The sequence below is a fragment of the Mesorhizobium sp. WSM4310 genome (genome assembly GCF_007003935.1).
In the GTDB taxonomy this organism is placed as follows: domain Bacteria; phylum Pseudomonadota; class Alphaproteobacteria; order Rhizobiales; family Rhizobiaceae; genus Mesorhizobium.
On sequence record NZ_VFTA01000004.1, the window covers coordinates 223,305 to 274,239 of the forward strand.

A 50,935-nucleotide genomic window follows, 5' to 3' on the forward strand; every position below is an offset into this window, starting at 1 on the left:
AAAAAGCCCGGTCGTTCTCGTCGGCCATTCCTATGGAGGGTCGGTGATCAGCGACGCTGCCGATGGTCATGCCAATGTGAAGGCGCTGGTCTATGTCGCCGCATTTGCGCCGGAGGCGGGTGAAACCGCTGCGCAACTTGCAGGAAAGTTTCCAGGCAGCACGCTGGGTCCGACACTCGCTCCTCCTGTCGCGCTGTCAGGCGGTGGAAAGGATCTCTACATTCAGCAGGACAAGTTCCACGATCAGTTTGCCGCCGACGCTCCCGAAGCGCAAGCCAGACTGATGGCCGCAACGCAGCGGCCGATCGCGGAAGCCGCCCTCAACGAAGCTCAGGCCAAGGCTGCTTGGAAGAGCATTCCAAGCTGGTTCATCTACGGCGACGCGGACAAGAACATCCCGCCGCGAGCATCTGCCTACATGGCTGAACGGGCTCACGCCCGCGAAACGATCGCGATTAAGGGTGCTTCGCATGTGGTGATGGTGTCGAATCCTGGGCCCGTAGCGCGGCTGATCGAGAATGCCGCCAGGGAGATATCGCGATGAAAGCCGTCGTCATGAACCGCACCGGGGGACCTGATGCGCTCGAAATCGTCGAGCGCCCCGAAACTGCTCCCGCGAGCGCACAAGTTCTGGTCGAGGTCGCCGCGGCGGGCGTGAACTTCATGGACATCGGCGTCCGCCAGGGCATGGCCTGGACGGAAACGCCCAATCCCAAGGTTCTGGGCGTAGAGGGTGCCGGGCGGGTACTCGCCGTGGGCGATGGAGTCGAGCATTTCCGGCCCGGACAACGGGTTGCCTGGGTGTACGCGCCTGGAAGCTACACAGATCGGGCGATGGTACCGGCGGACGCGCTCGTGCCGATTCCGGACGGGATCGATGATCGTACGGCGGCGTCCGTGATGATGCAGGGGCTGACTGCCAGCCACTTCGCCACCGACTTCTATCCCGTTCAACCCGGCGACGTGGCGCTGGTCCATGCGGCGGCGGGCGGCGTCGGATTGCTGCTCACCCAGATCATAAAGCTGAGGGGCGGGCACGTGATCGGCCGCGTCTCGTCCGCAAACAAAACCGCCGTGGCAAGAGAGGCCGGAGCGGACCATGTGATCGTGGACACCGAGGGGCGATTCGCCGAGGAAGTCGTTCGCCTGTCCGGTGAAGGCGTGCACGTCGTCTACGACGGTTCCGGTCCGAAGACCTTTCAGGCTTCGCTCGACTCCTTGCGCCGCTCCGGCACCTTCTGCTGGTACGGCCCGGTGCTGGGCGGTCCCGGACCGCTCGACATCATGAGCCTGCCGAAAAGCATCAAGATCGGCTACGCAAGGTTCTTCGATCATATCCACACGCCGGCACTGCTTCGCGCCCGCACCGGACAACTATTCGACTGGATCGCCAGCGGCGACCTGAAGATCCGGATCGGCGGCGTTTACCCGCTCGCCGAAGCAGCATGCGCACATGCCGATTTGGAAAGCCGTGGCACGACGGGAAAGCTTCTGCTCATCCCCTGAGCCATCCGGTCTTCCTCACGATACGATATTCGCGAGGCGTCAATAGGCAAAGTTTCCGGGATCACTCCGCCGGTTGGCGCGCCGACATTCACAAGCAAACGTCTCGTCGTGGCTGACCAGCGATCAGCGCGTCATAGGCCGCGCCATGAACGATCCGAGCGCGGGAGAGCCCGCCTACGACCCGCAGCAGCTGGAGCCCATGCTGGTAGCGAGACAGCATGCGGGCGACATCGATGGCATGGTCGCGCTTTTCGAGGCGGATGCCGTGATCGACTGCGGCGGCGGACGTTCTCTGCGCGGTCATGAAGCCATTCGTGACTAATATGCGGAGATCGTTGCGTCTGGACGAAAGTTTGCGGTCGGAGGACAGCGGCCGGCGCTTATTTGCGGCGACCTTGCCCTCACCTCGACCCGACTTGCCGACGGCGACGTCACCAGCGAGGTTGCCCGGCGGCAGGCCGACGGCTCCTGGCTTTGGGTGATCGATCGCTATTCGGTCGCTTGGGATTAGGCCTTCCGGGAAACCGGCCGGCCACGTCGCCCCGGGCACGTCAACACACTGCGGCCGTCATGGCCGCAGTCCTTGCGTTCGGCAATCCGGGTGCGGCTAGCGCCGCAGCGCGTACACGCCCGCCATGGGTTCGCCGGGGACGGGCAGCGCCGTGTCGTCGTCCAGGAGTCGCGTGATCCGGGCAAAGCCGGTGAATGCCTTCCTGGCCTCCTCCGCCGACATCTGCCCCGCCAAAGCTGCCGCGCAGCAATTCAGCGCGCACTGATACACTGGCCCACGTCGTCCCGTCGGCCATTTACGCAAGAAAACCATCGCCTCGGCGACACTATCCACTTCTTCTACAGGGTACCCCTGCCCGCGCGATATCCGCACGGGCGCAAAGAAATGCAGGTAGTCCATCGTTTCCTCCCGGTCGATCGCGATGCCGCCCGATCGAACCTTATGAAACGCACAGTCTTGCGGTTGGTTCCATACAGAAAGCGGAACCTTTAAAAAATCTTTTGGTCGATGGTCGCCAGCTAAACCGTGGGGAAGTGGCAGGCCACTTTGCGGCCGGGTCGATACTCCATCAGCTCCGGCCGCTCGGTGCGGCATCGCTCGACCGCGATCGGGCATCTTGGGTGGAAACGGCAGCCTGATGGCGGCTTGAGCGGGCTCGGCACGTCGCCGGTGAGGATGATGCGCTTGCGCGTCCCGCTGGGCATGGTCTCGACGACCGGAACCGCCGAGATCAGCGCCTGGCTGTAGGGATGGGCGGGCGTCGCGAACACGTCCTCCGCCGGCCCTTCCTCGATGATCGAGCCGAGATACATGACGGCGATGCGGGTCGACACCTGGCGTACCACGGACAGGTCATGCGCGATGAAGATGTAGGTGAGGTTCAGCTTCTCCTGCAGGTCGGCCAGCAGGTTGACGATCTGCGCCTGCACCGAGACGTCGAGCGCGGAGACCGGTTCATCCAGCACGACCAGATCGGGATTGAGCGCGATGGCCCGCGCGATGCCGACCCGCTGGCGCTGGCCGCCGGAGAATTCGTGCGGATAGCGGATGGCATGGTCCGGCAGCAGGCCGACGAGCTCAAACAATTCCGCGACGCGTGCGGTGATCTCGCGCGACGAAAGCTTGCCAAGGATGCGCAGCGGCTCGGCCACCAGATCACCGACGCGCCGGCGCGGGTTGAGCGAGGCCGACGGGTCCTGGAAGACCATTTGCAGGCGGCGGCGCAGCGGCCTCAACTCGGACAGCGATTTCGAGGTGATGTCCTCGCCTTCGAACAGCAGCTCTCCGTCGGATATGTCGTAGAGCCTCACCAGGCAGCGCGCCAGCGTCGACTTGCCGCAGCCGGATTCGCCGACCAGGCCGATCGTCTCGCCGCGCCGCACGATCAGCGAAACATTGTCGACCGCATGGACGGTTCGCTTGCCGTCGGCGGAGAAACGGGTGCCGATCGAGAAGCGCTTGCCGAGTGAACGCGTTTCGAGGATAGGGCTGTCGATCATAGGTCCGCTCATGCCCGCGCCACCCGGAAGCACGCCGCGGCATGGGTGCCGATGCCAAGCTCTGGCTTGTCGGTCACGCAGGGCTCGTAGTGCACCGGGCATCGCGGGCCGAAGGCGCAGCCCTGCGGCAATCGCAGCAGCGATGGCGGCGAACCGGGAATGGCCGGCAGGCGGCGCGGCTTTTCACCGGTCAGCGGCGGGATCGAACCCAGCAGCGCCCGCGTATAGGGATGCCGCGGGTCGGAAAACAGATCCGTGCGGCTGCCACGTTCCACCACGCGGCCGGCATACATGACCATCACCCGGTCGGCGAGTTCGGAGACCACGCCCATATCGTGCGTGATGAACACGACCGCCGACTTGTGCGTCGCGCGCAGTTTTCTCACGAGGTCGAGTATGCCGGCCTGCACCGTGACGTCGAGCGCGGTGGTCGGCTCGTCCGCCACCAGCAGCGCCGGATTGCAGGACAATGCCATCGCGATCACCGCGCGCTGCCGCATGCCGCCCGAAAGTTGATGCGGGTAGCGCGACATCGCCTCGTGCGGATTGGGAAAATTCACCTCGGCCAGCAGTTCTTCTACGCGCACGATCGCCTTGGCCTTGCTGATATTCTGGTGCGCGCGGATCTGTTCGGCGATCTGCCAGCCGATCGTGTAGACCGGCGTCAGCGCCGTCATCGGATCCTGGAAGATCATCGCGATTTCGTTGCCGCGTAAACGACGAAGCTCCCGCGCGGGCAGCCCGACCAATTCGCGGCCCTTGTAGCGGATCGAGCCTTCGATGCTGGCGTTGGGATCGGTGATGAGGCCCATCACCGCCAGCAGCGACACCGTCTTGCCGGACCCGGATTCGCCGACGACGCCGAGAATCTCGCTTTCATCGAGGTCGAACGAAACACCATCGATGGCTCGGACCAGACCGTCATTGGTGCGGAAGGATACTTTGAGGTCGCGCACCGACAGTATCATGATGTCCTCAGGCGCGGATCGAGAAGGATGTAGACGAAATCGACGACCGCATTGGCGATGACCACGAACATGGACGCATACATCACCGTTGCCATGATCATCGGCAGGTCGAGATTCTGCAGCGCGTCATAGGTGAGCTTGCCGATGCCGTGCAGCCCGAACACCACCTCGGTCAAAAGGGCCGAGCCGCCCACCAGCGCGCCGAAGTCCAGGCCGAACAAGGTGACGAACGCGATGAGCGATGTGCGCAAGGCGTGGCGCAGCAGGATGCGCGTCTCCGACAGGCCCTTGGCCCTGGCCGTGCGGATAAAGTCCTCCTGCAAGGATTCTATGATGGCGGCGCGCAGCACGCGCCCATAAATGCCGATGTAGAGAATGGCCAACGTGATCCACGGTATGATCAGCGTCAGGAACCAGCCTTTGGGATCGTCGGAGAAATTCTTGTAGCCAAGCGGCGGGACCCATGAGAATGCCCAGCTGTCGTGGTAGCGGCTCTGGGTGATCAGGTTCATCACCTCGCCCAGCCAGTAGACCGGCATGGAGATGCCGAGCAGGCCCAAAGCCATCAGCAGCTTGTCCAGCCAGCTGTCGCGGGTGGCGGCGGCAACGATGCCGATGATGATGGAGACAACCACCCAAAGGATCGCCGCCCCGAACACCAGTGAGAGCGTGACCGGGATCGAATCCATGACCGCCGGCACCACCTTCCAGCCGCGATTGACGAAGGAGGTCAGGTCGCCGGTGACGAAGATCTTCTCCATCATCTTCACATATTGCACGTAGAGTGGCCGGTCGAAGCCGAAATTGTGGCGCACCGCGTCCAGCACTTCGGGCGTTGCATTGCGCCCGGCGATGCGCGCCGCCGGGTCGGCGCCCGGCGTCGCGAAGAAGATCAGGAAGACGATGACCGAGATACCGAACATCACGAACAGCATCTGACCGAAACGGCGCAGGATGGCGTAGATCATCAGTCGCGCCCCAACCGAACCTTGGAGCGCGGGTCGAGCGCGTCGCGCAGGCCGTCGCCGAAGACATTGAGCGCCATGACGGACACCGCGATGGCCAGGCCCGGCACCAGCGCCACCAGCGGCCTGGTGTAGAGCAGCGCCTGCCCGTCCTGGATGATGGTGCCCCAGCTGGCGGCGGGCGGCTGCACGCCGATCGAGAGGAAGGAAAGTGCGGATTCCGTCAGCATGTTCAGCGCCATCATCAACGGTACGAAGACGATGAGCGTGGTGGTGATGTTGGGCAGGATATCGCGCCACAGGATGCGCCCTCCCGGCACGCCGAGATTGATCGCGGCCAGCACGAATTCGCTGTGGCGCAGCGACAGCACCTGCCCGCGTATCGGGCGCGCCACATAGGGCACATAGACGATGCCGATGATGATGACCGGCAACCATAGACTGCCGGACTCGATATCGATCGGCCCGATCCTGATGCCTTGCGCGATGGTGACGATGGAAAGCGAAATCGCCAGCAGATAGATCGGGAACGCCCACAGGACATCCAGCAGGCGCGACAGCACCGTATCGGTGATGCCGCCGAAATAGCCTGCGATCAATCCCGCCGCCGTGCCGATAATCAGGGTAAAGATGGTGGCCGCCCCGGAGATCAGCAGGGAGCTCAGCCCGCCATAGAGCATTCGGGCCATGACGTCGCGCCCCTGGCTGTCGGCGCCGAGGAAATAATTGCCGAGCCGCCAGGTCGGACCGAGCGGCGTGTAGCCGAGTCCCAGCCCCTCGGTCGATTGTTCCATCACCGGAACGTCGGCGCCGTCGATCTGGATGACGGCGTCGAGCGTCGAGGCGAAGGGGTCCACGCCGGCCCACTTCGCATAGAGAGGCGCGCTGAGGCAGGCCAGCACGATGAGGAGGAACACGGTCAGGGATGCCATGGCAGCCCTGTCCCTTGCCAGCTTCGCAAACGCGACGGCCCAGGGCCCTCGCGTCTTGCGTGGCATGGCGACGGCTTGGTTCGACACGGACGTGCCCCTCCGCAGTTCGTTACTGCACCCAGGACTGGGTGATCATCCAGTTGAACTGCCGGTTGAACTTGAAATTGCCAACCCGTTTGCTGACGAAGTCAAGCCGCTTCGGCGTGAAGAGGCCGACTGCCGGTGCCTTGTCGATGACCTGCTTGTCGATTTCGGCCCACATTTTGTCCGCGGCCTTCTGGTCGGTCACGCCGAGATCCAGCGCCTTTTGCATCTTGGCGTCGATGTCCTTGTCGCAGAAGCCGGCGATGTTGATCGAGGCATCCGAACCCTCACGGAAGGAGGCGCAGCTGAACAGGATGTTCAGGAAGTCGGAAGCCGCAGGATAGTCCTTGTACCATTGGGTGACCGACATCTGCACCTTGTTGTTGGTGTTCTGGATGTAGGTGAACTGGATGTTGGACGAGATCGGCTTGACATCGGCGACATAGCCGATGGTGGTCAGCACGCTCTGAAGGTAGACGCCGATCGACCGCGAAATGGCGGTGTCCTCGACGATAATGGTCACCTTCTGGCCCTTGGTGCCCGATTCCTCGACGAGTTGCTTTGCCTTGTCGATATCTGGCGCCGACCATTTGGCACCGGGGTTCTTGGTGAAGGGGCAATAGTCCTCATGGCCGGGGAAGTCCGGCGGCAGGACCTGACAGACCGGCGAGGCCAGCACCTTGCCGCCGAACAGCTTGACCAGCGTGTTGCGGTCGATCGCATAGGCAACGGCCTGGCGCGCCTTTTCGTTGTCGAACGGCGCGAGACGGTTGTTGAGGGGTGCATACCACCACGCCGAAAGCGGCGAGATGTGCAGCTGGTCCATGGACTTGCTGCCAAGTTCGCCCAGGCGGTCGCTCGGCAGCGCGTCGAACATCCAGTCCGCTTCGCCGTTCTGGATCGCCGTCACGGCCGCTTCCTCGGACAGGCCGAAATCATACTGGACGACATCCGGGTAGCCGTCCGGTTGCGCTTCCTCGCTCCACTGCTTGAAGTTCGGGTTGCGCGACACCGTCATGCCCTTGTTGGGGTCGAAGGCGGAGATCATGTAGGCGCCGGTGCTGGGAATCGGCTTAGAGCCCATGTCTTCGGCGGGCGTATCCGCCGGCAGCACCACGGCATGCGGCAAGGCAAGCTTGTAGAGGATCTCTGCGTCCGGCTTGGTGAGATTGAGGGTGATGGTACCGGCCGCTTCATCACCGACGACGCCGCCTTCCAGCGTGCAGTCCCTGGTATCGGCCAGGCATTTGTCGGCGCCGACAATGCCGGCATAGAAGGTGCCGGAAGTCGGCCCGGAAACCTTGAAAATGCGCTGGAAGGAGGCGACGACGTCCTTGACGCCCATATCCTGGCCGTTGGAGAACTTGATGCCCTTGCGCAGCTTGAAGGTGAAGGTCTTGCCGTCATCGCTGACCTGCGGCAGCGCCTCGGCCAGATCGGGGACGATGGTGAAGCCGTCCATGCCCTCGGCCTTGCGGAAGGCCACCAGGCCGTCATAGATCGGCTGGTACATCTGCCAGCCCTGGTCGGTATAGTTGATGTGCGGATCGAGCGTTCCCGCCGCGGAGCGGGCCAGAAGGCGGATGGTGCCACCTCGGTGCTCCTTGAGATATTCAGCCTGTGCCGGAGCGAGCCACGTGCCGGCCAGCAGTGCCGCGGCTGATGCGGCCAAAAGCAGTTCCTTCATGTCTTGGTTCCCCTTTTCTCAGTTGTCGTTGTCGTCCAGGAAGTCGCCCACCACCCGCATGCACGCGTCCTGCTCTTCGACATGCGGCATGTGGCTGGAATGCTCGAATATCTCCCAGCGCGATCCCTTGATGCCGTCCTTGAAGGGCTGCACGGTCGCGGGCGTGGCCTCGTCGTAGCGTCCGGAGATGATCAGCGTGGGAACATCGACAGCCTGCAGGCGATCGACGATGCTCCAGTTCTTCAGCGTTCCGATGACATGGAACTCGTTCGGCCCGTTCATCAGATGATAGACAGTCGGGTTGCGCACGACCTGGTCGAAGGTCTCCGTCACCTCCGGTGGGAAAGGCACGACCCGGCAGACATGCCGCTCGTAGAACACCATCGTCGCAGCCTGGTAGGCCGGATCTTCCGTCGTGCCGGCCTGCTCGTGCCGAGTCAGTGTCTCCTGCACGTCCCCAGGCAGGTCGGCGCGCAACCGGTTGGCCTCTTCGACCCAAAGCTTCATGGAAGCCGGCGAGTTGGCGATGGTCAGCGACTTCAGGCCTTTCGGCCGCGTCACCCCATACTCGGCGCCCAGCATGCCGCCCCAGCTCTGACCCAGCACATGGAAACCCGCGCGGATGCCGAGATGATCGATCAGGTTTTCAAGCTCGTCGATGAAAAGCCGTGGCGTCCAGAAATCGGCGCCTTTCTCCGGCAGCAAGGTGGAATTGCCGCAGCCCAACTGGTCGTAGTGGACGACGGCGCGGTCCCGTCGGGCGAGATGCTTGTAGGCATCGACGTAGTTGTGGGCGGCGCCCGGCCCGCCATGCAGGATCACCACCGGGGCCCTGTCGGCATCGAGATCGCCAGAAATACGATACCAGGTCTCGTAACTGCCGAACGCGGCTCGTCCCTCTTTGCTGGCGACCTCTGACGACATCCCGGTTCCCACCACGTTTGAACGCATTTCGTTTCCGTCCCCGACAGCAGGCGCCTAGTTCAGCCTGGTCTGCACCCACTCTTCCAGCATCTGCACGCCGAACGCCGTCGCGCCTTCGCGGCCGAGCGGACGATCCGCGTCGGCCATTTCCTTGCCGGCGATGTCGAGATGCACCCAGGGACGATCCTCGGTGAAATGGCGCAGGAACGCCGCCGCGTAAGGCGCGTCACCGTCTTCCATGTCCTTGGCGTGGTGCCGGATGTCGGCGAAGGGCGATTGCAGGCCCTCGTCATAGGCCTCGTCGAGCGGCAGTTGCCAGAACCGCTCGCCAACCGTTTCTCCGGCAGCGATCATCTGCGACGCCATGGCATCGTCGGTGCTGAAAAGACCGGCAAAGACCGATCCCAGGCCGCGCATCACCGAATAGGTCAGCGTCGCCAGATCGACGATCACCGACGGGTTGAAGCGCGAGGCGGCATAATAGAGGCAATCGGCCAGGATCAGGCGCCCTTCCGCGTCCGTGTCGAACACCTCGACCGTTTGTCCTGACGCCGTGGTGATGATGTCGCGCGGCTTGAGCGCGGTGCCGGACGGCATGTTCTCGGCAATGCCGAGAACACCGACGGCATGCACAGGGCTGCCTTGCCGGGCAAGCGCGATCAGCAGGCCGACCACGGCAGCCGCGCCGCCCATATCGGCCTTCATGTCGAACATCTGCTCGCCGCGCTTGATGCAGATGCCGCCGGAGTCAAAGCACACGCCCTTGCCGACGAAAGCCATCGGTTGGGAAGGAGCGCCCTTGCCGCGATAGCGCAGCACCGCGACGCGCGGCGGCCGCACCGACCCTGAGCCTACGGCCAGGATCGCGTTCATGCCGAGTTCCTTCAGCCGCGCCGGATCGAGTATCTCGACATCGATGCCGGCTTCGCGCAGCGGCTCCAGATGATCGTGGAAATTGTCGGGATGGAGATGGTTCGGCGGCAGGTTGACCAGCGTGCGCGCATATTCGACACCGTCCGCTATGGCGTTTATGCGCGCCAGTGCCGGGGTTAGCTCCGCGCTGCTTGCTCCCACCAGCTGTACCCGCAAGGTCCGGTCCGCTCCCGCCCCCTGGCGCCTGTTGCGCATGTCGAAACGATAGCGCCGCAGCCGCATGCCCAGCGCGACGCGCGCCAGGATCTCGGCCGCGGGCAGGTCGATGCCGTCAATGGGGTCGAGGACAAGCGTCGCGGCGCACTCGCACTTGCCTTCCAGATGCGCGGCAAGCAAACCGCCGGCGCGCGCCAGTGACAGGGCGCTTACGGCACCGGCCTTGCCGAGGGCCAGGACGATGACGCGCCGGGCCGATACGCCCTGGGGGGCGATGAGATCGATGCAGGTGCCGGATTCGGCCAGGGTGGCCGGGTCGGAGCAGGCCCGCGACAGGATCCCGCTCGTCTCGGCGTCCAGTGCCGCTGCCCGCGGGCCAAAGCCTGCCTGGGCTGTTCGCAAGATCACGACGACGGCGGTTTCCGCGGAAATCCCGTCCGCCGTTTCAAAGACCGGCACTGGCGACTGAGGCATAGGCTGGCATTCTCCCATTTGCTGACGACTCCGGCCTCGGCTCAGCGCGCATCGCTTCGCCCGCCAATGGCGAAAACCTGTTGCCGGTCTCTACCGTTGGTGGAATGGTGCCGGAGGCCCCAAAAAATCGTTTTCCGATGGCGACTTAGCCGCTCTTGCGTTTTGGGTAGCGCCGAACAGGCCAGGCGATCAAACGCCAATTTCGCCCAAGTCGATTGACAAAAACTCAACTGACAATTCATGATCGGCCAATGGCCCTACCTTCACTCAATGGCATGCGCGCTTTCGAAGCCGCCGCACGTCTCGGCAGCATCAAGGATGCAGCGGAAGAGTTGCACCTGACACCCTCGGCCATCAGCCGCCATATCCGTGCGCTCGAAAGAAATCTCGGCCAGGAACTGTTCGAACGCGGCTTCCGCCAGATAACGCCGACCATCAGGGGCTCCTACTATGCACGCGGCCTCTCCGAAGCGTTTGAGGCCATCTGGCGCGCCACCGACGACGTCAGCCTCGCCGATGGCCCAAGCCACGGCAGGACCCAGCGCGTCCGGGTCTTGTGCGTCCCGGCGGTCCTGAACCTTTGGCTGGCGGACCGGTTGCCGAACTTTCGCAAGCTGCATCCGACCGTGGAGTTGGAGATCTCGACGTCAGGCAAGCGCGCCAACTTCGATTTGGCCATTGTCGACGAGTTCGTCTACAAGGCCGGCCCGGCCTTGACGCTTTTGATCCCGCTGGTTCTGACGCCGGTCTGTGCACCCTCATTGCTGGATGGGCCTGTGCGGCTGCGATCGCCAGCCGATCTGGTCAACCATCATCTTATCCACGAATGCGAGAGCATGAGATGGAAGCGTTGGCTGGAGCAGGAAGGCGTTTTGGACACTACGCCGAAGTCCAGCACGACGCTGGATGACTGCACGCTGATCATGCGCGAGGCGATCAATGGTGCCGGAATAGCGCTCGCCGATACGATGATGGCACAGGATCTTCTGCAGCAAGGCAAACTTGTTGCGCCGTTTCAGGCCCGCCATACCTATCCGGCCGGCATCTACCTGCATCAGCGCCGCAGCATCGGCAACAAGCCCGGCACCGGCCTGTTTCAGGACTGGTTGTTGTCCGAAGTCGAGGACCACAAGCGGGTCATGGCCATCGCCTAGGCGGAGAAGCGGCATCCGAATTCGAATCACCAGAACTGTTGGTATTCAACTGCGGCCCACCATTGCGCCCCCTCGATAATCGCGGTTCGCATTGAATATCTTTAAGGCCAAAGCCGGCAAATGGATCGGTTGCCGGTTCCCCAACGTCAGGCTTAACCTGCACGGCTATCGCGTGGAGGCGCGTGGCCAATCAAGGGGAGGACATTGCAGTGACCATACAAGGCGCATCGCCTGACCTGTACAACGAGGATCTCGCTCCGGCCAAAGTTCGAAACTGGGGACCATTCTCGATCTTCAACGTCTGGACATCGGACGTCCACAGCCTGTGGGGCTACTATCTCGCCGCCAGCCTGTTCCTGTTCTGCGGCGGCTTCGTCAATTTCATCATCGCCATCGGCATCGGCTCGCTGATCATCTACGCGCTGATGAACATGGTCGGTTATGCCGGCGTCAAGACCGGCGTGCCCTACCCCGTGCTTGCTCGCGCGTCCTTCGGCATCTGGGGCGCCAACATCCCGGCATTGGTGCGCGCCATCGTCGCCTGCTTCTGGTACGGCGCGCAAACGGCCGCCGCCTCCGGCGCCATCGTCGCATTGTTGACCCGCCTGCAATGGTTCGACGAATTCAACAAGACCTCGCATCTTCTCGGCCATTCCACCCTGGAGGTGATCTGCTTCGTCATCATCTGGGCGCTGCAGCTGCTGATCATCCAGAAGGGCATGGAGACAGTGCGCCGCTTCCAGGATTGGGCGGGGCCTGCCGTCTGGGTGATGATGCTGCTCCTGGCCATCTATCTCTGCGTCAAATCGGGGAGCTTCGCCTTTACCAGCGATATTCCGATGGACGTGCTGCGCGAAAAGACCGCCGATGCCGGCATTCCGGGCGATCCCGGATCGTGGACGGCGCTCTTCGGGGTCGCGGCGATCTGGGTGACCTATTTCTCGGCGCTCTATCTCAATTTCTGCGACTTCGCCCGCTACGCGCCGGACAAGGCCGCACTGCGCAAAGGCAACATCTGGGGGCTGCCGGTCAATCTGATCCTGTTCTCACTGGTCGCCGGCGTCACCACCATTGCCGCCTACGACGTCTACCACGAAGTGCTGCTGCATCCCGACCAGATCTCGGCCAAATTCGACAGCTGGTTCCTGGCGGCGCTCGCCGCCCTGACCTTCGCGGTTGCCACGCTCGGCATCAACGTCGTCGCCAACTTCGTCTCGCCAGCCTTCGACTTCTCCAACGTCTTCCCGCGTCAGATCGACTTCAAGAAGGGCGGCTACATTGCAGCACTTATCGCACTTGTGCTCTATCCCTTCGCGCCGTGGGAAGGCAGTGCCGCGCATTTCGTCGGCATCATCGGAGCGACGATGGGGCCGATCTTCGGTGTCATGATGGTCGACTATTACCTGATCCGCAAAGGCGAGGTCGACGTCGAGGCGCTGTATCGCGAGGACGGCGAGTTCCGCTTCCAGGGCGGCTGGCACGTCAATGCCTTCATCGCCGCCGGCATCGGTGCTGTCTTCTCGTCGATATTGCCGAACTTCACCAACTGGCTGCCGTCCTGGTGGGGCGTCTATGGCTGGTTCTTCGGCGTCGCGATTGCCGGCATCATCTACTACGTGCTGCGCACCGCCGCCGTGGGTGCGGGCGCCAAGATAGCGAAGGCCTAAACAAGGGAATAAGGCAATAGGGCAGTAGGTGAGTAGGGAAATACTGCCCTACTGCCCTACCATCTCAGCCAATTTGCGCACCGTGTTCCAGTTGCGCGACGTGCCTTTGCCAAGGCGCTTGTGATTGGCGGCCGCAAGCAGCCGCGAGCTTGGCCGTTCGCGCGAAAACACAAGCCATATGTCGCCGCCGATCAGGAGCACCTTCTCGTCCTCGGCGGCATAGGCCTGAAGCCCCGACAGGACATCTTCGGCCACAGGCTTGCGCATCACACGCACCGCGACCTGATCGCCGGCTTCCTCCGATTCGGTTGGGAACGGATTGCGCGAAGCGAGTTTTCGCCAATCTCCAGCGCCACGGACAATGATGTCGACGTGGCGGCCAAAGGCCGTTTCGAAGGCGGCCTCCAGCCGCTTCTCAAGCGTAGCAGTCGCGGTCCTCTCAGCCTCGAAGACCAGGTTGCCCGTCGCCACCAGCGTGCGAACATTCCTCAAGCCGAGGCCTTCCGCCATCGCCTTGAGGTCTGCCATGACGACCCGGCGCCCCTCGCCCAGGATGATGCTGTAGAGGAGCGCGACATAGGTCTGCATGACAGGCTCCGCCCTGGCGGGCGCCTACACCAGGCGAGACTGTTCCACAGCCGCCTCGATGAAGCTGGCGAACAGCGGATGCGGATCGAGCGGCCGGCTCTTCAGCTCAGGGTGATACTGCACGCCGATGAACCAGGGATGGTCGGGATATTCGACCGTCTCCGGCAGCACGCCGTCTGGCGACATGCCGGCAAACACCAGGCCGCAATCCTCCAGCCGCTCCTTGTAGTCGATATTGACCTCGTAGCGGTGGCGGTGGCGTTCGGAAATCTGCGTGTCGCCATAGATCTCTGCGATCTTGGAGCCCTTGGCGAGGTCGGCCTGATAGGCGCCCAGACGCATTGTGCCACCGAGATCGCCGGTTTCCCGCCGCTTCTCCAGCATGTTGCCCTTCAGCCATTCGGTCATCAGGCCGACGACGGGCTCGTTGGTCGGACCGAACTCGGTCGAGGAGGCATGCTCGACACCCGCCAGCGACCGCGCCGCCTCGATGCAAGCCATCTGCATACCGAAGCAGATGCCGAAATACGGCACCTTGCGCTCACGCGCGAATTTCGCCGCAAGGATCTTGCCTTCGGAGCCGCGTTCGCCAAAGCCGCCGGGAACCAATATGCCATGCACCTTTTCCAGCCACGGCGCTGGATCCTCCTTTTCGAAGATCTCCGATTCGATCCAGTCGAATTTGACCTTGACGTGGTTGGCCAGGCCGCCATGCGAAAGCGCTTCGATCAGCGATTTGTAGGCATCCTTGAGGCCGGTGTATTTGCCGACGATGGCGATGGTCACCTCGCCTTCGGGGCTGTGGATGCGGTCCGACACCTTCTGCCAGGGCTCCATGCGCGGCTTCGGCGCCGGGTCGATGCCAAAGGCGGCCAGCACTTCCGAATCGAGCCCTTCCTTGTGGTAGGCCATCGGCACGTCGTAGATGTGCGGCACGTCGAGCGCCTGGATGACGGCACTTTCCCGGACATTGCAGAACAGCGACAGCTTTCTGCGCTCTTCCTTGGGAATGGCGCGGTCGGCGCGGACCAGCAGGATGTCGGGCGCTATGCCGATGCCGCGCAGTTCCTTGACCGAATGCTGGGTCGGCTTGGTCTTCAGCTCACCCGCCGTCGGGATGTAAGGCATCAAGGTCAGATGCACGTAGACAGCGTTGTTGCGCGGCAGGTCGTTGCCGAGTTGCCGGATCGCCTCGAGGAACGGCATCGCCTCGATGTCGCCGACCGTGCCGCCGATCTCGCACAGCACGAAATCATAGTCGTCATTGCCGTTGAGGACGAAATTCTTGATCTCGTCGGTGACGTGCGGAATGACCTGCACAGTGGCACCGAGATAGTCGCCGCGCCGCTCGCGCTCGATGATGTTCTTGTAAATGCGGCCGGTGGTGATGTTGTCCTGCTGATTGGCCGAGCGGCCGGTGAAGCGCTCGTAGTGGCCAAGGTCAAGATCGGTCTCCGCACCGTCATCGGTGACGAACACCTCGCCATGCTGGTACGGCGACATCGTGCCGGGATCGACATTGAGGTAGGGGTCAAGTTTTTTGATGCGTGCGCGATAGCCTCGCGCCTGCAGGAGAGCCCCAAGGGCCGCTGCGGCTATGCCTTTTCCAAGTGAGGAAACCACGCCGCCTGTGATGAATACATATCGCGCCATGGGAGTCATCGCTTAACGCGGCTGGATTGATTCCGCCAGAGAAAAAACCACCGCGAAGGTTTTTTCCCAAGAAGGCGTCGGACCATGATCCCGAAGAGTGGAACCCGGTTTCTCGGACAAACGGTTTCCGTTTGTCCAGGGATCACGACCGGACAGGCTTGGTCGTGAACGAGGCAAAACAAAAGGGCCGGCTGAGCCGGCCCTTTCGGCAGGATGATGGAACCGTCAGATGATGACGACTTTGGTGCCGACCCGGACGCGGCTGTAGAGATCCATGACGTGCTCGTTGATCATGCGGAAGCAGCCATTGGAAGCGCTGGTTCCGATCGACTGCGGCGCGATGGTGCCGTGGATGCGCAGATGCGTGTCCTTCTTACCGTCATAGAGGTAGATGGCGCGGGCGCCGAGCGGGTTCTGGCCGCCGCCGGGCATGCCGTCCTTGTACTGCCCGTAATGCTTGGGTTCGCGCTTCTGCATGTCGAGCGTCGGGATCCAGCGCGGCCATTCCTGCTTGTCGCCGACCGCGACCGTGCCCTTGAACTGCAGGCCTTCACGGCCGACCGCGATCGCGTAGCGACGCGCGGTCGAAAACGATTCGACGAGATAGAGCCGGCGCGCGCTGGTGTCGATGACGATGGTGCCCGGCTCATAGCCGGTGAATTCCACATCCTGCGGCACGAATTCCGGCTTCACCTTGAACGGCTTCTTGGCGTCCTTCTGGGCGAGAGCCTGGTCGAGAGCCCGCGTCTCGGGCAGATAGCTGATCGACGAGCCGGACGAGGTGCCGCCGAACAGGCCGGCGAACAGGCCGCGGCTCGGCTGCTTCTGGCCGATGACCTCGCTTCGAAGCTCACCATTGTTGCCGCTCAGAGCGACATTCATCGCCTCTGCCGGAAGCGGCTCGGCTGACTGGATTGGTGTGATCGGTTCGATCGGCTCGATGACCTTTGTGGTCTTCTTGGCCGGCTTGGCGTCAGTCACTTCGGCGGTTGCAGAAGCGCTCTTCCCCCTCTTAGCAAGGAAGGCCTGCCGTTCGGCGTCGGCCTTGGCCTTGGCCGCCTCGCGCATCGCCAGCTTCCTGGCTTCGAGCGCCTTGGCCTTGGCGTCTTCCTTGTCGGCGGCGATCTTGGCCTCGATTTTCTTGATCTGGGCGAGATCGTCCGGTGTCGGGCTTTTCTTCTTCTTGAGAGCCTTCAACTGCGCCGCATCGCTCTTGACTGCGACGTTGATTGCGTCGGTTTTGTCGACCGACTGATTGGTGGCCAAATTGGCCGGTACGCCGGCGAAAGCCGGGGAACTCAGGCCGAGTACGGCGCAAAGTCCCAGGAAAATGAAGCTGCGAAGCTGCATGGCGAAGATCCGATCGTTCAATGCTTGTTGCCCACGGCGTCGCCCGGCGTCCCCCAAGGACACCGAAAATGCCGCGCGCAATCTATAGTCGAATAAACGCGGATGCCTCAAGCACGAGACCACGCTGCTGCCCGTTGAATCTTCGTGATCGCGCAGCATTTGCCGCGACTGTGTTCAAACGATCACAGGTCGCGGCTTGGACCAGATGGAGGTTACTGGTTCGGGACCTGCGGTGCCGCGGGCGCCGTGTTGTTGGTGCCGTTGTTTGCCGGCGGCGTCGCACCAGAGGCGGGCGCGGTGGCCGGAGCTGCCGGCGCAGGCGTCGTCGCCGCGCCATTGCCCGGCGGCGGCGTCGGGGTCGTGCTGCCGGCCGGTGCCGGGGTCGTCGTGCCAGGCAACTGGTTGAGCACGCCCTTGCCGGCGGGGACGCGATCGAGAATGTCGGTCGGCTTTTCGCCGTAGCGGGCAATGATCGACAAGGTCAGCGACGTGACGAAGAAAGCCGCCGCCAGGATCGCCGTTGCCCGGGTCAACGCGTTGGCGGCGCCGCGCGCCGTCATGAAGCCCGATCCGCCACCAATGCCAAGGCCGCCGCCTTCGGAGCGTTGCAGCAGCACCACGCCGACCAGGGCGAGCACGACCATGAGATGGATGACGATCAGTACGGTTTGCATAGTTTATCCTGGCAAGGCCTTGCCCGGCCGCGGACACGACCGGTGAATTGGAGGCGGCTCAATACAATGCTTTCACGGCATTTCCAAGCCCGTGGCCGGAATATGGGAAGCAACGCGCCCTTTGCAACGAATTTGGACGGGATCAGCCCCGTCCTTCGTCGTGAATCTTAGCCTGAAATGCTGCGATAGGCCTCGGCGATACCGAGGAAATCGGCTGCTTTCAGGCTGGCGCCGCCGACCAGGGCGCCATCGACATTCCTGACGCCCAGCAGTTCAACCGCGTTGGACGGCTTGACCGAGCCGCCGTAGAGTATGCGCATCTTGGCGGCAGCGGCACCAAGTTTCTCCGAGAGCTTTTCGCGGATATGCGCATGCGCTTCGGTCACATCGGCCGCGGTCGGCGTCAGGCCGGTGCCGATCGCCCATACCGGCTCATAGGCAATGACGGTGTTGGATGGCGTGGCACTCGGCGGCACCGAGCCGGCGACCTGGCGCGACAGCACGTCGAGCGTGGCGCCCGCTTCACGCTGTTGCTGCGTCTCGCCGATGCAAATGATGGCCACGAGCCCGGCGCGCCATGCGGCGGCGGCCTTGGCCTGGACCGTCGCATCGTCCTCGGCGCGTTGTTCGCGGCATTCGGAATGGCCGACAATGACATGGCTCGCGCCGGCATCCTTCAGCATCTCCGCCGAGATGCAGCCGGTGTAGGCGCCGCTTTCCTTGGCGTGGCAATCCTCGCCGCCGGCATGGACCGGCGTGCGCGACAGAATCTCCGCTGCATGAGAGAGCAGCGTCGCGGGAACGCAGACCAGGGCCTCGGTCTCCGCGTCGAGCCCGCTCATGAACCCGTTGCCGATCATCCTGAGTTCGTTCAGCGAAGCGCTGGTGCCGTTCATTTTCCAGTTGCCGGCGACAAGCGGGCGAATTCCTGGCGTCATGGTCTGCTTCTCCGGGCAATATCAGGCTCTGGCCCTCACTACCAAAATCAGGCCACAAAGCAATCGACAGTGGGCCGGAAGGGCGCTATTGCGCTTGTTTCAGACTCGGCGCATGCGAAAATGCGCATAAATCGGAAGTAACGATGCTTGGTATATTGAGAAGCGCGGCGGGTACATGGGTCGCGAAGACATTGCTTTCGCTGCTGGTGGTCAGTTTCGCCGCCTGGGGCATCTCCGGGCGGCTGATGGGCGGCTTTGCCGGCCACGATTCGGTGATAACAGCGGGTGGCACCAAGGTATCGATCAACGAATACCGCCTCGCCTATGATCGCCAGCTCGCCGTCATGTCGCAGCAGTTCGGTCAGCGCCTCACCCACGAACAGGCAAAGGCGCTCGGCATCGATAACCAGGTCCTGGCTCAGCTTGTCTCCGGCGCCGTTCTCGACGAACAGGCCCGCAAGCTTGGCCTCGGCCTGTCCAAGGACCGGTTGGCCGAACTGACGCGCGAGGACCCGGCGTTCAAGGGCCCAAGCGGCGAGTTCGACAGGAGAACATTCGAGTACATGCTGCGCCAGGTCGGCATGCGGCCCGAGGATTACCTGAAGAACCGCGCCCAAGTGGCGGTGCGCCAGCAGATCGTCGAGGCGGTCTCGGACGGCCTCAAGGCGCCGGACGCTTTCTTCAAGGCGGTCGCGCTCTATCGCGGCGAGGACCGCACCGTTGACTATCTGGTGTTGCCGAAGAAGCTCGTCGAGCCGATCGAGGCACCGAGCGACAGCGTGCTTAAGGCCTATTTCGAGGCCAACAAGAAGAGCTACGCCGCACCCGAGTACCGCAAATTCTCCTATGTCCGCCTCGAGCCGGTGGACATCATGGATCCGAATGCCGTCACCGATCAACAGGTCAATGACGATTACAACAAGAACAAGGCGCGCTACACGACGCCCGAAATGCGCACGATCGAGCAGCTTGTGTTCAAGACACCGGATGCGGCCAAGGCCGCGCTCGATTCGCTCAAGGCCGGCGCCACTTTCGAAAAGCTGGTGACAGCCGAAGGCAAGACCCCGGCCGACACGCTGCTTGGCACGCTGGCCAAGGACAAGATCGCCGACAAGGCGGTTGCCGATGCCGCCTTTGCGCTCAACGCCAATGAAGTCAGCCAGGTCGTTCAGGGGGCCTTCGGTCCGGTGCTGCTGCGCGTTACCGAGATCAAGCCCGAGGTGGTGAAGCCGCTCGCCGAAGTGTCCGACCAGATCCGCAAGGACATGGCGCTGGGCGAGGCAAGCCGTATCCTTTTGGATGTGCACGACAATTACGAAGACACCCGAGCCTCCGGCAGTTCGCTGGCCGACGCGGCCGCCAAGCTGAAGCTGAAGGACGTCACAATAGACGCCATCGATCGCAGCGGCCTCAGGCCGGACGGCTCCATCGTCAAGGACCTGCCTGAATCGCCGGCGCTGATCAAGGCGGTCTTTGATGCCGAACCCAAAACCGAAAACGACGCGCTGACCACGGCCGATAACGGCTTCATCTTCTATGAGGTCGCTTCGATCACGCCGGCTCGCGACCGGACACTGGACGAGGTCCGCCAGAAAGTCATTGCCGACTGGACGGCGGCTGAGACCACCAAGCGGCTTGCCGCCAAGGCGGGCGAGCTCGACAAGCGGCTCAAGGCCGGCGCCACGCTCGATGTCATCGCCGGTGATCTCAAGCTGGAGAAGCAGACCAAGCGCGGCCTGAAGCGCGAAGCCGACGATGCCGATTTCGGCAAGGACGGCGCTGCTGTGATGTTCGGCGTCGGCGAAGGCGGCACCGGCTTGATCCCCTCGCCCACCGGTGACGGGCAGATCCTGTTCAAGGTCGCAGAAGTGTTCGAGCCCGCCGGAGCCGATGCCAGCTCGGTGCCGGAGGATGCGCAAAAATCCTTCACTTCCGGCATGTCGGACGATCTGCTCGACCAATTGGTGGCGCAGTTGCAGACGCAGTATGACGTCCGCATCGACCAGGCCGCCGTTGCCCAAGCCTCGACAAGATGAGCGCGCTGAAAACCCATATCGCCAAGGTGGCGGCCGGCACCGCGCTTTCCTTCGAGGAAGCGCGCGAGGCCTTCGACATCATCATGTCGGGCGACGCGACCCCCGGGCAGATCGGCGGCTTCCTGATGGCGCTGCGCGTACGCGGTGAGACGGTCAGCGAGATTTCGGGCGCTGTCGCCACGATGCGGGCCAAGATGCTGCGCGTCGAGGCGCCCGCGGGCGCCATTGATATCGTCGGCACGGGCGGCGACAATTCCCATAGCGTCAATATTTCGACGGGCTCGGCCTTCGTCATCGCCGCCGCCGGCGTGCCGGTCGCCAAGCACGGCAATCGCGGCCTGTCCTCGCTGACCGGCGCTGCCGATGTCCTGATCGCGCTTGGGGTCAAGATAGACATTCCGCCGGAGACGATCGGCCGTTGCATCCATGAAGCCGGCGTCGGCTTCATGTTCGCGCCGGCGCACCATCCGGCCATGAAACATGTCGGCCCGACCCGCGTTGAGCTCGGAACCCGCACCATCTTCAATCTGCTCGGGCCTCTCTCCAATCCGGCTGGCGTCGTCAGGCAGATGGTCGGTGTGTTTCTGCCGGAATGGATCATGCCGGTGGCCGAGACATTGAAGGCGCTGGGCACCGAGCATGCCTGGGTCGTTCATGGCGACGGCTATGACGAAATCACCACCACCGGCCAGACGCAGGTGGCGGAACTGATCGGCGGTGAGATCCGCAGCTTCACACTGACCCCGGAAGAGGTTGGATTGAAGCGCCACACCAAGGACGAGCTGCGCGGCGGTGACGCCGCCTACAATGCCAAGGCCTTGCGCGACATGCTGGGTGGTGCTGCCGGCGCCTATCGCGACACCGTGCTGATGAATGCCGGCGCCGGGCTGGTGATCGCGGGCAAGGCGACGACGCTTGGCGATGGCATCGCGCTCGCAGCGCAAGCCATAGACAGCGGCCGGGCGCTGCAGGTGCTCGACCGGCTGGTCGAAATTTCGAACGGGTGAACCGTGTCTGACATTTTGCGCAAGATCGAGGCCTACAAGCGCGACGAGATCGCCGCCGCCAAGGCACGCGTGCCGCTGGCCGAGATCAAGGCGCGGGCGAAGGACGCCGACGCGCCACGCGGCTTTCTTGCAGCTCTTGAGGCGAAGCGCAGATCGGGTCGCTTCGCCCTGATCGCCGAAATCAAGAAGGCAAGTCCTTCCAAGGGGCTGATCCGTGCCGATTTCGATCCGCCGGCACTGGCGCAGGCCTATGAGAAGGGCGGCGCCGCCTGTCTTTCGGTATTGACCGATGCGCCGTCCTTCCAGGGCGCGCCGGAATTCCTCACCAGGGCACGCGCAGCCGTCGCCCTGCCCGCGTTGCGCAAGGATTTCCTGTTCGACCCCTACCAGGTCTACGAGGCGCGCGCCTGGGGCGCGGATGCCGTCCTGATCATCATGGCCAGCGTCGACGATGCCTTGGCGAGCGAATTGGAAGCGACCGCATTCGAACTCGGCATGGATGCGCTGATCGAGGTGCATGATGAGGCCGAGACGCAACGAGCGCTAAAACTGTCGTCGCGGCTGATCGGCATAAACAACCGCAATCTGAGAACGTTCGAGACCAGCCTCGAAACCTCCGAGCGGCTGGCAACGATGGTGCCGGCCGACCGCCTGCTGGTCAGTGAGAGCGGCATCTTCACACATGATGATTGCCTCAGGCTGCAGAAGAAGGACATCGGCACCTTCCTTGTCGGCGAGAGCCTGATGCGGCAACACGATGTCACCGCGGCGACCCGCATTCTGTTGACCGGCAAGGCTCTGGCCGAGGCCGTCTGACGATGAAGGCCGCCCTCACCCATCTCGGCGCGCAGGGCGAGGCCAATATGGTCGATGTCGGCGACAAGCAAGAGACGACGCGCACGGCGATCGCCGAAGGGTTCGTCTCGATGCAGCCCGAGACGCTGAAGACCATCCTCGCCGGAAACGCCAAGAAGGGCGATGTGCTCGGCACCGCCCGCATCGCCGGCATCATGGCGGCGAAGAAGACGCATGAGCTGATCCCGCTCTGCCATCCCCTGCTCTTGACCAAGGTTTCCGTCGACATCGAGCCCGACCACGCGTTGCCCGGCCTGAAAGTCACCGCGCTGGCGCGCGTCACCGGCAAGACCGGCGTCGAGATGGAAGCGCTGACGGCTGCCTCCGTTGCCTGCCTGACCATTTACGACATGGCCAAGGCCGTGGACCGCGCCATGATCATCTCCGGTGTCCGCCTGGTGGAAAAGACCGGCGGCAAGTCCGGCGACTACAAGGTTGGCGCCTGATGGCGCTGGTTCCGGTGACCGAGGCGCTTGAGCGCCTGCTGGATGGTGCAGCACCGCTGGCCGGCGAAAGCGTGCCTCTGTTCGAGGCAGTCGATCGGGTGCTGGCGGAACCGGTCGCGGCACTTCGCACTCAACCGCCCTTCAACGCTTCGGCCATGGATGGTTACGCAGTCCGCGCCGCCAATGTGGCGTCCGTGCCGTCGAAACTCTTGGTGATCGGCATGGCGCCGGCCGGGCGTGGCTTTGACGGTTCCGTCGGCGAGCGCCAGGCGGTGCGCATCTTCACCGGCGCGCCACTGCCCGAGGGCGCCGACACCATCGTCATCCAGGAAAACGTCCGCGACCTCGGCAGCGGACGCATCGAAGTGATCGAACCGACGGCGGAGTGGCGCAACATCCGCCGCATCGGCCTCGATTTTTCGAAAGGCGATGTCCTGCTTGAAAGAGGTCGGCTACTCGATGCGGCGGCGCTCTCGCTGACGGCATCGGCCAACCACCCCAGAGTGAACGTGGTCAAACGGCCGCTGGTCGCCATCATCGCTACGGGCGACGAGCTGCTGCCGCCCGGCAGCGAACTCGGACCGGACCAGATCATCTCGTCCAACGCCTATGGCGTCGTCGCTGCCGCGCAATCGGTCGGCGCCCGCGCGCTCGATCTTGGCATTGCCGCCGACCGCAAGGAAGCCATCGCAGCGCTGGTCAAAAAGGCGGTCGCGGCCGGTGCGGATGTCATCGTCACGCTTGGCGGCGCCTCGGTCGGTGACCATGACCTGATCCATGACGTGCTGACCGGCGAAGGCATGACGCTCGGCTTCTGGAAGATCGCCATGCGCCCCGGCAAGCCGCTGATGTTCGGACGCCTCGGCGCTATCAGATGTATCGGCCTGCCCGGCAATCCGGTGGCCAGCCTGGTCTGCTCGCAATTGTTCCTGAAGCCGCTTCTGGCGAGGCTCGGCGGCCGCGATCATCGCCAGGACATCCGTCCGGCGCGGCTGGGCGCCGCAATGCTGGCCAATGATCTGCGCCAGGACTATGTGCGGGCGGTGGTCAGGGAGGACGATGGCGGGCTGGTGGCGACGCCGTTCAGTATCCAGGATTCGTCCATGCTGAGGATGCTGGCCGACGCCAACGGACTGATCGTACGGGCGCCATTTGCCCCCGCATCCGCCGCCGGGGATTCGTGCAGCGTTCTAATGCTACGCTGAAGAATTATCCCATAACTGACTGATAACAGGATAAAAACGATCTCACCTATTCCGAGATCAAGGTTCGCGTCAGTGCATGCGCCGGATCGGCTAGGCCATCGACAATATCGTAATGATGCCGGTCGGGCTCGACCACGCAGCTGGTGGCGGCGCCAAGCCCGGTCCAGATATTGGCCAGCAGCGCATTCTGCCGCAGGAACTCCGAGCGCTCGCCGCCGCCGGCCCAGCAGGTGATGCGGGCACCATCCAGGGGCCGCAGCAGCGCGGGGCTTTCGGCCTGGGCTTCGGCCTCGTCGATTGTCAAAGCGGTGTTCATAGCGGTGCGCATCAGGGGGCGCAGGTCGTGCAGGCCTGAGATCGAAACGACATGACGTATTCGCTGTGCCACATCGGCGGGCAACGGCGTTGATGTGGTCACCATGCGGCTGGCGAGATGGCCACCGGCCGAATGTCCGGTCAAGATCAGCGGTCCGTCGACCATCGCCGCCACTTCTTCGATCGCCGCGCCGATTTCACGGACGATGCCGGCGATGCGTATGTCCGGGCACTGCGTGTAGGACGGCATCGCCGCGGCAAAGCCGCTGCCGACAGCGCCCTTGGCCAGATGCGACCAGTCGCTCTTGTCGGACTCGAGCCAGTAACCGCCATGGATGAACACGACGAGCCCCTTGGGCGCGGCGTCGGGAAGGAAAAGATCGAAGCGATTGCGCGGTCGCTCACCATAGACGATGTCCAGTCGTGCCCGGCCCGCCGCCGAAAGCGCGTCGCGAAACGCCTGCGCCGGCTCCGCCCAGGCAGCCGGCCAGCGGTCGCTGCCGGCGATATTCGCGCCATTGGCGTAGGCGTTGTTCCAATCGGCAATGCGATGTTCGAGCATCCGTACCCTCCCCCCAAAAGCGCATCCGTTTGGCGCTAGCAATGGCCGCCACCATGCCATGCGTCAATGCTCCAGGGCAAAAACATTTTAGGCTTGAAACAAATTTCGACTGGTGCGATCCTGTCCGAAGAACAGCCGACAATGGGAGGTCTGCTGTGCTGTCCAAGCCTGCGGATGCCACCCTTCCGTGGCGTCGACAAACAGGTGTAGCTGGCTGCACGAAGCCTCTCGCGAACGACGGGAACTTCATATCTACCACCTCGGCCAGATGCTTCGCGCACTGGCCAGGCAAGCAAATGGGATGGCGGCGACATGCTTGGGCCTTCAGCGCATATCGACACGTTCACGCGCGATCATCTGCCGCCGCCGGATCAATGGCCGGATTTCCTGCTCGACGGCTTCGATTACCCTGAGCATCTCAACGCCGGCGTCGAATTGACCGACAGGTTGGTCGAGAAGGGCCTCGGCGACCACACCGCCTTGATCGGCAATGGCCGCCGCCGCACCTACAAGGAACTGTCGGACTGGACCAACAGGCTGGCGCACGCGCTGGTCGAGAATTACGGCATCAAGCCGGGCAACCGGGTCCTGATCCGCTCCGCCAACAATCCCGCAATGGTCGCCTGCTGGCTGGCCGCCACCAAGGTCGGCGCCGTCGTCGTCAACACCATGCCGATGCTGCGCGCCGGCGAACTCACCAAGATCGTCGACAAGGCGGAGATCACGACCGCGCTCTGCGACACCAGGCTGATGGACGAGATGACCGCCTGCGCCAAGGACAGCGCCTTCCTGAAGCAGGTGATCGGCTTCGACGGCACCGCCAACCATGATGCCGAACTCGACCGCGCCGCCCTCGACAAGCCGGTCACCTTCACCGCCGTCAACACCGGCCGCGACGATGTCGCGCTGCTCGGCTTCACCTCGGGCACGACGGGCGTGCCGAAGGCGACGATGCATTTCCACCGCGATCTCCTGATCATCGCCGATGCCTATGCCCGCGAGATTCTCCAGGTGACGCCGGACGACATCTTCGTCGGCTCGCCGCCGCTCGCCTTCACCTTCGGCCTTGGTGGCCTCGCCATCTTCCCCTTGCGCTTCGGTGCCGCGGCGACGTTGCTGGAACAGGCGACGCCGCCCAACATGGTCCACATCATCGAGACCTACAAAGCGACCATTTCCTTCACGGCGCCGACCGCCTATCGCGCCATGCTGAAAGCCATGGATGAAGGTGCCGATTTGTCGTCGCTGCGCGTCGCCGTATCGGCCGGCGAGACCCTGCCGGCTCCGGTCTTCGAAGAATGGACCGAGAAGACCGGCAAGCCGATCCTTGACGGCATCGGCGCCACCGAAATGCTGCACATCTTCATCTCCAACCGTTTTGGCGACATGAAGCCTGCATCGACCGGCAAGCCGGTGGGAGGCTATGAGGCGCGCATCGTCGACGACACGATGCGCGAGGTGCCGCGCGGCGAGACCGGGCGGCTGGCGGTGCGTGGCCCGACCGGCTGCCGCTACATGGCCGACGACAGGCAGAAGGAGTATGTGCGCGACGGCTGGAACCTCACCGGCGACACTTTTACCCAGGACGAGGACGGTTTCTTCCATTTCGCCGCGCGTTCCGACGACATGATCGTCAGCGCCGGCTACAACATTGCCGGGCCCGAGGTCGAGGCGGCACTTCTGTCGCATCCCGATGTCGCCGAATGCGCCGTGATAGGCGCCGAGGATGGCGAACGCGGCCAGATCGTCGAGGCGCATGTCGTGCTGGTGCAAGGCGTGGCGGCGGACGCGCTAACCGTCAAGCGCCTGCAGGACCACGTCAAGGCAACGATCGCGCCCTACAAATACCCGCGCTCGGTCAAATTCATCGCCGCCCTGCCCAAGACCCAGACCGGCAAGATCCAGCGCTTCCGGCTGCGCACGGAGAAAATCAATTGAGCGAGCCCTACGATCCGGCGTCCGAAGGCGCACAGATGTCGTTCAAGGAGCGCATGTCCTACAGCGACTACCTGCATCTGGAGAAAGTGCTGGACGCACAGACGCCGCTGTCGTCGGCGCATGACGAGATGCTGTTCATCATCCAGCACCAGACCTCGGAACTCTGGATGAAACTTGCTTTGCATGAAATTGGCGCCGCGATCCGCTCCATTCGCGCTGACCGGTTGGAGCCGAGCTTCAAGATGCTGTCGCGCGTCGCCCGGATTTTCGAGCAGTTGAACAATGCCTGGGACGTGCTGCGCACGATGACGCCCAGCGAATACACCGAATTCCGCGATGCGCTCGGCCAGTCCTCGGGCTTTCAGTCCTGGCAGTACCGCGCCATCGAGTTCATGGCGGGCAACCGCAACCTCGCAATGCTCGGACCCCACAAGCACCGGCCGGACCTCACCGGCAAGCTGGAGGCAATCCTGGCCGAGCCGTCGCTCTATGATGAAGCGTTGCTGCTGCTGGCGCGCAATGGGTTCGACATCGGCGCCGACGCCAGACGCACGGACTGGCGCGAGACGCGCAGCGAAAGCGAAGAAGTCCTGGTCGCCTGGCAGACCGTTTACCGCGATCCGCAGCGCTACTGGATGTTCTATGAGCTGGCCGAGAAACTGGTCGACTTCGAGGACTATTTCCGCCGCTGGCGCTTCAACCATGTCACCACGGTCGAGCGCATCATCGGCCTGAAGCGCGGCACCGGCGGCACCTCAGGCGCTTCCTACCTGAAGAAGATGCTCGAGGTTGTGCTGTTTCCCGAACTGTGGACGGTTCGCACCCGACTTTGACTTTTTGCTTTGGCGCATTTCCTGTGGGAAAACCGCCAACACTTTTCCTGGAATGCGCTGACCTCTCAGGTCACCGCTGTCTTGACCGCGAAACGCGCTTCCTGCCATGCGCCGGTGCGCAGGATGTCCTCAAGCACCTCGACCGCCTGCCAGACGTCCTTGTAGCCGACATAGAGCGGCGTGAAGCCGAAGCGGATGGTCGACGGCGCACGGAAATCGCCGATCACGCCGCGCTCGATCAAGGCCCGCATCACCTGGTAGCCGTGCGGGTGGAGGAACGACACCTGGCTGCCGCGCGCATTGCCGTTGCGCGGGCTTTCGAGTTCGAGGCCGTAGGCGCCGCATCTGGCTTCGACGAGCTGGATGAACAGGTCGGTGAGCGCGATGCTCTTCTTGCGCACCGCCGCCATGTCGACATCATCCCAGATATCGAGTGCCCCTTTCAGCGCCCGCATCGACAGCACCGGCTGCGTGCCGCACAGGAACCGGCGGATACCGCTGCCGGCCGTGTAGCCTTGTTCAAAAGCGAAGGGCCGCGCATGGCCCCACCAGCCGCTCAGCGGCTGACGGACATCTTCGTGATGGCGTTTCGCGGCATAGATGAAGGCGGGCGCACCCGGACCGCCATTGAGATATTTGTAGGTGCAGCCGATGGCGAAATCGGCGTTCGCGGCATCGAGCTCGACAGGCAAGGCGCCGGCCGTGTGGCAGAGATCCCAGACGATCAGCGCGCCGACCTGATGGGCCTTGCACGTCAACGCGGCCATGTCGCGCAATTGTCCGGTTTTGTAATTGACGTGGTTGACCAGGATGACGGCGACGCGCTCGTCGATCAGTTCCTCGATGGTGGGCGCATCGACGCCTTCGAGCCGCAGCACCGTGCCCGGCCGCGTCGAGGCCACGCCTTCGGCCATGTAGAGGTCGGTTGGAAAACTGTCGCCCTCGGCGACGATGACCGAGCGGTTCGGCCGCATGCCGAGGGCCGCATGCAGCACCTTGTAGATGTTGATCGAGGTCGTGTCGCAGACCACCGTCTGGCCGGAAGCGGCGCCGATCAGCCGTCCGAGCTGGTCGCCGAGCGCGACCGGCATGTCGAACCAGCCGGCGGTGTTCCAGGCGCGGATGAGGTCTTGCGCCCATTCCTGCGTCGCCGCCTTCTGCAGTTCGTTGAAGACGGCGGGCGCCGCCGCACCCAGCGAGTTGCCGTCGAGGTAGATCACGCCTTCCGGCAAAATGAAGCGGTCGCGCATGGCGCGCAGCGGATCGGCCGCATCCATGGCTTCGACTGCTGCGAGATCGAGCGGTGCACGCATGATTTGTGACATTCCCTGGTTGTTTAGGTCCTGATTATTCACGGATGGCTTCGCGGGCCGGCGCGGATCCCCGGCCGCGCTTGAGGCTCGGCAGGGCAAGCATGGCGAGCACGAACAGGCCCGTGGCAAGCTTCAGGTCGGGAGGCGGCATGCCGGCGGCGAGGCAGAACGACACCAGCTGGTAATAGATGATCGCGCCGGCAAAGGGCGCCAGCAGCTGGCGCCAGACCGTCTGCTTGCCGACGACCGCCTCGCCGATCATCAGCGCGGCCAGGCCGTTGATGAGGATACCCAGCCCCATATTGACGTCGGCAAATCCCTGCGACTGCACCATCAGTGCGCCGCTCGACGCCGAAAACGCGCTCGCCAGCCCGACACCGCCGATGGTCGCCGCCCAGACATTGATGCCTTGCGCCTCGGCCATGTCGGGATTGGCGCCGACGGCGCGCACGGCAGTCCCCTTCTCGGTCCTGAAGAACATGTAGAGCGCCGCGAAGACGATGAGCGCGAGAAGGCCGGCGACAACGATCTTGCTGGCCGGAAAACCCGGCCGTGCGAACGGGACCCAGTCGAACACGGTCGGCGAGCCGAAAACCGAGAGGTTGGACTTGCCCATGATGCGCAGGTTGATGCTGTAAAGCATCGTCATCATCAGGATGCCCGCCAGCAGCGTGTGGATGCGGAAGCGCAGATGGATGAAGGCGGTGCAGCAGCCCGCCGCGAAGCCCGCCGCGAATGCGACGACGATGCAGGTCAGCGGCGATACGCCGGCGGCAAGAAGCACGCCGCAGACGCAGCCGCCCAGCGGAAAGGCGCCTTCGCTGGTCAGATCGGGAAAATTCAGCATGCGGAACGGGATCATGATGCCGAGCACGACAAAGGCCAGGATCAGGCTCTGCGCCAGGGTCACCGGCATGATCGCGACAAAGCTGGTGAGAACGTCCTGAATAAAGCCCATGGTGATCAGCTCGCCAGCAACATGCGGTCGGTCTTGATGGAAAAATGGCCGATCAGATCGATAACCGTGACCCTGGCCTTGTCCTCGCCAGTGACCTCCAGCAGGACCCGGCCCGCATCGAGCATGATCACCCGGCTGCCATAGTCGACGGCGTGCTGCATGTTGTGGGTAACCATCAGCGTGGTCAGTTTCAGCGCGTTGACGGCGCGCACCGTCGCCTGCATGACGATCTCGGCAGTGCGCGGGTCGAGTGCCGCGGTATGCTCGTCGAGCAGCAGCAGGTCCGGCGATCCGCCGACAGCCATGATCAGCGACAGCGACTGACGCTGCCCGCCCGAGAGTAGGTCGACACGGGTGTCGAGACGATTTTCAAGGCCGAGGCCCAATATCGACAGGCGCTCCTTGTAGGACGCGAGCCTCGCGGCGTTCAGCCCTTGTCGCAGCGTGCGTTTTCGGCTGCGCAGATCGGCCAGCAGCATGTTCTCCGCCACGGTCATGCTGGCGGCGGTGCCGCGCATCGGATCCTGGAAGACGCGCGCCAATCGCGTGGCGCGCTTGTGCACCGGCATGGCCGTCACGTCCGCGCCGTTGATCAGGATCTTGCCGGAATCCAGGACAAGAGCTCCGGAAATGGCGTTGAGCATGCTGCTCTTGCCGGCCCCGTTGGAGCCGATGACGATGCCGAAATCGCCGGTGGCCAATGACAGGCTGAGGCCGTCCAGCGCGACCTTCTCGTCGGCCTGCCCCTTGTAGAATACTTTGCGCGCGGATCGGATATCGAGCATCGTTCCTCCCTGGCCTGATGGGCGACGGCGACGGCGCCGTCGCCCGTCCAGCCCGATATCAGTCGACGATGCAGCCGCAATCGGCCATCGAAGCCGGTATCTCGATGCCGAACGCGGCCATCGCCTTGCGGGAAATCGTTGCCATATGGTCCTTATAGGCCGGACGCGACGGCGCGATCGTCTTGGGATCCTTGCCCTTGAGAATCTCGGCCGCGATGTTGCCGGCATTCATGCCGACCTGCGTGTAATTGACCGCCAAGCTCGCCGGCACGGTACCGTTGCGGACCGCGCTGTCATCGGAGTTGACGACCGGGATTCCCGCCTGGCGCGCGGCCGCGGAGACGGCGGCGATCGCCGGCTGGATCAGGTTCGAGGCCGGACCGTAGATCACGTCGGCCTTGCCGGCGAGCGAAGCGATGCGTTGCTGGATGTCATTGACGTTGTCGATGCCGACTTCGACGACCTCAAAGCCGGCGGCGGGTGCCGCCGCTTTGATCTTTTCGATCAGGGCAACGTCATTGGCCTCGCCCGGATTGTAGGGCACCCCGAAGCGCTTGGCGTTCGGCAGCAGCTTCTTGGTGAAGGCCATCACCGCGGCGACATCCTGCAGATCGCTGGCGCCGGTCATGCCTTCGTCTCCGGCTTCCCACGACGGCACCAGCTTGGCCGCCACCGGATCGGTGACCGCGGCGAAGACGATCGGAATCCCAGAACCGGCGAGCGCCTTCTTGGCGATCTGCGAGACCGGCGTGGTGATGGTGTAGATCAGCTTGGGCTGCTCCGCCTGCAGCTTGGCGATCATCTGCGGCACCAGAGATGCATCGAAGTTGGTATGGCTTTCGGTGTAGACGACGTCCTTGCCCTCGACAAAGCCGTTGTCCGTCAGTGCCTTCTTGAAGCCCGCTATGGCGGCATTGAGCTGCGGATGCTCGCCGAAATTGGCGATGCCGATGCGTATCTGATCGGCCGCGGCGCTGCCGACGCTGACCATCAACGCGCCTGCCAGGGCCAATCCCGACAGCCAAGCGGATTTCGACTTCAACATCATTTCCTCCCAGATTTGATCAGCGCCGCTCTCAAGGACGGCAACTGCGGCGATCATGGTCAGTCCCTCGCCGCGTGTCAACATTATATATAATTCTTGCCATACTTCCCCTTCATATATAATTTTCACAGGCTGATGATGGACCGACCGCGATGCAGGATCAGAACAATTCCACGAAGACCGAAGCGGCCTATCAGCTGCTGCGGCGCGATATCCTGACCACCCGCCTCATGCCGGGGGCGCCGCTCAAGCTGAGCGCGCTGCGCGGCACATACGGCGTCGGCTGGACGCCGCTGCGTGAAGCGTTGTCCCGACTTGAAGCCGAACGCCTGGTCACTGCCATCAGCAATCGCGGCTTTGCCGTCGCTCCCGTGTCGCGCGCTGAGCTCGAGGACCTGGCGCGCGCAAGGATGGTTGTCGAAATGCCGCTGTTCCTGGAATCGATCGCGAACGGCGGCAGGGAATGGGAGGATGCGGTCGTCACCGCTCATTACCGGCTCTCCCGCTGCAAAACCGCGGTCGATGACCCTTCCGATGCGGCCGTCGACAAATGGGACGAGAGCCACGAGGCCTTCCATGCGGCGCTGCTGAGCGCGGCGACGTCAAACTGGCTGTTGCGCTTCCGCTCGACGATCGCCGATCAGCTGCGTCGGCATCATCGGTTTCTCGGCCTGGCGCCGACTTTGCGGGCGGCGGCCGGCCTGAAGGACGGCTACGGCGAGGCAATGGACGCGCTGCGCGAGGCGATCGCCATCGAGCATCACACCGCGATCATGGAAGCGGCGCTCGATCGGGATGTAGAGCGGGCAAAGGCGCTGATGACGGCGCATATCGGCTACACGCTGCATGTCTATGTCCACAGCGAAGACAACGGCGCCAACACTTACACCGCGCGCGCCGGCAGCCTGAAAGCGGTTTCCGGATGATGCTTCCGCGGCGTCCGGATCCACGTGGCCGTGCCGGCCTGAACTCACGATCGTTGGCGTTTTGGTTTCGTTTCGTTCTGCCGGAATGGGTCGATACGCCGCTCAAATCCGCCCCGCAGACGCCTCCCAAACACCTGATGCCAAACCGCGTTCAGGGCTAGGCCACAGGCCATTAACCGAAACGATTTCAATGCGCGTACCGGCAGGGAAATCATTGATCGCGACCCTCTGCCCCGGTCAAAAAATTTCAGACGCGTTAACAAATTCATTAAACTTTAAACAGTTGCGGAACACAACTGGAACAGATAGTGTTTGTTCTGGGTTTGTTTTTCGATTCTGATTCAATCCGTCGTTCAACGCCTTGGGGGGCCGCCATGCTGACACGCAAGCAACATGAACTGCTGATGTTCATTCATGAACGGCTCAAGGAAAGCGGCATTCCGCCGTCCTTCGACGAAATGAAGGAAGCGCTCGATCTCGCCTCCAAGTCGGGCATCCATCGCCTGATCACGGCACTGGAGGAACGCGGCTTCATCCGCCGGCTGCCCAACCGGGCGCGGGCACTGGAAGTGCTGCGGCTGCCGGATTCGATCGCGCCCGGCCTTAACGCGGCAAAGAAATTCTCGCCAAGCGTCATCCAGGGCAGCCTCGGCCAGGGCGGTCTTGGCCGCCAGATCAAGCCGGCGCAGTCGCGTTTGCCTGCGGCCGGCAATGATGACGAAGCGGTTTCCGCCGTGTCGATCCCAGTGATGGGCCGCATCGCCGCCGGTGTGCCGATCGATGCCATCCAGCACCAGACGCATTCGATCTCGGTGCCGCCGGACATGATCATGGGTGGCGAGCACTATGCGCTGGAGGTCAAGGGCGACTCGATGATCGACGCCGGCATCTTCGACGGCGACACGGTCATCATCCGCAATGCCGACACGGCGAGCCCGGGCGAGATCGTCGTGGCGCTGGTCGACGAGGAGGAAGCAACCCTGAAACGGTTCCGCCGCAAGGGCGCCTCGATCGCCCTTGAAGCCGCCAACCCGGCCTACGAGACGCGCATTTTCGGGCCAGACAGGGTCAAGGTGCAGGGCAAGCTTGTCGGGCTGATCCGGCGTTACTGAGCAGGAGCGGCCGTCTTTTCGGGTTTTTGATAGGGCGCCAGCCCCCTCGCCTCACGCGAAAATTTTCGCTGCTCGTGCCAAGGCCGATACGGCCCGTCCACCGCGAAGCTGACGGTTGGCGGGCCAGTTGCCGATTGGCGGTCGAAGAACACGGCGGCACTGCCTTTGCGGGCAAGTTGCCGTTTGGTGACGACAAGAACCAGCGGATTGTGGCAGGCATCATAGCCCGTCGCGTCATTGACGACGATCAGGTCGGCGAAACCGCAAGCTTTCCAGGTATCCTTGCGGTCTTCGACATGCGCGATGATCGCACCCGACGGGTGCCGTGCAAGACAGACGCCATCCGTGCAGTAGAACGGTGCTCCCGGCGGCAGATTGACGGCATCGGCAATGTCGAATTGCCCGTCCGCCCTGTCGAACATCTCCGGCACGACGATGGTTTCGGACACCAGCGCGCGTTTCCAATTGTCGACGGTGAACTCGTTCGGGCGAGCCCGGCTGACCGCGAGTTCTCCACCGCCGATCGGCAGCGCCACCAACCGCGCATCTTCGGAAATCAGCACATCCGGGGTGCGCGTATCCGATACTGTCAGCAGGCCGGCAAGCGCGAATGGCACTGCCGCGAGCCGCAGCCAGGTCGTCGCCATCGTCGCGATGACCAGGGCGATGGTCACCAGCAGCACGGATCGCTGCGAAATCAGCCCGACCGCATCGACCGGGGAGCGTTCCGATATCCACGCCGATATGGCGATCATTGCGGTCAGGCCCTTGCCCATCACGTAAAGGAAGGGGCCGTCGGCACCAAAGGGCATCGCAAGAGAACTGAGAACAGCGAAAGGCATGACTATCAGTGACACGATCGGCATGACGGCCAGATTGGCGAACAGGCTGAGCGGCGACACACGCTGGAAATGCCAGATGGCAAACAGCGCCGTGGCGCAGCCGGCGATGATGGAGGTCATCGCCAGCCCGCCCGTCGCCAGCAGGAATTTTCGCGTGAGAAAACCCGGCAAAGTTCGCTTTGGCGGTGGCGGTCTTGCTTTTCCCGCATGGTGATCCGCCCAGCCGGCATAGGCGCCGACCAGCGCGGCGGTCGCGGCGAACGACATCTGGAAGCTTGGGCCGACAACCTCATGCGGCGACACCACAATGACGGCGATCGCCGAGATGGCGAGGTTGCGCATGGTCAGTGCCGCGCGATCGAACAGGACGGCAACAAGCATCACCGCCAGCATGATGAAGCTGCGTTCGGCGGCAACGACGACACCGGAAATGACGAGATAGGCGGCGATCGAGAACAGGGCGGCGGCGGCCGCATATTTCTTCACCGGCCGACGCGCGGAAAAGTCCGGAAACAGCGCGAAGGCACCGCGCAGCAGCCCCATGATGGTGCCGGCGACCAGCGCCATATGCAGCCCGGAAATGGAGATGATGTGATAGATGCCGGTGCGCCGCATCGCCTCGTTGATTTCATCGGGAATGCCGGCCCGCACACCGACGATCAGCGCCGCCGCGATCTCACCCTCGGCACCGCCAACCCTGGCCCTGATGTGGTCGGCAATGGCTTCACGAGCATTTTCTATCCCCGAGAAAAGGCGGGCCGTGAGCGGCACCTCGTCGTCCGTGGCTGAGACAAGCTTTGGATTGCCGAGAAAGAAGCCGCTGCCGCCAATACCGGCGAAATAGCTGTCGAAGGAGAAATCGTAGCTGTCCGGCCGCACCGGGCCGGTCGGCGGCAACAGTTTAGCGTAGCCGGTGACCATGGAGCCGGCGGTCATTTCCGCCGGGATATCTCGCGCCGAAAGCCTGACCCTTTCCGGCGCATAACGCAGTTTCGGCCGTGCGGTCGACGTCACGTCGATGGTCAGCCGGATGCGGCCGGTCTCCATCCGGTCGAGCGAAACGACGCGGCCGGTCACTTGCGTCGAGATTTCCGAACCCAGCATCTGGGTGCCCGCCCGCCATGTCTCGACCTTGGCGACAAGCAGGCCAAGCGCGCACAACAATGCCGCCATGAAGCCCAGATGGGTTTTCGGCCAGGAGCGCGAAACAAGCGCACAGACCGCCATCAGCACGACGACCGCGACAGGCTTTGCAAAATCAGGCTCCGCCGCGAGCGAATAATAGCCGATCGCTCCAGCGGCCAGACAAACCGGCACCAGCAGGAAGGCGATGCCCCGGTCAAGCTCGAGCTCCGCTGCCGTCGCCGCACCATGGCGCAGGCGAGGCCAGGAAACCCGGGCGAGTCGCCGCCGGACACGCACAATCCGGCCTGAAGCAGGCGGCGGAAGTGTCGCCGGCATATCCGCCTGCGGCGGTTGACGATCGGAGCCCGGCACCAGAGGCGATAGCGGCTGCGAGACTGGCGGCGGAATCGCAAACAGGGACCGTTCGCTGACGCCAACACCAGCGTCCTCGCCCTGTTCCGAGCCCCGGCCTCGTCCAGCCATCGGGTCTGCCCCTTGCACCGCTGACGCCCTATGCTACATGAACGCGCGACGCGCGAAAGTCCGCGCAGCCGCACCCCGCTTCAGATGGTTTCCGAGAGTTTCATGTCCGACAAGGTCGTCACCCGTTTTGCCCCCTCGCCCACCGGCTATCTGCACATCGGCGGCGCGCGCACGGCGCTGTTCAACTGGCTCTATGCCAAACACACCGGCGGCACGATGCTGCTGCGCATCGAGGACACCGATCGCGAGCGTTCGACCGCCGCCGCGACGGCCGCCATCCTCGACGGCCTCACCTGGCTCGGCTTGACCTGGGACGGCGACGCGGTCTCGCAATTCGAGCGCGCGCCGCGCCACCGCGAGGTCGCCGAAGAACTCGTTCGCATGGGCAAGGCCTATTACAGCTACGAAACGCCGGCCGAGCTCGAAGCCATGCGCGAGGCAGCACGGGCCAAGGGCCTGCCGCCCCGCTACAACGGCCAGTGGCGCGACCGCGCCCCCTCGGAGGCGCCTGCGGGCGTCAAGGGCGCCATCCGCATCAAGGCGCCGACCGAAGGTGAGACGATCGTCCATGACCGCGTCCAGGGCGAGGTGCGCTTCCCCAACAAGGATCTCGACGACTTCATCATCCTGCGTTCGGACGGCAACCCGACCTATATGCATGCCGTCGTCGTCGACGATCATGACATGGGTGTCACGCACATCATCCGCGGCGACGACCACCTGACCAATGCCGCCCGCCAGACCGTGATCTACAACGCCATGGGCTGGGACGTGCCGTCTATGTCGCACATCCCGCTGATCCATGGCGCCGATGGCGCCAAGCTGTCGAAGCGCCATGGCGCGCTCGGCGTCGAAGCCTATCGGGCCATGGGCTACCTGCCGGAGGCACTGCTCAACTATCTGGCGCGACTGGGCTGGAGTCATGGCGATGACGAGATCATGTCGATCAAGGACATGATCTCCTGGTTCGATATCGGCGACGTCAACAAGGGCGCTGCCCGCTTCGATTTCGCCAAGCTGGAAGCCATCAACGGCGCGCATATGCGGCGCATGGCCGACGCGGAGCTGTTGGACATCTTCATCGCCACCCTGCCCTATCTCGAGGGCGGCCCGGCGATGGCCGCGCGCCTCAACGAACACAACAAGGCGCAGTTGCTGGCGGCGCTTCCGGGCCTGAAGGAGCGCGCCAAGACGCTGGTCGAACTCGTCGATGGCGCGGCCTATCTGTTCGCTACGCGCCCGCTGCCGGTCGACGAGAAGGCGGCCCTCCTGCTCAATGACGGTGCCCGCAAAATCCTGCGCGGCGCTCACGAAGCTTTGAATGGGCTGTCGAGCGACTGGACGGCGGCCGCGGCGGAAGCCGCGATCCGCGACTATGCGCTGGCCGGTGGCCACAAGCTTGGCGCCGTGGCCCAACCGTTGCGGGCCGCGCTGACCGGCAAAAGCACCTCGCCCGGCGTGTTCGACGTGCTTGCCGTGCTTGGGCGCGAGGAAAGCCTGGCGCGCATAGCGGATCAAATCGATTAGGAGCAAACTGGCCCAAGAAGATTGGCATTGAAAGGGGCGTTTCGCAGTGCAACATTAGGCCTTGGCCCAATCTGGCACGCACCTCCTAAAATGCGGTGGCGAATACGCGCATTGCGGTGATTTCGACGTGTCGCTCTGCAGAATTTGCCTTTGCCGGCATGAGGAAACAACAAGGAGTTTGCAATGACCGAAGCTGCGAAAAAACTGGATGTGGGCGGCGCGAACCAAGAGGCTATCGCAACGCTTCAATTCGCCGGCAAGACCCATGAATTCAAGGTGCGAAGCGGCTCCGTCGGACCCGACGTCATCGACATCGCCTCGCTCTACAGCACGACCGGCGCCTTCACCTACGACCCCGGCTTCACTTCGACAGCAAGCTGTGAGTCCGAGATCACCTTCATCGACGGCGATGCGGGTATTCTCCTGCACCGCGGCTATCCGATCGACCAGCTGGCCGAACACGGTGACTTCCTCGAGGTCTGCTATCTCCTGCTCTACGGCGAACTGCCGACCAAGGCGCAGAAGGACGATTTCGACTACCGCGTGACGCGCCACACCATGGTGCACGAGCAGATGTCGCGCTTCTTCACCGGCTTCCGCCGCGACGCGCACCCGATGGCCGTCATGTGCGGCGTGGTCGGCGCGCTGTCGGCCTTCTATCACGACTCCACCGACATCTCGGACCCGTACCAGCGCATGGTGGCCTCGATGCGTCTGATCGCCAAGATGCCGACGATCGCGGCCATGGCCTACAAGTATCACATCGGCCAGCCCTTCATTTACCCGAAGAACGATCTCGGTTTCGCGGCAAACTTCCTGCATATGTGCTTTGCCGTGCCGTGCGAGGAGTACAAGATCAACCCGGTGCTGGCGCGCGCCATGGAGCGCATATTCATCCTGCACGCCGATCACGAGCAGAATGCCTCGACCTCGACGGTTCGCCTCGCCGGCTCTTCGGGCGCCAACCCGTTCGCCTGCATCGCCGCCGGCATTGCATGCCTGTGGGGCCCGGCCCATGGCGGCGCCAATGAAGCGGCGCTGAACATGCTGGGCGAGATCGGCCATGTCGATCACATTCCGGAGTTCATCGCCCGCGCCAAGGACAAGGACGACCCGTTCCGCCTGATGGGCTTTGGCCACCGCGTCTACAAGAACTACGATCCTCGTGCGAAAATCATGCAGAAGACGGCGCACGAGGTGCTGGGCGAACTCGGCATCAAGGACGATCCGCTGCTCGACATCGCCATGGAACTGGAAAAGATCGCGCTGACCGATCCCTATTTCATCGAGAAGAAGCTCTATCCGAATGTCGACTTCTATTCCGGCATCACGCTGAAGGCCCTGGGCTTCCCCACCACGATGTTCACCGTGCTGTTCGCGGTCGCCCGCACCGTCGGCTGGATCGCGCAGTGGAAGGAGATGATCGAGGATCCGCGCCAGAAGATCGGCCGCCCGCGCCAGCTCTACACCGGTGCGCCGGAGCGCGACTACGTGCCGATCGCCAAGCGCTGACCGAAGCTGTCTAGATCATAAAAAAGGCGCCTCTCAGGGCGCCTTTTTTAGATGGCGCAGCACCACGCCCGCCGCGATCTCACCCGATGGCTTGTCCGTCGCCATGCGCCGCGCGATCTCGGCAAAGCCGTCCTTCTGCCAGGCGCGCATGCCGCTGTCGGCGAACAACGCTTCCAGTTGGCGAGCCAGATTGTTCGGCTTGACGTACTCGTTGTAGAACTCCGGGATAAGGGCGCGATCCGAGATGAGATTGGGCAGCAGCGCCGACCAGACCGAAACAAGATACGGCGCAACTGCACGGGCGACCGGATCGAGCCTGTAGGACGACACCATCGGCACACCAGCCAAAGCCAGTTCCAGCGATACGGTTCCCGATGCGATCAGCGCGGCGTCGGCCTTGCCGAAAGCCTGCCATTTGCGTTGCGGATCAACGATGATTTCGGGTTTTTCGTCCCAACGGTTGACCGAGGATTTGACGAGATCGGCGACATGCGGAACCGTCGGTAGCAGCAGTCGCAGCCGATTCCCGCGCGCGCGCAGCATCGACACGGTCTCGCCGAATGGTTCGATCAGCCGCCGTACCTCGCCGCGCCGCGAGCCCGGCAGGACGAGCAATGTCTTGATCCGGTCCTGGGTAAGATCGCGCGGCAAGGCCTGCGCCTTCTGGGCGGCAAGAACGCCCGCATCATGCGTCAGGCGATGCCCGACATAGGTGCCCGGCGGGCCGCCCAGCCGGTCGAGCTCCTTCACCTCGAACGGCAGGATGCAGAGGATGTGGTCGACATAGGGCTTCATCGCCACCGCCCTGCCCGGCCGCCAGGCCCAGACGCTCGGGCAGACATAGTGGATGATCGGTATCGACGGATTGGCCGCCCGCACCTTCCTGGCGACGCGCAAGGAAAAGTCCGGACTGTCGATGGTGACCAGGCAGTCCGGCTTTTCCTCGGCGATGGTTTTGGCCAGTTGACCGATCCGCCTGATGAGACGCGGCAGATCGCGCAGGACGGCACTGAAACCCATCAGCGCGATCTCACCGGCATCAAAGGGGGACACCAGGCCCAATTCGCCGAGATGCCGGCCGCCGAGGCCAACAAGCTGCACCTCGCGACCTGTTATCTGGCGGAGCGAGCGCACGATGTCGGCGCCAAGCAGGTCACCCGATTCCTCGCCGGCGACGATCGCGATCTTCAGCCCCTTGTCAGCCATGCGTGGGCTCCGCTGCGGCCAGGCCGACGATGAACAGGCCAAGTTCATTGGCGCACGACAGAGTCGCGGGGCCTTCGAGGATCAGCGAGCGCCCCGCTTCGACGGCAATGCCGGCAAGCCCCGCCGCATGGGCGGCTTCGACCGTCTGCGGCCCGATGGACGGAAGGTCCGCGCGCAGTTCCTGGCCAGGCTTGGCGCATTTGACCAGGACGCCGCGGGTCTTGCCGGCGATGCGGCCGTGGCCACGCAGCAGTTTGGCGCGGTCGAGCAATCCGGCCGTACCCTCGATACCCTCGAGCGCGATGGCCCGGCCGCCGACCGCGATCGCCGCCTGGCCGATATCCAGCGCCCCGATGGCCTTCGCCGCCGCAAAGCCTGCCTCGATGTCGCGCCAATCCGATTTCTGCGGCGCCGCTTTGGTCAAGACGCCTTCGGCGGCGACCAGGCTCGGCACGATCTCGTGGGCGCCCATGACCTTAATCCCTCGCGCCTCAAGACCGCGCGCCACCACCTTCAGCAAGCCATCGTCGCCACGCGCCAGCGCCATGACAACAATTGGTATCACCGCCAGCAGGCTAAGGCTTGGGCGCAGATGCGTCAGCCTTGGCCGGCGCTTGATCTCGCCGGCAAGCACCAGATGGGTAATCCGGTGGCGTTTGAGCAAAGGAATAAGCGAGCCTATCGCCTCCAGGGCAAGGGTCTCATGCTCGTACCGGCACAATTCCGGCAGACGGTCGGCTTCGCCCTCCATGAGGACGATGAAGGGCGGATAACCTTGCCCGGCCGAGCCGGCCGCGACTTCGACCGGAAGACTGCCGCCGCCTGCGATGATGCCGACCCTGGCATCTGGCGGGAGATCAAGACCGGCGGAAGCGGCCTCAGTCTTCATCGTCGGTATCGTCGCCATCGCTGCCTTTTAGCGATGGCACTGCATAGTGCCGCTTGCCGCGACTGCTGATGAAGTCGACGATCTTCATGGCGGTCGGCGAAGAGGCGAACTCGGCCTTGGCGAATTCGATGTTCTCGCCGACGGTGCGGGAGCGGTCGAAAATTGTCTTGTAGGCTTTGCGCAACAGATGGATTTCGGAACGCGGTAGACCGGCGCGCTTGAGGCCGATGATGTTCAAACCGCGCAAGCTGGCGCGGTTGCCGACGGCAATGGCATAGGGAATGACGTCACCAACGAAGGCCGAGCACCCGCCAAGAAAGGCATTGTCGCCGACGCGCACGAATTGATGAACGGCACTGAGGCCGCCTATGTAGACGTTGTCGCCAATCTCGCAGTGGCCGCCCAGCGTCGCGCCATTGGCGAAGGTAGCGTTCTTGCCGACAACGCAATCATGGGCGATGTGGGCGTAGGCAAGGAAATTGCCATTGTCGCCCACTGTCGTTTCGCCGCGGCTGGTGTCGGTGCCGACATGCATCGTGACGCCTTCGCGGATGGTGCAGTTGGCGCCGATGACCAGCGTCGTGCGGCCGCCCTTGTGTTTGGTGTTCTGCGGCGGTGCGCCCAATGTCGCCATCGGATAGACCTTGGTCGAGGCGCCGATGGTGGTCGCGCCTATGACGGAGACATGGCTGACCAGTTCGACACCATCGCCGATCACGGCCTCGGCGCTGATGTGGCAGAACGGCCCTATGCGCACGCCCTGACCGATTTGAGCGCCCTCTTCCACGACGGAGGAAGGATGGATTGAAGTCTTGATTTTCATAAGCACTCGATCGTCAGTCGCCGGTGACCATCATGGCTGAAATCTCGGCCTCGGCCGCCTTGGTGCCATCGACCAGGGCTTCGCAGGCGAATTTGAGCAGGTTGCCGCGCTTCTTGATTTTCTTGACGTGAATCTTCAACTGGTCGCCGGGAACGACCGGTTTGCGGAATTTGGCGTTGTCGATGGTCAGGAAATAGACCAGCGACGGCTTCGACGCCCCAAGGCTGCGGATGCAGATGGCGCCTGCCGTCTGCGCCATGGCCTCGACGATCAGCACGCCCGGCATCACCGGCTGCTCCGGGAAATGCCCCTGAAAATGCGGCTCGTTGATGGTGACGTTCTTGATGCCGACGGCGGAATCGTCGCCATCGATGTCGACGATGCGGTCGATCATCAGGAAGGGATAGCGGTGCGGCAGGAGCTTCATCAACCCCAGTATGTCGACCGCTTCCAGCGTCGTCGCCGCCACCATATCAGCCATTGTCCTTGCCCTGCTTGCGTGCCCTAGCCATCGTGCGCAACATGGCTATCTCCCGCATGGCTTCCGCCATCGGCTGTGCCGGATAACCGCCCCAGATCTCGCCGGCGGGAACATTGCTCATAAATCCACTTCTGGCGGCAAGCTTGGCTCCCGAGCCGATGGTCAAGTGATCCGCGAGCCCGACGCCACCGCCCATCGTAACGTTGTCACCCACGACCACGGAACCGGAAATACCTGAAAGCCCCGCCACTATGCAATTGCGGCCGATGCGGACGTTATGGGCGATCTGCACGAGATTGTCGATCTTGGTGCCCTGACCGATGATCGTATCGGACATGGCGCCGCGATCGACGGTGGAATTGGAGCCGATCTCGACATCGTCCTGGATAACGACCCGTCCGATCTGGGGAACACGTTCCGGGCCCTTGGCACCGCCGACGAAGCCGAAGCCGTCCTGGCCGATCCTGGCGCCGCCATGGATGATGACCCGGTTGCCGATCAGCGCATACTGGATGCTGGCGCCCGGGCCGACATAGCCGTCACGGCCGATCTGGCAGGATTGTCCAATGACCGCGTTTGGCGCGATGACGGTGCCCTTGCCGATCGAGACGCCTGGCCCGATGACCACGCCGGCCTCGATTATGGCGCCGGCTTCGACATGCGCGGTCGGATCGATATGGGCATGCTCTGAAACACCGGTCTCACCGGTCATTGGACCCGGCGTGGCGGCTGTCGGAAACAGCAGCCGGCCGACCAGCGCGAATGCCTGTTGCGGACGCGGATGGATCAATACGGCGACGCCGGACGGCGCCTTGTTGGCGAATTCCGCCGGACACAGCACCGCAGCCGCCCGCAATGACGACATCAGCGCGGAATTGCGCCTGCCGTCGACGAAGACGAGCGCATTTGCGCCGCCTTCGTGGGCCGGCGCCAGCGCCTCGATCGAAACGTCGGATTGGCCGGAATCGACAAGCACCGAGCCGGTCAGATTCGCGACTTCGGCCGCCGTATACCGGCGTGATGGCGCGAAGAACACCGGATCGGTCATTCCAGAAGCTATATCCAGCTAGGTCGGAACATTTCTCCCGGATCCAAAGAAATCCGGGAGCATCGTTGGCCGCCGATCAGAAGCGGGTCGATATGCCGAAGTTGAATTCCTGCACGTCGTCGCTCGCTTCCTTCTTGACCGGGATCGCATAGTCGATACGGATCGGACCGAACGGCGAGGCCCACATTAGGCCGACGCCGACCGAAGCGCGCAATTTCATGCCGGTCGAGTCCTGATCGACCAGTGTCTGATCAGCAATCTTGTTGCCGTAGAGCGTTGCAGCGTCGGCGAAGACCGCGCCACGCAGGCCGAAGCTCTCGGGAACGACCGGCAGCGGGAACTGGGCCTCGGCAGAGGCGTTGAAATAGGTCGTGCCGCCCAGATGGTCGCCAACACCGGAGGAGTCGACCGGACCGATGCCGCCATAGGCAAAGCCGCGGATCATGCGGTCGGTACTCTGGAACTGATCGAAGATGCGCAGACCACCTTCGTTGCCGTAACCCTCGACGTGGCCAGCGCCACCTGAAATGAGGCCGACAAGGTCGAGCTGTTCGGACAGAGTCTGATAGACGCTGCCGCGACCGGTGATCTTCACGAACTTGGCATCGCCGCCGAGACCCGCGACCTCCACCGTCGTGTTGGCATAGATACCCTCATGCGGGTTCTTCATGTCGTCGATGGTGTTGTAGACCAATCCCAGGCTGACCGAAGACTTGATCCAGGGGCTTTCTGCGATGCCATCCAGGATGGCTGGCGAAATCGTACAGGCGCCGTCTGGGTCTCCGACACTGGTAGGACCGCAACTGTCGTCGACCTTATACTTCTCCTGAGAGATATTATACGCCAGCTGGGTCGTGATGCTGTTGGTGATCGGCAGACCGAAGCGAACCGTCGCACCTACGGTATCGCTGTCATAGTTGTCGTTGTATTGCCTCGTCGACTTGTAGATGTCGAAGCCGGCGGCGATGCGCCGTCCGAGGAAATACGGCTCGGTAAATGACACGCTGTAGTCGCGCGAATTCTTGCCGCCGCCCGCCGACAGCTTGATGAACTGGCCGCGGCCGAGGAAGTTGCGCTCGGTGATCGATCCTTCGACGGACGGGCCTGCCGAGTCACCGCCGGTCGAATAGCCGGCGCCAACGGAGAATTCACCCGTCGACTTTTCGACCACGTCGACCACAAGCACGACCTGATCGGGCTGCGAGCCGGGCACCGTCGAGATTTCGACTTTGTCAAAATAATTCAGGTCTTCCAGGCGTTTCTTCGCGCGCTGGATGAGCACCTGGTTAAACGCATCGCCTTCGCTGACATCGAATTCGCGGCGGATGACATAGTCACGCGTGCGGTCATTGCCGCGGATCTCGATGCGCTCGATATAGGCCTTGGTGCCCTGGTCGACCGTATAGACCACCGAAATCGTATGGTTCTCGAAATTGCGATCGCCGCGCGGCGTTACCTGCGCGAAGGCATAGCCTGAACCGGCCACCTTCTCGGTGAGAGCGATGATGGAGTCCTCGACATCCTTGGCGTTGTAGACATCGCCCTTGTGGGTCTCGACCACCGATTCTAGCGACTTGGAGTCGACTTCCGGGATCGTGCTTTCGACGCTGATATCGCCGAAATTGTAGCGCTCGCCTTCCTGGACGGTGATGGTGACCGTGTATTTGTTCGTCGCATTGTCGAGTTCGCCGACGGCCGACACGACCTGGAAATCGGCGTAGCCGTGGTTGTAATAGAAGCGGCGCAGCAGCTCCTGGTCGGCGCGCAGCTTGTCCTCGTCATAGACGTCGTCGCGCAGGATGAACGACACCCAGGACGAACGCTTGGTGTTGATCACGTCCGACAGACGGCGGCTCGAATAGGCGCTGTTGCCGACGAAATTGATCGCCGCGATCTGCGTACGGTCGCCTTCGGTGATGTGGAACACCACGTTCACGCGGTTGTCGCCGAGTTCCATGATCTGCGTGGTCACGCCTGCATCATCGCGGCCAATGCGCCTATAAGCGGCTTTCACGGCCTCGACGTCGGAATCGAGCGTCGCCTGGGAGAATGTGCCACGCGGCTTCAGCTGGACCGCCGCCTGGAGCGCGTTGTCCTTGAGCTTCTTGTTGCCCTGGAACAGCACCTGGTTGACGACCTTGTATTCGGCAACCTTGACCACCAGCGTCGAGCCGACCTGATTGATCTGCACGTCCGAGAACAGGCCAGTGCCAAACAGCGCCTTGACGGCCGCGTCCACATCGGAACTGGAGAAGGCCTTGCCGGGCTTGATGGTGATGTAGTTGCGGATGGTATCGGCGTCGACACGCTGGTTGCCGCTCACCTCGACCCTGCTGACGACAGCGGCTTCAGCCGCCGATGTGGCAACGAATTGTACTGCGAGCGCACCTGGCACGACCAGAGCGGCGGACAGTGCCGCCGCTGACGCGGCGCTCAGAAACTTGGATGCTGCCTTCATCGGGCTTAATAACCTTTTCTCGTAGTCCCCACGGCGAGAAAACCGGACGTGCGGTAATTTCCCCTACCGTATTAACCGGATTTTCCCTACACGCAAGGCTTCTGGTTAATTTGTATTTACTTAACCCTGGTGCGTGGCTTTCGCGTCACTCATATCCCCGTGCATGGTAAACGGCGTCTCAACATCGACCATGCCAAAGCCAAATTTCTTCATGATTTCAGCACCCAAACAGATCGTTCCAGAATACGAAACCCATGAAGCACAAGACCAGGAGCAGACCGGCCCGATAGGCCATTTCCATCATCCGTTCCGACACCGGCCGGCGAATGACGGCCTCCACCCCGTAGAACAACAGATGGCCGCCGTCGAGGGGGGGAATCGGCAAAAGGTTTAGAATACCTATGCCAACGGAGAGCAGCGCGACGAGCTGCACGAGCCATTCGAAACCGAGTTTCGCCGCCTTGCCGGCCATGTCCGCGATCTTGACGGGACCGCCCAATTGGCACTTGTCCTCGCGCCCGACGGCGAAACGCTGCAAGAACTGGCCGGTGCGTTCGATGACGTGGCCCGTTTCCTCAACTGCCGCCGCAACCGCCCCGACCGGTGTGTAGGTGATGAGACGCGGCTGACCGAGTTCCTTGTTGTTGACAACGCCGATCACTGCGACCTTGACCTTGTTGCCGAGCGCGTCTTGCTGCTCCATCAACTGCGGCGTCGCGGTCACCGTGATTTCCTTGCCGCCGCGCAGCATGACAAAGGTGATGGTATCGCCGGCGCGGCCCGAGACCAGCCGCTGCACATCGCCAAAGGTTTCGACCTTGCTGCCGTCGACACTGACGAATCGATCGCCAGGCTGGATGCCGGCCTTTGCCGCCGGACTGTCCGCTGTGACTTCCGCCACCATGGGCTCTGCGACATAACGCCCATAGGACGCAAACAGCACGGAGAAGACGACGATCGCCAGCAGGAAATTGAACAGGGGTCCAGCCACCACGGTCGCCGCACGCTTCCAGATGGCCTGGGTGTGGAAGGCAACCTTGCGCTCCTCGTCGGTCAGCGTTTCGAGCTCTTGCGAGGTGGGCTGGCTGGAGGTGGCGTTCATGTCGCCGACAAATTTGACATAGCCGCCAAGCGGTATGGCGCAAAGCTTCCAGCGCGTGCCATGCCGGTCGTTGAAGCCGATGAGTTCGGGACCGAAGCCGATCGAGAAGGCCCTGACCCCGATGCCGCACCAGCGACCGACGAGGTAGTGGCCCATCTCGTGGACGAACACGACCACGGTCAGCACGAAGAGAAACGGCACGAGCGTGCCGAGAAAAAAGCCTTCGGTGGAGAAAATCGCGTGAAGAATCCCGTTCAACTCATGCCCTCAAATTCTTCCGCTGTCGCGGTGACTGTGACATCAATCCAGGCGAATCCAAGGCACGCCCGCACCAGATCGTGAAACGACACCGTTCAAATCGGAAATAGCCCCTGCGCCGGATGATCGGCGCCCGCCGAAATCCAGCCAATGACGTATAGGGCAAGAGCCGCCGCGACAAGCCCGTCGACACGGTCCATGACACCGCCATGGCCTGGAATGAGCACGCCCGAATCCTTGCGGCCATGCCGCCGCTTGACCCAGGATTCGAACAGGTCTCCAGCCTGAGCGATAATCGAAAGCACAAGCGCCACGAGGCCAAGCAAGGCCAGATTGCCGGCACCGGCGGCTGCTGCCAGCACGACCCCGGCGACAGCGCCGCCAACCGCGCCGCCGACCGCGCCGCTGCGCGTCTTGCCGGGCGAAATCGACGGCGCCAGCTTGGGACCACCGACGGCGCGCCCGACGAAATAGGCAAAAATGTCGGTCGCCCAGACGACCGCGAACAGGAACAGGATGGCGACGAGGCCCGGATGGTCGCCATCACGCAACAACGCAAGCGACAGGCCGGACACGCTGGCATAGGCAAGACCGCTTGCCTCCCACTGCCCGGCCTTGCGAACCAGGGCGGCAGTCGCCGTAACGGCGATCAGAATCGCGACGAGCAGCACCAGCCACGATGCGGCAAGCCCGGCAATCAAGGCACCGACGAAAACGACGACCAGCGCTTCGGGCAGGAAGCCCAGCCCATTGGCCGCGGCTGGCCGCGACATGCGTGTCCACTCATAGAAGATCATCGCCGACATGGCCGCGCACAGCAGTCGGAATGGCAGGCCACCAAGCCAGGTCAGGCCGAGGGCGATGACGGCAAGCACGACCGCTGAAATGACGCGGAGCTGAAGGTTGCTCATCCCGCGGCCGGTCGCGAAGCGACGTCTTGCGGGCCCACTCCGCCGAAACGGCGCTCGCGGCCGGCAAATTCGCGCAACGCCTCGGCAAGGTGTTCGCGGCTGAAGTCAGGCCAATAGCAAGGCAGGAAGACGAGCTCGCTGTAAGCGGCCTGCCACAAGAGGAAGTTGGACAGGCGAAGCTCGCCGCTGGTGCGTATGACCAGTTCCGGATCGGGAATGCCTTGCGTGTCGAGACAGCCGGCAAAGCTCTCTGCTGTGATCGATTCGGCGTCGATTTCGCCGCGCGCCGCGGCCAAGGCAAGCTTGCGCGCCGTGCGGACGATCTCGTCGCGCCCGCCATAGTTGAAGGCGATCACCAGCGTCAGGGACTCGTTACGCGCGGTCAGCGATTCGGCCTCTTCGAGCAACCCTCGGATGTCGGCCTGCAGCCCTGCCCTGTCGCCGATGATCCTGACCCGCACGCCGCTCTGGTGCAGTTCGGCGAGATCACGGCGGATGAACAGCTTCAACAGTCCCATCAGGTCGCTGACCTCGGCCTTCGGCCGCGACCAGTTTTCCGACGAGAACGCATAGACGGTCAGGTAGGAGATGCCGAGATCGGGCGCCGCGCGCACCGTTTTGCGCAATGCCTCGACGCCGGCGCGATGACCGGCAAGCCTCGGCATGCCGCGCGCCTTGGCCCAGCGTCCATTTCCATCCATGATGATCGCGACATGCGCGGGCGTTGTCATGATCTCGCTTTCGGGTCAGCCGGCCGCCAACCCTAAACCTGCATGATTTCAGCTTCCTTGTCGGAAAGCAGATGATCGATGGTGCTGATCGTTTCGTCTGTAAGCTTCTGGACCTGATCCGAACGCTTGCGCTGATCATCCTCGCTGATAACGCCGTCCTTCTCGGCCTTCTTCAGGAAGTCCATGCCGTCGCGGCGCACATGGCGCGCGGCGACACGCGCATTCTCGGCATAGCCGTGCGAGATCTTGACCAGTTCCTTGCGGCGCTGCTCGTTGAGCTCCGGCAGCGGAATCCTCAGATTGGTGCCGTCGACGATGGGATTGAAGCCCAGGTTGGATTCGCGGATGGCGCGGTCGACGGCGCCGACCATCGACTTGTCCCAGATCGACACCGAGATCATGCGCGGCTCCGGCACCGTGACGTTGGCCACCTGGTTGATCGGCATGGTGGTGCCATAGGCCTGCACCTGGATGGCATCGAGCAGATTGCTGGAGGCGCGGCCGGTCCGCAGCGAAGCCAAATCATGCTTGAACGCGGCGATTGCCCCATCCATGCGCCGCTTGAGATCGTCGTACTCACCACTCATCTTAGTCTCCTCGACCCGTCTGCCGCGGGTTCACTGCCTCGGGGCAAGGCCCCGTTCGAGCCTGATTTTCGAAAAGCCGGTCTCCCTTTCCAGGGATCAGGCTCCGGATCAACCGTCCGCGACGACCGTGCAGCGGCCGCCGCCCCTCAGAATATCGCCGAAACCACCTTTTTCGTGGATCGAATAGACGATTATCGGAATGTTGTTTTCGCGCGCAAGTGCAATCGCAGCCGTATCCATGATGGAAAGGCCTCGATTTATGACTTCGGCATGGCTGATGCGCTCGAAACGCGTCGCATTCGGATCCTTTTTTGGGTCGGCCGAATAGACGCCATCGACCTGCGTGCCCTTGAACAGCGCATCGGCGCCGATTTCGGCCGCGCGCAGCGCCGCCGCCGAATCAGTGGTGAAGAACGGATTGCCGGTGCCGCCGGCAAAGATCACCACCTTGCCCTGGTTCATGTAGGCGGTGGCCTGGCGCTGCGAAAAGCTTTCGCACAACTCCGGCATGGCGATCGCGGACAGCACCACGGCGTCGACGCCGATCTTGTTCAGCGAGGTGCGCAGCGCCAGCGAGTTGATGACCGTGGCAAGCATGCCCATGTGGTCGCCGGTAACGCGGTCTCCGCCCTTGGAGGCGACAGCCACACCACGGAAGATATTGCCGCCGCCGATGACGACGCCGACCTCGATGCCAAGCGCTCGGGCCTCGGCGATGTCAGCGGCGATGCGATCCACGACGGAGACATCGATGCCGAAATGCTGTTCGCCCATCAACGCTTCGCCCGACGCTTTCAGCAAGACACGTCGGTAGAGGGGCTTCACCGTCATCTGGTCCTCGTCATTTTTCATGTGGTCGCGCCTGGGCTGGCCGCCCTCGCGCAGGCGCCGCGCCCGAACATTGGCATGATGCCGAGTTCCGATACACGAAGGGCGCCCCCCAGTGACACGGC

46 protein-coding genes (1 of these 46 running past the window's edge) are annotated in these 50,935 nt (G+C 63.2%); 16 read left to right on the forward strand and 30 right to left on the reverse strand.

What is annotated here, in order from left to right:
- The 3 genes from FJV80_RS07500 to FJV80_RS34950 all read left to right on the forward strand — a co-directional run.
- A protein-coding gene (locus FJV80_RS07500) for an alpha/beta hydrolase (protein WP_095774372.1) crosses the window boundary here: on the forward strand, positions 1-544 show its 3' portion. The gene continues 233 nt to the left of window position 1, outside the view; the window shows 544 of its 777 coding nt (coding positions 234-777); the start codon falls outside the window, past its left edge; its stop codon occupies positions 542-544.
- Entirely contained in the window at positions 541-1,506 is a 966-nt protein-coding gene (locus tag FJV80_RS07505) for a quinone oxidoreductase (RefSeq protein WP_095788796.1), read from the forward strand. The genes FJV80_RS07500 and FJV80_RS07505 overlap by 4 nt, the downstream gene beginning before the upstream one ends.
- A gap of 145 nt (positions 1,507-1,651) precedes the next feature.
- Positions 1,652-1,828, forward strand: coding sequence for a hypothetical protein (locus tag FJV80_RS34950; protein ID WP_246688918.1), 177 nt, complete (start codon positions 1,652-1,654; stop codon positions 1,826-1,828).
- Between the two features lie 285 nt (positions 1,829-2,113).
- Here the strand turns inward: FJV80_RS34950 and FJV80_RS07515 are convergent, their stop codons facing one another.
- From FJV80_RS07515 to FJV80_RS07550, 8 genes are all read right to left on the reverse strand, one after another.
- Entirely contained in the window at positions 2,114-2,416 is a 303-nt protein-coding gene (locus tag FJV80_RS07515; protein ID WP_095774370.1) for a DUF982 domain-containing protein, read from the reverse strand.
- Between the two features lie 119 nt (positions 2,417-2,535).
- Positions 2,536-3,516 (reverse strand): oligopeptide/dipeptide ABC transporter ATP-binding protein, encoded by a 981-nt coding sequence (locus FJV80_RS07520; RefSeq protein WP_142876025.1) that lies wholly within the window; start codon positions 3,514-3,516, stop codon positions 2,536-2,538.
- 8 nt (positions 3,517-3,524) lie between these two features.
- Positions 3,525-4,484, reverse strand: a complete 960-nt coding sequence (locus tag FJV80_RS07525) for an ABC transporter ATP-binding protein (RefSeq protein ID WP_142876001.1) — start codon at positions 4,482-4,484, stop codon at positions 3,525-3,527.
- Positions 4,481-5,452, reverse strand: a complete 972-nt coding sequence (locus FJV80_RS07530; RefSeq protein WP_095788799.1) for an ABC transporter permease — start codon at positions 5,450-5,452, stop codon at positions 4,481-4,483. Before FJV80_RS07530 ends, FJV80_RS07525 begins: the two co-directional genes overlap by 4 nt.
- Positions 5,452-6,468, reverse strand: coding sequence for an ABC transporter permease (locus FJV80_RS07535; protein WP_142876002.1), 1,017 nt, complete (start codon positions 6,466-6,468; stop codon positions 5,452-5,454). The genes FJV80_RS07530 and FJV80_RS07535 overlap by 1 nt, the downstream gene beginning before the upstream one ends.
- A 22-nt stretch (positions 6,469-6,490) precedes the next feature.
- Positions 6,491-8,152 (reverse strand): ABC transporter substrate-binding protein, encoded by a 1,662-nt coding sequence (locus FJV80_RS07540; RefSeq protein ID WP_142876003.1) that lies wholly within the window; start codon positions 8,150-8,152, stop codon positions 6,491-6,493.
- A gap of 18 nt (positions 8,153-8,170) precedes the next feature.
- Positions 8,171-9,076, reverse strand: coding sequence for a proline iminopeptidase-family hydrolase (locus tag FJV80_RS07545; protein WP_142876026.1), 906 nt, complete (start codon positions 9,074-9,076; stop codon positions 8,171-8,173).
- A gap of 54 nt (positions 9,077-9,130) precedes the next feature.
- Positions 9,131-10,639, reverse strand: a complete 1,509-nt coding sequence (locus FJV80_RS07550; RefSeq protein WP_142876004.1) for a leucyl aminopeptidase — start codon at positions 10,637-10,639, stop codon at positions 9,131-9,133.
- Between the two features lie 251 nt (positions 10,640-10,890).
- Between FJV80_RS07550 and FJV80_RS07555 the strand changes: the two genes are divergently transcribed.
- Positions 10,891-11,793 carry a LysR family transcriptional regulator gene (locus FJV80_RS07555; RefSeq protein ID WP_142876005.1) on the forward strand — a complete coding sequence of 301 codons (903 nt, stop codon included), beginning with the start codon at positions 10,891-10,893 and terminating at the stop codon, positions 11,791-11,793.
- A gap of 209 nt (positions 11,794-12,002) precedes the next feature.
- Entirely contained in the window at positions 12,003-13,460 is a 1,458-nt protein-coding gene (locus tag FJV80_RS07560) for an NCS1 family nucleobase:cation symporter-1 (RefSeq protein ID WP_020628874.1), read from the forward strand.
- A gap of 48 nt (positions 13,461-13,508) precedes the next feature.
- Here the strand turns inward: FJV80_RS07560 and FJV80_RS07565 are convergent, their stop codons facing one another.
- The 5 genes from FJV80_RS07565 to tpiA form a co-directional block, all read right to left on the reverse strand.
- Positions 13,509-14,048, reverse strand: coding sequence for a DUF1697 domain-containing protein (locus FJV80_RS07565; protein ID WP_095774363.1), 540 nt, complete (start codon positions 14,046-14,048; stop codon positions 13,509-13,511).
- A gap of 24 nt (positions 14,049-14,072) precedes the next feature.
- Positions 14,073-15,710 (reverse strand): CTP synthase, encoded by a 1,638-nt coding sequence (locus tag FJV80_RS07570; protein WP_095774362.1) that lies wholly within the window; start codon positions 15,708-15,710, stop codon positions 14,073-14,075.
- Positions 15,711-15,926: 216 nt separating this feature from the next.
- The gene (locus tag FJV80_RS07575; protein WP_142876006.1) at positions 15,927-17,051 is read right to left on the reverse strand and encodes a L,D-transpeptidase; all 1,125 of its coding nucleotides are present in this window, start codon (positions 17,049-17,051) and stop codon (positions 15,927-15,929) included.
- Positions 17,052-17,263: 212 nt separating this feature from the next.
- Positions 17,264-17,725, reverse strand: coding sequence for a preprotein translocase subunit SecG (gene secG / locus FJV80_RS07580; RefSeq protein ID WP_142876007.1), 462 nt, complete (start codon positions 17,723-17,725; stop codon positions 17,264-17,266).
- Positions 17,726-17,892: 167 nt separating this feature from the next.
- Positions 17,893-18,663, reverse strand: a complete 771-nt coding sequence (gene tpiA, locus FJV80_RS07585) for a triose-phosphate isomerase (RefSeq protein ID WP_142876008.1) — start codon at positions 18,661-18,663, stop codon at positions 17,893-17,895.
- Between the two features lie 143 nt (positions 18,664-18,806).
- Between tpiA and FJV80_RS07590 the strand changes: the two genes are divergently transcribed.
- The 5 genes from FJV80_RS07590 to glp are packed head-to-tail and all read left to right on the forward strand — an operon-like array spanning position 18,807 to position 24,212.
- The gene (locus FJV80_RS07590; RefSeq protein WP_142876009.1) at positions 18,807-20,699 is read left to right on the forward strand and encodes a SurA N-terminal domain-containing protein; all 1,893 of its coding nucleotides are present in this window, start codon (positions 18,807-18,809) and stop codon (positions 20,697-20,699) included.
- The gene (gene trpD / locus FJV80_RS07595; RefSeq protein ID WP_142876010.1) at positions 20,696-21,706 is read left to right on the forward strand and encodes an anthranilate phosphoribosyltransferase; all 1,011 of its coding nucleotides are present in this window, start codon (positions 20,696-20,698) and stop codon (positions 21,704-21,706) included. The genes FJV80_RS07590 and trpD overlap by 4 nt, the downstream gene beginning before the upstream one ends.
- Before the next feature lie 3 nt (positions 21,707-21,709).
- Positions 21,710-22,522: an indole-3-glycerol phosphate synthase TrpC gene (gene trpC, locus FJV80_RS07600; protein WP_095774357.1), complete on the forward strand. Its 813-nt coding sequence runs from the start codon at positions 21,710-21,712 to the stop codon at positions 22,520-22,522.
- A 2-nt stretch (positions 22,523-22,524) separates the two neighbouring features.
- Positions 22,525-23,007 (forward strand): cyclic pyranopterin monophosphate synthase MoaC, encoded by a 483-nt coding sequence (moaC, locus tag FJV80_RS07605; RefSeq protein WP_095774356.1) that lies wholly within the window; start codon positions 22,525-22,527, stop codon positions 23,005-23,007.
- Positions 23,007-24,212, forward strand: a complete 1,206-nt coding sequence (glp, locus tag FJV80_RS07610) for a gephyrin-like molybdotransferase Glp (protein ID WP_142876011.1) — start codon at positions 23,007-23,009, stop codon at positions 24,210-24,212. Before moaC ends, glp begins: the two co-directional genes overlap by 1 nt.
- A 46-nt stretch (positions 24,213-24,258) precedes the next feature.
- On the opposite strand, the gene FJV80_RS07615 is transcribed toward glp, so the two are convergent.
- Positions 24,259-25,089: an alpha/beta hydrolase gene (locus FJV80_RS07615; RefSeq protein WP_142876012.1), complete on the reverse strand. Its 831-nt coding sequence runs from the start codon at positions 25,087-25,089 to the stop codon at positions 24,259-24,261.
- Positions 25,090-25,401: 312 nt separating this feature from the next.
- Here FJV80_RS07615 and FJV80_RS07620 point away from each other — a divergent pair, with 312 nt between their 5' ends.
- Entirely contained in the window at positions 25,402-27,027 is a 1,626-nt protein-coding gene (locus tag FJV80_RS07620) for an AMP-binding protein (protein WP_142876013.1), read from the forward strand.
- On the forward strand, positions 27,024-27,860 hold the full coding sequence (gene kynA / locus FJV80_RS07625) for a tryptophan 2,3-dioxygenase (protein ID WP_142876014.1): 837 nt from the start codon (positions 27,024-27,026) through the stop codon (positions 27,858-27,860). Before FJV80_RS07620 ends, kynA begins: the two co-directional genes overlap by 4 nt.
- Positions 27,861-27,925: 65 nt before the next feature.
- Here kynA and kynU read toward each other — a convergent pair whose 3' ends face one another.
- From kynU to FJV80_RS07645, 4 genes are read right to left on the reverse strand one after another with little or no spacing between them, the layout of a single operon-like run.
- Positions 27,926-29,173 carry a kynureninase gene (gene kynU, locus FJV80_RS07630; RefSeq protein ID WP_142876015.1) on the reverse strand — a complete coding sequence of 416 codons (1,248 nt, stop codon included), beginning with the start codon at positions 29,171-29,173 and terminating at the stop codon, positions 27,926-27,928.
- Positions 29,174-29,207: 34 nt separating this feature from the next.
- Complete coding sequence (locus FJV80_RS07635; protein ID WP_095774351.1) at positions 29,208-30,131, reverse strand: ABC transporter permease; 924 nt, start codon at positions 30,129-30,131, stop codon at positions 29,208-29,210.
- 5 nt (positions 30,132-30,136) lie between these two features.
- Positions 30,137-30,916 carry an ABC transporter ATP-binding protein gene (locus FJV80_RS07640; RefSeq protein ID WP_142876016.1) on the reverse strand — a complete coding sequence of 260 codons (780 nt, stop codon included), beginning with the start codon at positions 30,914-30,916 and terminating at the stop codon, positions 30,137-30,139.
- A 58-nt stretch (positions 30,917-30,974) separates the two neighbouring features.
- Positions 30,975-31,961: an ABC transporter substrate-binding protein gene (locus FJV80_RS07645; protein ID WP_095788858.1), complete on the reverse strand. Its 987-nt coding sequence runs from the start codon at positions 31,959-31,961 to the stop codon at positions 30,975-30,977.
- Positions 31,962-32,113: 152 nt separating this feature from the next.
- Between FJV80_RS07645 and FJV80_RS07650 the strand changes: the two genes are divergently transcribed.
- Complete coding sequence (locus FJV80_RS07650; protein ID WP_095793024.1) at positions 32,114-32,887, forward strand: GntR family transcriptional regulator; 774 nt, start codon at positions 32,114-32,116, stop codon at positions 32,885-32,887.
- A gap of 374 nt (positions 32,888-33,261) precedes the next feature.
- A complete protein-coding gene (lexA, locus tag FJV80_RS07655) occupies positions 33,262-33,999 on the forward strand; it encodes a transcriptional repressor LexA (protein WP_142876017.1) in 738 nt (245 codons plus the stop codon).
- Here lexA and FJV80_RS07660 read toward each other — a convergent pair.
- A complete protein-coding gene (locus FJV80_RS07660; protein ID WP_095788811.1) occupies positions 33,993-36,449 on the reverse strand; it encodes a ComEC/Rec2 family competence protein in 2,457 nt (818 codons plus the stop codon). The two genes, lexA and FJV80_RS07660, sit on opposite strands and share 7 nt — an antisense overlap.
- Before the next feature lie 102 nt (positions 36,450-36,551).
- Here FJV80_RS07660 and gltX point away from each other — a divergent pair, with 102 nt between their 5' ends.
- Both gltX and gltA read left to right on the forward strand, forming a co-directional pair.
- Positions 36,552-37,976, forward strand: coding sequence for a glutamate--tRNA ligase (gene gltX, locus FJV80_RS07665; RefSeq protein WP_095788859.1), 1,425 nt, complete (start codon positions 36,552-36,554; stop codon positions 37,974-37,976).
- A 183-nt stretch (positions 37,977-38,159) separates the two neighbouring features.
- Positions 38,160-39,488: a citrate synthase gene (gene gltA, locus FJV80_RS07670; RefSeq protein WP_095774346.1), complete on the forward strand. Its 1,329-nt coding sequence runs from the start codon at positions 38,160-38,162 to the stop codon at positions 39,486-39,488.
- 33 nt (positions 39,489-39,521) lie between these two features.
- On the opposite strand, the gene lpxB is transcribed toward gltA, so the two are convergent.
- The 11 genes from lpxB to pyrH all read right to left on the reverse strand — a co-directional run bounded on the left by lpxB (position 39,522) and on the right by pyrH (position 50,813).
- Entirely contained in the window at positions 39,522-40,694 is a 1,173-nt protein-coding gene (gene lpxB / locus FJV80_RS07675) for a lipid-A-disaccharide synthase (RefSeq protein ID WP_095788812.1), read from the reverse strand.
- On the reverse strand, positions 40,687-41,601 hold the full coding sequence (locus FJV80_RS07680; protein ID WP_142876018.1) for an LpxI family protein: 915 nt from the start codon (positions 41,599-41,601) through the stop codon (positions 40,687-40,689). Before FJV80_RS07680 ends, lpxB begins: the two co-directional genes overlap by 8 nt.
- Positions 41,573-42,406 (reverse strand): acyl-ACP--UDP-N-acetylglucosamine O-acyltransferase, encoded by an 834-nt coding sequence (gene lpxA / locus FJV80_RS07685; RefSeq protein WP_095774343.1) that lies wholly within the window; start codon positions 42,404-42,406, stop codon positions 41,573-41,575. Before lpxA ends, FJV80_RS07680 begins: the two co-directional genes overlap by 29 nt.
- A 13-nt stretch (positions 42,407-42,419) precedes the next feature.
- Positions 42,420-42,887 carry a 3-hydroxyacyl-ACP dehydratase FabZ gene (gene fabZ / locus FJV80_RS07690; RefSeq protein ID WP_020628878.1) on the reverse strand — a complete coding sequence of 156 codons (468 nt, stop codon included), beginning with the start codon at positions 42,885-42,887 and terminating at the stop codon, positions 42,420-42,422.
- Positions 42,880-43,935 carry a UDP-3-O-(3-hydroxymyristoyl)glucosamine N-acyltransferase gene (lpxD, locus tag FJV80_RS07695; RefSeq protein ID WP_142876019.1) on the reverse strand — a complete coding sequence of 352 codons (1,056 nt, stop codon included), beginning with the start codon at positions 43,933-43,935 and terminating at the stop codon, positions 42,880-42,882. The genes fabZ and lpxD overlap by 8 nt, the downstream gene beginning before the upstream one ends.
- A gap of 76 nt (positions 43,936-44,011) precedes the next feature.
- Entirely contained in the window at positions 44,012-46,393 is a 2,382-nt protein-coding gene (gene bamA / locus FJV80_RS07700; RefSeq protein WP_095774340.1) for an outer membrane protein assembly factor BamA, read from the reverse strand.
- 217 nt (positions 46,394-46,610) lie between these two features.
- Entirely contained in the window at positions 46,611-47,753 is a 1,143-nt protein-coding gene (gene rseP, locus FJV80_RS07705) for an RIP metalloprotease RseP (protein ID WP_095774339.1), read from the reverse strand.
- 95 nt (positions 47,754-47,848) lie between these two features.
- Complete coding sequence (locus FJV80_RS07710; protein ID WP_142876020.1) at positions 47,849-48,664, reverse strand: phosphatidate cytidylyltransferase; 816 nt, start codon at positions 48,662-48,664, stop codon at positions 47,849-47,851.
- Positions 48,661-49,395 carry an isoprenyl transferase gene (locus FJV80_RS07715; RefSeq protein ID WP_095774337.1) on the reverse strand — a complete coding sequence of 245 codons (735 nt, stop codon included), beginning with the start codon at positions 49,393-49,395 and terminating at the stop codon, positions 48,661-48,663. Before FJV80_RS07715 ends, FJV80_RS07710 begins: the two co-directional genes overlap by 4 nt.
- Before the next feature lie 32 nt (positions 49,396-49,427).
- On the reverse strand, positions 49,428-49,982 hold the full coding sequence (gene frr / locus FJV80_RS07720) for a ribosome recycling factor (protein ID WP_010909550.1): 555 nt from the start codon (positions 49,980-49,982) through the stop codon (positions 49,428-49,430).
- Positions 49,983-50,090: 108 nt separating this feature from the next.
- A complete protein-coding gene (pyrH, locus tag FJV80_RS07725) occupies positions 50,091-50,813 on the reverse strand; it encodes a UMP kinase (RefSeq protein ID WP_095774470.1) in 723 nt (240 codons plus the stop codon).
- Positions 50,814-50,935 lie beyond the last annotated feature (122 nt).

Coding starts and splice junctions, on each gene's coding strand:
- glp (WP_142876011.1), top strand. CDS start 23,007: ATGGCGCTGGTTCCGGTGACCGAGGCGCTTGAGCGCCTGCTGGATGGT.
- FJV80_RS07660 (WP_095788811.1), bottom strand. CDS start 36,449: ATGGCTGGACGAGGCCGGGGCTCGGAACAGGGCGAGGACGCTGGTGTT.
- FJV80_RS07650 (WP_095793024.1), top strand. CDS start 32,114: ATGCAGGATCAGAACAATTCCACGAAGACCGAAGCGGCCTATCAGCTG.
- trpD (WP_142876010.1), top strand. CDS start 20,696: ATGAGCGCGCTGAAAACCCATATCGCCAAGGTGGCGGCCGGCACCGCG.
- FJV80_RS07570 (WP_095774362.1), bottom strand. CDS start 15,710: ATGACTCCCATGGCGCGATATGTATTCATCACAGGCGGCGTGGTTTCC.
- bamA (WP_095774340.1), bottom strand. CDS start 46,393: ATGAAGGCAGCATCCAAGTTTCTGAGCGCCGCGTCAGCGGCGGCACTG.
- lpxB (WP_095788812.1), bottom strand. CDS start 40,694: ATGGCTGACAAGGGGCTGAAGATCGCGATCGTCGCCGGCGAGGAATCG.
- FJV80_RS07640 (WP_142876016.1), bottom strand. CDS start 30,916: ATGCTCGATATCCGATCCGCGCGCAAAGTATTCTACAAGGGGCAGGCC.
- moaC (WP_095774356.1), top strand. CDS start 22,525: ATGAAGGCCGCCCTCACCCATCTCGGCGCGCAGGGCGAGGCCAATATG.
- gltA (WP_095774346.1), top strand. CDS start 38,160: ATGACCGAAGCTGCGAAAAAACTGGATGTGGGCGGCGCGAACCAAGAG.
- lexA (WP_142876017.1), top strand. CDS start 33,262: ATGCTGACACGCAAGCAACATGAACTGCTGATGTTCATTCATGAACGG.
- FJV80_RS07515 (WP_095774370.1), bottom strand. CDS start 2,416: ATGGACTACCTGCATTTCTTTGCGCCCGTGCGGATATCGCGCGGGCAG.
- fabZ (WP_020628878.1), bottom strand. CDS start 42,887: ATGGCTGATATGGTGGCGGCGACGACGCTGGAAGCGGTCGACATACTG.
- FJV80_RS07565 (WP_095774363.1), bottom strand. CDS start 14,048: ATGCAGACCTATGTCGCGCTCCTCTACAGCATCATCCTGGGCGAGGGG.
- FJV80_RS07620 (WP_142876013.1), top strand. CDS start 25,402: ATGCTTGGGCCTTCAGCGCATATCGACACGTTCACGCGCGATCATCTG.
- kynU (WP_142876015.1), bottom strand. CDS start 29,173: ATGCGTGCACCGCTCGATCTCGCAGCAGTCGAAGCCATGGATGCGGCC.
- frr (WP_010909550.1), bottom strand. CDS start 49,982: ATGAGTGGTGAGTACGACGATCTCAAGCGGCGCATGGATGGGGCAATC.
- FJV80_RS07710 (WP_142876020.1), bottom strand. CDS start 48,664: ATGAGCAACCTTCAGCTCCGCGTCATTTCAGCGGTCGTGCTTGCCGTC.
- FJV80_RS07615 (WP_142876012.1), bottom strand. CDS start 25,089: ATGCTCGAACATCGCATTGCCGATTGGAACAACGCCTACGCCAATGGC.
- secG (WP_142876007.1), bottom strand. CDS start 17,725: ATGCAAACCGTACTGATCGTCATCCATCTCATGGTCGTGCTCGCCCTG.
- FJV80_RS07645 (WP_095788858.1), bottom strand. CDS start 31,961: ATGTTGAAGTCGAAATCCGCTTGGCTGTCGGGATTGGCCCTGGCAGGC.
- lpxD (WP_142876019.1), bottom strand. CDS start 43,935: ATGACCGATCCGGTGTTCTTCGCGCCATCACGCCGGTATACGGCGGCC.
- FJV80_RS07555 (WP_142876005.1), top strand. CDS start 10,891: ATGGCCCTACCTTCACTCAATGGCATGCGCGCTTTCGAAGCCGCCGCA.
- FJV80_RS07575 (WP_142876006.1), bottom strand. CDS start 17,051: ATGCAGCTTCGCAGCTTCATTTTCCTGGGACTTTGCGCCGTACTCGGC.
- FJV80_RS07530 (WP_095788799.1), bottom strand. CDS start 5,452: ATGATCTACGCCATCCTGCGCCGTTTCGGTCAGATGCTGTTCGTGATG.
- gltX (WP_095788859.1), top strand. CDS start 36,552: ATGTCCGACAAGGTCGTCACCCGTTTTGCCCCCTCGCCCACCGGCTAT.
- tpiA (WP_142876008.1), bottom strand. CDS start 18,663: ATGACGCCAGGAATTCGCCCGCTTGTCGCCGGCAACTGGAAAATGAAC.
- FJV80_RS07540 (WP_142876003.1), bottom strand. CDS start 8,152: ATGAAGGAACTGCTTTTGGCCGCATCAGCCGCGGCACTGCTGGCCGGC.
- FJV80_RS07680 (WP_142876018.1), bottom strand. CDS start 41,601: ATGGCGACGATACCGACGATGAAGACTGAGGCCGCTTCCGCCGGTCTT.
- FJV80_RS07635 (WP_095774351.1), bottom strand. CDS start 30,131: ATGGGCTTTATTCAGGACGTTCTCACCAGCTTTGTCGCGATCATGCCG.
- lpxA (WP_095774343.1), bottom strand. CDS start 42,406: ATGAAAATCAAGACTTCAATCCATCCTTCCTCCGTCGTGGAAGAGGGC.
- FJV80_RS07545 (WP_142876026.1), bottom strand. CDS start 9,076: ATGTCGTCAGAGGTCGCCAGCAAAGAGGGACGAGCCGCGTTCGGCAGT.
- pyrH (WP_095774470.1), bottom strand. CDS start 50,813: ATGACGGTGAAGCCCCTCTACCGACGTGTCTTGCTGAAAGCGTCGGGC.
- FJV80_RS07550 (WP_142876004.1), bottom strand. CDS start 10,639: ATGCCTCAGTCGCCAGTGCCGGTCTTTGAAACGGCGGACGGGATTTCC.
- FJV80_RS34950 (WP_246688918.1), top strand. CDS start 1,652: ATGAACGATCCGAGCGCGGGAGAGCCCGCCTACGACCCGCAGCAGCTG.
- FJV80_RS07590 (WP_142876009.1), top strand. CDS start 18,807: ATGCTTGGTATATTGAGAAGCGCGGCGGGTACATGGGTCGCGAAGACA.
- FJV80_RS07520 (WP_142876025.1), bottom strand. CDS start 3,516: ATGATCGACAGCCCTATCCTCGAAACGCGTTCACTCGGCAAGCGCTTC.
- FJV80_RS07505 (WP_095788796.1), top strand. CDS start 541: ATGAAAGCCGTCGTCATGAACCGCACCGGGGGACCTGATGCGCTCGAA.
- FJV80_RS07715 (WP_095774337.1), bottom strand. CDS start 49,395: ATGACAACGCCCGCGCATGTCGCGATCATCATGGATGGAAATGGACGC.
- FJV80_RS07525 (WP_142876001.1), bottom strand. CDS start 4,484: ATGATACTGTCGGTGCGCGACCTCAAAGTATCCTTCCGCACCAATGAC.